This is a genomic window from Nocardioides sp. NPDC000445, assembly GCF_040300245.1.
Taxonomy (GTDB): Bacteria; Actinomycetota; Actinomycetes; order Propionibacteriales; family Nocardioidaceae; genus Nocardioides.
In genome coordinates, this window is sequence record NZ_JBEPDH010000007.1 from 167916 (window position 1) to 224691 (window position 56776).

Genomic DNA, 56776 nt, shown 5'->3' on the forward strand with positions numbered 1-56776 from the left:
CATCGAGGTCGACATGGACATCCACGACTCGACGATCGACCTGCATGTCGAGTCCAACGTCTCGCCCCAGTTGGACCCCGATGCCACCAGTCACATCGCGTTCACCTCCGGCTCGACGGGGACACCGAAAGCGGTGGAGCTGAGGCACGGGCCGATGGCCAACACCGCGGCAGCGATCGCCGCGGCGTCGGAACTGGCGCCGGACTCACGGGCGTCGTGGTTCTGCCCTCCGGGCGTGGGTCTGGTTCAGGTGGACCTATTTCCCAGCCTTTGGGCGGGAGCGACTGTGGTCGTTGCCCCGGACGGTTTGGGCCGCGATCCGCGAACGGCCTGGAAGTGGATCGAGGAGCGAGCCATCTCGCACGCGCAGATGCCCACCGCCTTCGCCGAACAGATGATCAAACTGGAGGCGGACGTGCCGGGGTCCTTCCACTCGCTGCGAGTGGCGGGTGAGCGACTGGCCGTGTGGCCCTCGATGTCCTGCACCTACCAGGTGCTCAATGTGTACGGGTCCACCGAGGCCAACGTCGTGTCATTGTGCGACGCCACCCGGCTCATGCACGACGTCCCCCGAGAACGGCTGTCTGCGGTGCCCATCGGGCGGCCGGTGAGAAACGTGAACATGTACGTTCTGGACTCCGAGCTGAACCCGGTTCCTCGCCGCGTGATCGGCGAGCTGTGCGTCTCGGGCAGGAGCCTGTCCAGAGGCTACCTGGACGACGAGGCCCGCGCCGCAGCGAAGTTCGTTGCGAACCCTATCGACTCGGACCCCTTTCCGGTGCTGTACCGCAGCGGAGACCTGGCCCGTTTCGGTGCCGACGGAGTGGTGGAGGTCGTGGGCCGCATCGACGACGAGGTCAAGATCGACGGCGTCAGGGTTCTGCCGGCGGAGATCGAGCACGAGCTCTTGTCGTTGGACGTGATCGCCACCGCCGCGGTAGTTGCTCATGAGCCGCCCCAGGGATCACGCGTTCTGGTGGCCTACGTCGACGGTGACGGCAAGATCGATGTCGACGCCGTGCGGTCGTTTCTGGAAGCGCGGTTGCCGGCGCCGTCCGTGCCGCGCCGGTACGTCGTCGGACCACTACCGACCGGCCGGAACGGGAAGATCGACCGCTTGACGTTGAGTGAGCAACCGCTCGATCGCCCCGAGCTCAGTGCACCGTTCTCGGCTCCGGAGGGTGAGCGGGAGAAACGGCTCTGCGGGATCTTCGCCGATGTCCTGGGCCTGGGGGCGGTTGGTGCTGATGACGACTTCTTCGAGCTCGGTGGTGGGTCTCTGCAGGCCGCCATGTTGATCGAGCGTGCCGAGTCCGAGCTCGGTGTCGACATGGACTTCCTGACGCTGGTCGACCGGCCGACGCCACGCCGCTTGGCCGCGGCGTCGTGACGAAAGTAAACCTGAGAGCACTAAACGTTCTCGCGTAAAACAGTTACGCGATGCTCAGGCGTAGTGCAGGGTGGGAGTGTGTAGCCACAGTGGCAACACTTTTCACCGGTGGCGTTCTCGGGGCCATGATCGAGCCGGACGTCTCAGGGGAGCAGATGACAGATCGAAGGTTGGAAGTCAAGATGCTGGGCACATCTGAAGTGCGTGTCCAGGGGGTGCCTGCGGCAGGCTTGCGGGCGGGGAAGACACGAAAGCTCTTTCAGTACCTCGCGATGCGACGAGGCCGAGTGATCCCGAAGAGTCAGTTGGTTGACGTCCTGTGGCCGGAGGGAAGCAACGGGGGCGGCAACGCATCACTAAAGGTCGCCGTTCACGCGCTGCGCAGGGTGCTCCGTGAGTGCGAGAAGCAGGCGGGAGTCCCGGTGGCTGAGGTGCGATACGTGGATTTCGGGTATGAGTTGGTCACGGAGGACGTTTGTGTCGACATCACGGACTTCTCGACGCTCGCGCAGTCCGCAGCGGCAGCTGCTGAAGCCGGAGATATGGAACTGGCAAAGGCCACCTACGCTGAAGCCGCAGCTCTTTATCATGGGCCGTTTCTGCCCGATGACGAGTCTGAGTGGGCCCGCGAGGAGCGCATGTGGGCTGAGTCGCTGTACGTCAAGGTCCTCAACGGCCTGATCGTGATCGCGGTGTCCGAGGGCAGAGAGTTGGCGGCCATCGACCTGTGCAAACGAGTCGTCTCGTTGGATCCCTACAACGAGGAGATGTACCGCCTCATGATGGAGATGCACGGCAACTGCAGCGAGTTGGGAATGGCGTTGCGGTGGTACAGCGAGTGCGAGGACCGTTTGCGCAATGGCTTGGGAGTGGAACCGAGCGACGAGACGCGCGAGTCGTTGGTGCGAGTCCTGGCTCTGTGTGGCGTTGAGTACAGTCCAAACTGGGACCGGCAGTTCCGCCTCGGTGAACGTCTCGCCCAACGTCGTCGCGGGGCTGCGGGAGAGCCATTGGCGGGCTGACGGCCACTGGGTTTCGCTCCTAGATCCTTGGGTGTTCCCGTCGTGCTCCTAAATTGTGAGCCAGAAACGCCTCTGATCTAGCTTGACCAGGTCGGAGGAGACTTTCGCGGCGTTCCGTTAAGCCACTGTAGTTACGTCACCGTACGTGAGTTTCCTGGCGTGAGATGGCCACTGACCGAGTGGGTTCAACCCTGGGTAGTAGGGCGCTGCGTGCTGCGCCCGACTACCCAGGGGGTGCAATGGCCATGAGCGCGGTGTCCGGGCGTGGTGCGATTCCAGCCGCGCCGGTGTCTCCTGCGCGGCCGGGTTCTGGCGCGGTGGCCTCAGGCCGACGAGCGCAGCGGGAGGCGCCGCGAGATGGCGAGGTGGTCAGGCTGCTCACGCCGGAGCAGGACACACGGGCAGTGCGGGCGGTGGCTGTGTTCAAGGCGAAGCGCGAAGCGTACTTGGCTGGGGTGTCGCTAGAGCAGCTCGACGCGGACGACTGGGTTGTCGACGTAGATGCGGTCGACGCCAAAGTCGCGTAGCAGTCTCTGCCGTAGGGCGACCGGTACTGAATCGTCTTCCAAACCTTGGGCAAGTTCGGCGAACCGTTCGGCTATCTCGCCAGCGAACGGAAGAACCTCTATCCGCGCGCTGTCGCCGAGATCTGCCAGCTCGGTCCGCGCAGCGCTGACGGCTCCGTCGGTATGGTGCTTCGCTGACTCGAGGTCGTCGTCGTCGAGAAGGCCTTTGATGGCCAGTCGCTTGGCGTTCTTCCACTCGGCTTCAGACTCCGCAATGCGGGCTTCGAGAACGGCACGCTTGCGGGCATGTTGGTCCTTAGAGACGCCGCGGCTGACTGCGACCTTGACCGTGGCGCCACCACGGATTGGCTGCGATCCGACACCCTTGATGATGCGGTCGGCAAGCATGCTGTTCACGCGCTTGCAGGTGCCTGGGAAACCCTCCTTGGCGACCATCCCAGGTCGGGTGCCGGGGCAGTAGAACCTGATGCGTATTTTCATGTTCGGTTTGCCCGGATTGTCGACTCGGGCGTACATACGGTGCCCGCAGCGAGCGCAATAGACGAAGCGATCCAGGACGTGCTCGGGAACGACGCGCTTCTTCATGCGGCGTTCGCCGCGTCGAGCCATGCGTTGGGTGTGCACGCGGTTCCACAGGTCGAGGTCCACGAGTGGACCGAGCGGGGAAGCCATCACCACACGTCCGGGGTCGTCCTCGGCGCGGGCTTCCAGGTAGGCCTTGCCGTTCTCGTCGCGAAGCACCTGCCGACGGCCCCACACGAGCTCACCCTTGTAGAGCGGGTTGTCGAGGATTCCGTTGATGGTGTTTCCGCCCCAGCCGGATCGTCCTGTCTTGGTCGGCACCGCTTCCGCATTCAGTCGTCGGGCGATTTCATCGGAGGGGACGCCCTCGTCGGCCCACGCGAAAATCTGCGCGAGCCAGGGGTACTCGTCTGGGTGCAGTTCGAGTTCGCCTGATCGCACCTTGCGGCCCCCGACGAAGGCCGGCATCCCGCTGGGAAGCTCGATGCCGTCGACAATCAGAGGCTTCATGCGTACGCCGTACGCCGGGCGCATGGCGATCGTGGAACCGGCGGCGACCTTGGCGCGAAGGTTGCGACGGGTGCGACGCCTGACCTTGAGCACCTCGCCCTTCGCGTTGACGGCGCGGACGTCGGCATCGTACATCGCGTCCTCGTCGTGCGGGTCGATCAGGCCGATGTCCTCGGTCACGAGCGTGATGCCAAGGCGCTTGCACACCGTAGTGATCTGCTGGCGCTGTCCGACACCCGCAGTGAGCCGCTCGAGCTCATTGACAACCAGATAGTGCACGTCGCGGTTGGATTCCAGGTAGTCGAAGAGCTCCTGGAGGCCGGGGCGGTCGGCGAGACTGCGGGAAACACCCTCGTCGGCGAACGAGTGCATCAAGACGATGTCGTGTTCGGAGGCCACGGCGTCGTTGATCGCGCGCTGCTCAGCCGTTGAACCCTGCTCGTCGGTCGAGTAGCGCGTGTAACCAACCCCGCGCCGCGTCTGCGGCCCGGCGTCACGGCGCCGTGCCTTCACACGGGCATCTTAGCGCGATTACGTACAACTAGAACCGATGCCGTCCCACTTCGGCTCGAACGCATAGCCGCCGTCCGTCGGCACGCCCTTCGCGGGCTTCGCGAGCATCGGCAGGATCGGCGGCATCACAGGAAGGTCCACGTCGCTCAGCCTAAGGGCGCCGCGCGAATTTCGGATGAGGCAGAAGAAGTTGTCGATCCATCCGTCGGGGGCCGTCCGGTCAGGTCGTCGCGGCGGCGTAGCGCTGCAGGAAAAGCGCCTCGGTCAGTGCCATGGTGGAGATCTCGCGCGGGTCCACGCTCTCGTTGGGCGCATGGATCAACGCCTGCGGCTCCTCCACGCCCATCAGGATGATCTCGGCGTCGGGGTAGGTGTCGGTGAACACGTTGCACAGCGGTATCGAGCCGCCCTGCCCGAGGGTCGCCATCGGCTTGTCGTAGGCCTCCAGCATCGCCTTGCCCATCGCCTGGTAGGCCGGTCCGTCGATCGTGGCCCGGAAGGGCGAGCCGGTGGCCTCCACCTCGATGGTGACGTGGACACCCCAGGGCGCGGTCCGGTGGAGGTGCGCCTCGAGTGCCTCCTTCGCGACGTCCGGCGCGAGCCCGGGTGGGATGCGGAGGTTCAGCCGAGCCGCGGCCTTGGGCACGATCGCCGCCGCCGAGCCGACCACGGGTGGGCAGTCGATGCCGAGCACCGTGACCGCCGGCCGGGCCCACAGCATGTCCGACACCGAGCCGTCCCCGAGCAGCTGGACCCCGTCCAGCAGCCCGGCGTCGCTGCGGAACTGCTCGGGCGGGTACGGCTGGCCCTCCCAGCGTCGGGTGCTGTCGAGCCCCTCGATGGTGGTGTTGCCGGCCGAGTCTCGCAGGCCGGCCAGCATCGCGATCAGGGCTGCGAGGGCGTCCGGGGCCGCACCGCCGAACATGCCGGAGTGCAGCTCCGAGGTCAGGGCCTCGACGGTGACGACCACGTTGACCATGCCACGCAGGCTGACGGTTGCCGCAGGCTGGCCGACGGCCGCGTTCCCGGTGTCGCAGACCAGGATCGTGTCGGCGCGGAGCAGATCCGGGTTGTCGACCACGAACGCCTCCAGGCCCCCCGTGCCCTGCTCCTCGGACCCCTCCACGACCAGCTTGAGGTTCACCGGTACGTCCTCGCCCAAGGCGCGGAGCGCCAGGAGGTGCATGAGGATGTTGCCCTTGCAGTCCGCGGTCCCGCGGCCGTACCAGCGCCCGTCCTTCGCGACCAGCTCGAACGGCGGCGTCTGCCAGGCGGCGTCGTCGAGCGGCGGCTGCACGTCGTAATGGGCGTACAGCAGCACCGTGGGCGCATCGGGTCGTGTGCACGGTCGAGAGCCCACGACGGCGTTGCTGCCGTCCGGGGTCTCCGCCAGCCGGGCATCGTCGAATCCGAGGGCCGCGAAGTGGTCGAGCACCCACTGCGCGGCACGGTGGCACTCCTCGGGTGGGAACTGGCGCGGGTCGGCGACCGACTTGATGGCGACCAGCTCGGCCAGCTCCTCCCGCGCCTGGGGCATGAGGTCAGCGATGCGGCCCCTCAGATCCATGTCTCACTCACCCACCACGTCATCGGTCTCGAGGTCGTCGACGAACTCGTTGAAGTCGTCCAGCTCGTCGGGGCAGTAGATCTCGATGATCAGCTTCTGGCCCTGGAAGACCCGGCTGTCGACGACCACCGGGCGCGCGCCGGGGCCGGACGCCCCGTTCGAGAGCTGCGACAGCAGGATGGCGCGATTCAGCGCGTCGTTCGGGTCCTCGCAGGTCGCCCCACCGTCGTCACCCAGGACCCGCACGATCTGGTCCTTGTCCGGGGCCTGAGCGCCCGCATCCTCGAGCGCGGCGATCAGCTCGTCGGCCTTCTCCTCGGCGTTGCGGGTCTCCCGGGCCGAGTTGAAGGCGATCAGCCCGACGACGAGGAGGATGCCGAGGACGACCAGGGCGGTGATGTAGATCCAGCTGCGTTCGCGCTTGCTCTGTGTCTCCGTCGGGGTGCTCATGACGGGGTCACCTCCTGCGGCTCAGGCTGCTTCCATGACGGCTTGCGGAACCGGTAGAACAGGAACGGCACGAGGAGCCCGAGTCCGAGTGCGCCGCCACCGACGATGGCGAAGTAGAGACCGGAGTTTCCGGAAGCAAACTGCGATGGCGGGATGAAGCCGACCAGGAGGGCGGCCAGGGAGGCCGCGAAGCCGACGCCGCACATCCCGACGAGCATGGGTGCGCGGTAGCCGCGCGGATGGTCGGGATGCTTACGGCGTAGCTGGATCGCGGCCACGAACATCAGCAGATACATGATCAGGTAGACCTGGGTCGTGATGACGGAGAAGATCCAGTAGGCGCTGGACACGTCCGGGATCAACGCGTACGCCAGGCCGATCACGGTGGTGATCAGGCCCTGGACGACCAGGATGTTCTGCTGCACACCGTTCTTGTTGAGCTGCTGCAGGAAGGGCGGAAGGTAGCCCTCCTGGCGCGAGATCAGCAGCAGGCCCTTCGATGGCCCGGCCAGCCAGGTCAGCATGCCGCCGAGGGAGGCCGTGACCAGCATGATGCCCACGATCGGGGTCAGCCACTGCCAGCCGAAGTTCGCGAAGACCGCGTCGAAGGCCTGCATCACGCCGGCAGTGAGGGACAGCTCTTCAGCAGGTACGACCCAGCTGATCGCCAGCGCCGGGAGGATGAAGATCGCCAGGACCAGGCCCATGGCCAGGAACATCGACTTCGGGAACTCCTTGCCCGGGTCCTTCAGGGAGGACACGTGGACCGCGTTCATCTCCATGCCCGAGTAGGAGAGGAAGTTGTTGACGATGAGCACGAGGCTCGCGAGCCCGGCCCACACCGGGAAGATGTTCTCGGAGGTCATCGGCGCCGCGGACTCGTTGCCCTGCCCGAGGAAGACGATGCCGAGAAGGACCAGTACGACGCCGGGGATCAGGGTTCCGATGATCAGGCCGCCGCTGGCGAGACCCGCGACTCCCTTGGTGCCTCGCGAGGAGATCCAGACACCGGACCAGTACACGACGATGATCACGCACGCGGTCCACACCCCGCTGCTGGCCAGCTCCGGATTGAACACGTACGCGAGGGTGCTCGCCACGAACCCCAGCAGACTCGGGTAGTAGAAGATCGTCATGGCGAACTGGCACCAGACCGCCAGAAAGCCCATCGGCTTGGAGATTCCCTCCGAGACCCACTTGTAGATGCCGCCTTCCCACCCCGAGGCGAGCTCCGCGGAGACCAGAGAGGTCGGCAGCAGGAACACGATGGCCGGGAGCAGGTACAAGAAGACGCAGGCCAGGCCGTAGACCGCCATCGTCGGCGCTGCCCGCAGGCTGGCGACCGAGCTCGTGGTCATCATCGCCAGCGCCACCCACGAGATCCAGGCGGTGGGCGGGATCTTGGCGCGCGTCGCCAGGTCCGCTGCGGCGTCTCCCGCGCTCACGTCGACCACCGCGATAGGGCGGGGGTTCTGCACCATCCGAACATCCTCATCACTCCTTGCAAAGCGACGGCAGTTGATGGCTCAGGGTAGGAACGACACGCGCGTGGGCGGATCGTCCTCAGCGGATGAAGCAGGCGGAGAAACGCGCCCGTCCCGCCGCGAACTCTCAGGGTCGACGATCGCGGATGCGCGATGGGTGGATGCCTCATCCGCGAGGGGTGATTCGTGCCTGCTCCGCTGTGGTTAGCGTCGGCTTCTATGATCAAGCTCCTGAGTGGGATGCCAGCAGGGGTTCTCGGCCTCGAGGCCATCGGTGACGTGGAGGAAGAGGACTATCGAGACGTCGTGATGCCTGCCGTCGAGGCGGCGATCGCGGAGCACGGCAAGGTCCGTCTCGTCTATGTCCTCGGTCCTGAGTTCGACGAGTACGACGACGACGCTGCCTGGGAGGACCTGAAGCTCGGTGTGCGTCACCCGACCTCGTTCGAGCGGATCGCGATCGTGACCGACGCACGCTGGGCGGGTCCTATGGTCAGAGTCTTCAGTGTCCTGTGGCCAGGGCAGGCGCGCGCGTTCCGGCTCGCTGACCTCGAGGCTGCGAAACGTTGGGCGGCTGATGAGGCGAGCTGACAGACCACGGTGGAGGGAATCCGGATGAGTGACGCCACGCCGATCACGGCCATGGACTACGCGGCCCGGTTGAGCCGGGCCGTGGCCGACGCGACCGATGCGGGACTGGACGGGCTCCTCGTCACGCCCGGCCCCGACCTGATCTGGCTCACCGGCTACCAGCCGACGGCCATCACCGAGAGGTTGACGGTGCTCATCCTCACTCCTGGTCAGCAGCCGACCCTGCTGGTGCCGACCCTGGAGCGGCCGGATGCCGAGAGTGCCGTGGGCGCACCGGGCCTTCAGATCGTCGACTGGGCGGACGGTGAGGATCCGTTCGCGCGGGCCGGCACCTTGATCCCCTCGCACGCGACGATGGGAATCGCCGACTCCGCCTGGGCGATGCACCTGCTCGGGCTGCAGAGCGCGTTGCCCGCATCCTCCTATCGGTCGCTGACGCACGCCCTGCCCATGCTGCGAGCGGTGAAGGACGCCAACGAGCTCGCCCGGCTGGCAGCCGCCGGGGCCGCCGCGGACGCGGTCTATGAGCAGATCCTCGGAGTCCGGTTCGCCGGCCGGAAGGAGACGGAGGTCGCTGCCGACCTGGCCCGCCTGCTGCGGGAGTCCGGTCACGAGCAGGTCGACTTCACGGTGGTCGGCTCAGGCCCCAACGGCGCCAACCCTCACCACGAGGCCGGCGATCGCACCATCGAGGTCGGCGATGCGGTCGTCCTCGACTTCGGTGGACTGATGTACGGCTACGGCTCGGACACCAGCCGTACGGTGTGCGTGGGCGAACCTTCCGCCCTGATCCGCGAGGTCCACGAGGTCGTCCGCGCGGCGCAGCAGGCAGGCTTCGAAGCGGTCCGCCCGGGCGTCGCCTGCCAGGAGATCGACCGGGCAGCTCGACAGGTGATCACCGACGCCGGGTACGGCGAGCGGTTCATCCACCGCACCGGGCACGGCATCGGCACCACGACCCATGAACCGCCCTACATGATCGAGGGCGAAGAACAGCCGCTGGTGCAGGGGATGTGCTTCTCGGTCGAGCCCGGCATCTATCTCCCCGGCGAGTTCGGGGTCCGCATCGAGGACATCGTCACGGTCACCGAGGACGGCGGCAGACGTCTGAACAACACCGAGCGTGACCTGAAGGTCGTCGGCTGAGGCTCAGGATCTTCGTCGACGAGTGCGATCGCGGCGCAGCACCCCATCGTGTCGATGGGACGTACGGCGCTACTCGGTCGGCAGGAGCACCGTGGACAGCATCACGCGCTGTTTCCCGGTCGCCTCGCCGACGTACGGGGCGATGAGATCGTTGAATCCTTGCTGGATCCGCACGAGGTCCTCCTCGTCGACGTACAGCGCGCCCGTGCCGAACCCGAGGTGGCTGCGGGTCACCTCGCCGAGAGCGAGTGAACCCTCGAACGTACGAAGCAGCTCGCCGATGAAGGCGAGGAAGCCCGCTTGGATCTGCTCGTCGGAGAGCGTCGCCAGCTCGGCTTTCTCGACGTGAGCCATCCGCTCGCCCAGCGTGTAGGTGCGCTCGACCGTGCCGCGCACCCGCCGCTCCGACGCCACGGCGAGGAAGCCGGCCTCGACGAGCGTGGCGATGTGTCGATACAGCGTTGCCTGGGGGACATCTGTCAGCAGGTCGCGGAGCTGGGCGGTGGTCAGATCGCGACCCCCCACCGCCTGCAGGACCCGCAGTCGTACGGGGTGGGCAACGACCTCAGAGATATTGCCTTGCGGCGGCATCAGACTCCCATTATTCTCATTCTTAGAATGTTCCTGATCTGAGTATATTCTAGGAGATGAGATGACCATCCTCAATGTCCAGGACAGCGTGCTGACGCTGACCTTTCCTGGCTGGGAGCGGCTGATGGCCGGCCGCGCGGGCTACTCCGTCGCGGTCGGTGCCGTCGAGTCAGTGGAGGTGCTGTCGGGATGGAGTTCTGAGGTCCTGGGCTGGCGCTCGGGTCTGGTCATCTCGGGGTTCCGCAAGCTGGGTACCTTTCGGCATCCCGACGGCACCCGCAGGCTGGTCTCGATGACGCGTGGGCTGCCCCTGCTGCGGATCCGGTTGCGTGACCGGGAGGTCGGGGCCGGCTTCGACGAGCTGCTGGTCAGCACTCCGGAGGCCGTTGAGCTGGCCGCGGCGCTCGACACTCTGGCTCGGTCATGAGTGCCGCCGTGGCCGCGGGTGTCGCGGCGAAGGGGAGCGGGGTGCTGTCCGGCCCCACACTGCGGGCCGAAGGTCTGGCCAAGTCCTTCGGGCCGGTGCCGGCGCTGACCCGGGTCGATCTGGTCGCTCTGCCGGGGCGGGTGACCGGCTTCATCGGGCCGAACGGCGCGGGCAAGAGCACGACCTTGCGTATCCTCACCGGACTCGCCCGTGCGGATCAGGGCACCGCGACTATCGATGGGGTGCCCTACGGCGCGTTGAGCTCTCCGTCCCGGGTTCTGGGCGTCGTCGGCGATCTGGCCGGGGCCCATCCGGGGATGACCGCTCGCGGGCACCTGCAGACTCAGGCCGCACTGATCGGTGTGCCCGGCGCTCGGGTCGAGCACGTGCTCGAGGAGACCGGCCTGAGCTCGGTGTCGCGCCGACGAGTCCGCGGCTTCTCGACCGGGATGCGCCAGCGACTGGCGTTGGCGACGGCTCTGTTGGGCCGACCGTCCGGGCTGATCCTCGACGAGCCGACCAACGGCCTGGACCCCTCGGGCATCGTGTGGCTGCGCCGTCTGCTGCGAGCCTTCGCCGATGCCGGCGGGACGGTGCTGGTGTCCAGTCATGTGCTCACCGAGCTGCAACAGGTCATCGACGATCTGGTGCTCGTCGAGGGCGGCCGCACGCGCTGGTCCGGTTCCCTGGGCGACTTCACCGGTGAGCACGCCTCGCTCGAGGAGGCCTACCTGAGCATGATCGAGGAGGAGATGGCATGCGACAGCTGAAGGACGCGATCCGAGGTGAGGTGGTCCGGCTGACCAGGACCCGGCTGCCCCTGTGGACGCTGGCGGCCGCGATGGCGTGCGGTGGCCTGCTCACCGCTCTCGTCGCCCTGACCGGTCCGGAGAACACCACCCCGCCGATGCCTGGGCTGGACACGGTCGACGGCGTCTCCGGCGTCTTGGGCCTTCTCGGCGTCGCCCTCTTCGTACCTGCGCTGATCGGCACCGTGGCGATCACCAGCGAATACCGGCATCGCACCGTAGCCACCACCTTCCTCGCGATCCCGAATCGTGGCCGGGTGCTGGTGGCCAAGCTGATCACCTACGGGGGGCTCGGTCTGGCGTACGGGCTGGTCCTGGCGTTCTCCGCGGTCGCCGGGATCTATGCAGGGACCTTCGCGTACGGGATCGAGCCGGGGCTCGGGCTCGGTGCCATTCTCGGCACCGCGGCGAGGTACGGCGCCGCCGCAGCCATCTACATGCTGCTGGGTGTCGGCATCGGAGCTGTCGCGCGGCACCAGCTGCTCGCGATCGGGATCACCTTGGGGTACTTCTACCTCGTGGACAACCTGATGATGATTCTCCCCGGAGCCAACATCGTCTATCCGTTCCTTCCAGGTGGAGCCACGTCCGCGCTCACCGGGTCGACCGCGCTCTTGGAGATGATCGCGGCCGAGGCCGGTGTGAACGGCCCCGTCGTCCAGACGCCGCTGGTGGGTGCGCTCGTGCTTCTCGGCTATGCCCTGGCCTCCTCGGCCCTGGCTGCGGCCGTGTCCCTGCGCCGCGACGTCGCCTGATCGCCGGGTCGGATGCTCCGCCGCCCTGCGCTCAGGCGTGTGCGCCCTGGATCTCCTTGGCCGCGGCCTTGATGTCCTCTGCCTCGACCTTCGCGACGGTGGACTCGACGATGGTCTCCGCCCGCTCGAGGGCCTTGCGGATCTTGACCTCGCCGGGGTCCGAGACCAGGGCGAGCAGGCCGGAGTGTCCTGGTGTGATCGCATTCTCGAGCTTCTGCTCGAGCTCGTGGTTGTGGTGGCGCTGCCGCAGCTTTCCGACGAAGGCTCCGGCGCCGCCGGCCACGGCCGCGCTGCCGAGGATCGACGGCGGGAAGATCACGCCGAGCGCGACGCCGCCGACGACGCCCCACTTGAGTCCTGACTTCGTGCTGTGGTCGGTTGCCTTCTGGATCTCCAGCTTGCCCTCGGCCGATCGCCTGACCACGATGACGCCCTCGATCTCGACGGTGCGGCCGTTCTCGGCCGACTTGAGGGCCTCATACGCCTCCCACGCCATGTCGGTGTTGCTGAAGTCCGCGATGATGAGGGTGTAGGCGCCGTCCGACACGGAGGCCGCGCTCACCTCGACATCGGGCGCGTTGGTCTCGTCTGACATGACATCCGCTCCTTGGTGGTTGAGCTTCCACTCTCGAACGGTCATGGCTCGGCGGCATCACCCGTAGCGGGTGGCGTGGGCGCGCTGCTCGGAGGATCCGATGATCACTGGCTCTGACGCGACCGGCGCCAGAGCCCCCACGCCCAGGTGAGAAGCAGGGCTCCCAGGATCGACCCGATCAACCCGGTCGGGTGGAGATCGAGGCCGTTGCCGGTCGCGAGGCTGACCCCCAGGCCACCGACGAAGGAGCCCAGCAGGCCCGTCACCGCCGCGGTGGTCCAATCGATCTCCTTCATCGACCGACCGAGAACGAGCTGTGCCACGCCGCCTGCCACGATGCCGAACAGGATGATCGCGATGATGAGCATATTGGCAACCTACCGCATCCAAACGCTCTCTATCCGGCGTTGAACGACACTGCTCGACGGGTCAGGCAGCACGGGTCTGGAGCCACGTGCGGTAGCGGCGCAGGGCGTCGGGCGATGCCACCGGTGATCACCGCTGGTCGAGCCGCCGAAGCCGCTAGGCGGAGGCGTGTCGAGACCAACACGGTTCTTCCGCGGGAAACCTCGGTTGGGTGACTGTTCTTCGTTTCGGGGTTCGCCGCCGACCCGGTCTTTGAGTGTTTCTCGATCGTGCGCCGCGTCAAGGACGCCCTTCGGGCGCCGGCTTCGCCGGCCGCTTCGCGGTCCTTGACTCGACACCCGATCGAGAAAGATTTCGCCTGTATCGGGGCGGCGGCGAGAGAGTGGCGCGGAATTCACGGTCCTTGTTCACTGACCGCGTAACATGGGTGTGAACTGCTTAAATAGGTCGTATCAAGACGCTCTTGCGCTTATAATAAGGCATATGTACGAGACCATCGACCGCCTCCTCGCCGGGCCGCCTGCGGGTGTGTCCGAGGCTGAGCTGGTCGACTGGATCGCGCGGCTCGAATCGGTCAAGTGCACCGCCGAGGCCGTCCAAGCCGAAGCGGCGGTACGCCTGGATGAAGCGGTCCGGGCACGCCAGGCCGCGGCCGGGGTGCCCGCCCGCAAGCTCGGCGAGGGCGTGGCCTCCCAGGTTGCGCTGGCGCGGCGGGTCTCGCCCGAGAAGGGCGCCAAACTCCTCGGGCTGGCAAAGGTTCTGATCACCGAGATGCCGCACACCTTCGCGTTGATGAAGGCCGGACTGTTCTCCCAATGGCAGGCCACCATCCTGGCCCGCGAAACCGCATGCTTGTCGGTGGAGGACCGTCGGGTCATCGACCACCAGCTCTGCGCCACAGGCCTAGACGGGGAACCTGCTCGGGCGGTGGCGATGGGACTACGCCAGCTCGAGAACGCCGCCAAGAAGCTCGCCATCACCCTCGACCAAGCCTCCGTCGTCGCCCGCGCCGCCAACGCCGTGAAAGACCGCCGGGTCAGCCTGCGGCCGGCACCGGACACGATGACCTGGCTCGGGGCGTTGTTGCCGGTCAAGGACGGCGTCGCGGTCTTCGCCGCACTCGACCAGGCGGCCAAGACCGCTGCGGCCGCCGGGGACGAGCGGAGCCGGGGTCAGGTCATGGCCGACACCCTCGTCGACCGGATCACCGGCCGCACCGAGGCCGGCGGCAAGCCACGGATCGAGGTCAAGATCGTGATGACCGCCGACACCCTCACCGGCGACGCCGACCAGCCCGCCATGGTCGAGGGCTACGGACCCGTCCCCGCCACCTGGGCCCGTGAGACGCTCGCCCACGCCGAGGTGTTCGTGCGCCGGCTGCTCACCGACCCCGCCGGTCAGCTCGTGGCGATGGAGTCCCGCTCACGCAAAGCACCCGAGGGGCTGGCCGAGTTCATCACGACCCGTGATGGTGGGATCTGCCGGACCAACGGCTGCGATGCCCCGATCCGCAACGTCGACCACGTCCAACGCCACGCTGACGGTGGCACTACCAGCGCCGAGAACCTGCAAGGGCTGTGCGAGAGGTGCAACCAGGCCAAGGAAGCGCTCGGCTGGCGAGCCAGACCAGGACCCGACGGCAGCATCATCACGATCACGCCCACCGGGCACACCTACACCAGCCCACCACCCGACACCTGGAGACGGGAGCCACCGCCGCTGTCCCGAGCAGAGCTGATCCTGCGCAACGTACTTCTCGACCGCGATCACGCCGCGTGAGCCTTCGTTCAGGCTCGACCGGCATGCAGTGTCAGTGCGCGGGGCGGGGGCGCTGCCGTCTACAGTTGTCCCGTGCGTTTCGGCGTACGTTCCCCGGTTGGTCTGCCGGCAGGGCCCGCCTGACTTTGAATCAGGACTAGCGACGTAGGTTCGACTCCTACCCGGGGAGCAGGTAGTCACTCCTGATGCTCCCCGCCCGACAGGTGTCCGGGCGCGTCAGTTGACTTCGTCCGCGGGCTCGATCTCGCCGGGGCGCCAGGTCTTGTCGAACCACGCCTCCAGAGGTCCGTAGAGGCGCAGCATGGCGAACCACGACTTGCCCGGCACGGTCTGGATCCAGTTCGCCTCGCGGCCATCGGGCGCCGTCGGTCCGAACCACAGATCGACGCTGCCGTCGTCGTTCGTCGCGACGGTGTTCGACAGGCTCATCAGGGCCGGGTACGGGGTGTCGGTCTCCAGCAGCGAGCGGGTCTGGGTGTCGTAGAGGTCGACGGACCAGAAGTTCTTCGCCGGGATGCCCGCGGGCAGGGTGAGCCGGTAGGTCCGGCCGCCGTCGAGCCAGGCGCCCGTCGAGTCCATCGCGGTGTAGGCGTACGCCGATCCCGCACCCACCTGGGCGTGCGCCATCGCCGGCGTGATCACGGTCGCGAAGTAGTGGAACTGGGCGCGGGCGTCCAGCAGTCGGGCGTGGTTGCGCTCGAACTCGTAGCTGCCGCCGACGAACGCGGCCAGCCAGTTGCTGCCGGGGTAGTAGTACGCGTCGGGGTCGCGTGGCTTGTAGACCAGTGCCCGGGCGATCGCGGCCGCCAGAGGAGCGGCCTGGGTGAGAATCCCGCGCATTCGCTCGTCGGGCTCGAACGGTTGACCGTGCACGATCCCGATCGAGGCGCACTGACCCGCGCGCTCCGGATCCAGCGCGTCGGCCGGCTCCTCCTGCACGAGTGTGTCGATCTCCTCGAAGAACGAGAAGTCGTTCGCGTGGATGGTGTTCTGGGTCAGATCGGCCATGTTCAGGTAGGTCATCGCAGGCGGGTCGTCGGCCTGCGCGAGCGGATAGACCCGAACCTTCTTGATGTCGGGAACGCCTCCGAGAGCGCGGACGACCAGCCAGTTCGAGTACGTCGGCGTGCGGAACACGTAGTAGCCGTCCGGCTCCTCGCCCTCGTATCCCGGAGGGAGGAAGAGGTACTTGCCGCCCGCGCCCTTGTCAGGCCCGGCGATGCCGAGGTCGGCGACGTAGCGGAACCAGAAGTCGTCGAGCACGCACAGGGAGTTCGGCGGGTTCTCGACGACCAGCGGGCCGTCGCGCAGGTCGAGGAACATCGAGCCGTACGTCGTCTCGGTGTTCGGCGTCAGGAAGAAGGAGCCCGAGTTCGCGCGAGGGTCGGTGAAGCCGAGCATGGTGTTGCCGTCGAGGCCGACGCTGCGGAACCCGTTGCGCATCGCCACGAGGGACGCGCCTGGGATGGTGTTGAGGTAGACCTCGATCGCCCGGGTGAGATCGAGCAGGTCGTAGATCGTGTCGACAGACTCCGGAAGCGGCACCCCGTCGAAGAAGTCGATGTCACCCAGTGGTGAGGGCACCACGTCGGGCACCGCGATGTTCCGCCGCGCGATCTCCAGCATGCTCTCGTCGCCCACTGTTCCACCTCTCACCTCGGTCTGTCCGGTCCCGCGACGAGCCTGCGTGGCCCGCGCGTCGACGCGCCTCACCCGTTCCGGACCATCTGATTCCGGAGTGCGACTCATGCGGGGTGGCGGCGGAGGAAGAAGCGGAGGATGTCGTTGAACGCCTCCGGGGCCTCGAGATTGCTGACGTGGCCGCAGCCGGGGATGACGGCGAGGTCCGCCCCCGGGATGAGGCGCTGGAAGTCATGGGCGACGGACAGGGGCGAGCGGGCGTCCAGGGCGCCCCAGATGAGCTGGGTGGGCACCTGGATGGTCTCGAGCACGTCGGTCAGATCGGCGTGGGCCATGGCGGTCAGGGCGGTCAGCATGCTGTCGCGGCGTACGTCGGCTGCCATCGCCTCCAGCAGGGGCACGAACTTCGCCGGCGGAGGGCCGGCGAAGAGGCCGGGGAGGGTCGGGTCGAAGCTGTCTGCCGGCTGGTCGCGCAGCCCCGCGAGGCGAGTGTCGGCCTCGGCCGGCCCCAAGGAACCACGCCACCCGGCGTAGCCGTCGGCGAGCACCAGGCTTCGCGCTGCCGCAGGATGGCGTCGGTACAGCTCGAGGATGACGGTCACTCCCCAGGAGAGCCCCACGAGTGTGCACGGGGCGACGTCGAGAGCGCGGAGAAGCCCGGCCAGGGAGTCGGCGTAGTCGCTGAGTGCGAAACCCTCCGCCACGTCGCCGGAGCCACCGGCGCCAGGTTCGTCCCATGCGATGACGGTGAACTCGTCCGAGAGCGCGTCGAGCTGTGGGGTCCAGGCGCGACCGTCCTCGCCGCCGCCATGGACGAACACGACCGCAGGACCGCTCCCGGCCCGTCGGAAGGCGATGCGTAACCCGTCGATCTCGACGACATCCATGAACCGACGGTAGCGCGCTCGGCGACGTGGTCGGCGGCACTCGAAACCCGGGTCCAGGTAGGGGATCCCCCGATGTCCTCGCGGCTCAGAGATTCGTAGCGTCGGGATCATGACGACTCTCGCGAGCCAGAAGGGACCGGTGGCGCCCGCGGCGCGGGCCGCAAGCCCTGCCGTCATCGCCGTCGCGGTGCTGATGGCATTGGGCTGTCTGGCGTTCGCTGCGGCGAACGTGACCTTCGAGCTCACCGATCGCTTCGCCGAGGGCCGCTACGCCGAGTACGCCACTGGCCTCTCGGTCATGAACTGGACCGTCACGGGCCTGAAGGTGCTGGGCGCCGCGGTGGCGCTGTTGTCGGTGGCCGCGCGCCCGGCCCGGTTCGTGACGCCATGGGCCATGTCGGTGCTTCTCTGGGGTGCGTTCGCGACGCTCGCGCTCGACGCGGTCGGCAGCACGGTGGAGGCCGGAGCGATCCTCGTGGGAGCCAGCGGCGACCCGGCCGACCTCGGCCCGCGTTCCGTGGCGTACCTCCTCGGATCGGTCGTCTCGGCCGCCGGATTCGGGGTGCTCGCCGTGTCCTACCTGCGGCGGTACGCCGTCTCGAAGGTCACCATCCTCCTGGGCGTGCTCGGCGGCCCGGTCCTCCTCGGGCTGCTGTTCCTGGGCCTTCCCGGACTGCTCGTCGTCCTCGGGGTCATGCCGCCCGGCTGACCCCGGGGTTCGTCATTGATGGCCACGCGCCGTTCATCTTCGTGTAAGGTCACCGGGCTTCCTGCATACGCCCGCGTGTCGCGTTGCTGATTGCGGGGACGCGCAGGGTGGTATGGATACTGGCCTGTATCAAGGTCGTGGGGGAGCAGGGTGTAAAGTCGCCCAAACTAATCGACAAACACTTGGAGGAAGCGTGGGCATGGAGCCGGTCATCGGTTACGTACCTGGCGTGTTCGATCTCTTCCACATCGGTCACCTCAACATGCTGCGCCAGGCGCGAGAGCGCTGCGACACGTTGATCGCGGGTGTGGTCTCCGACGAGGTCTGCGAGACGACGAAGGGCATCATCCCGACCGTCCCGCTCGTCGAGAGGCTGGAGATCGTCGAGGCGATCGGGATCGTGGACGCGGTCTACGCCGAGCGCACCACCGACAAGGTCGACTCCTGGCGCGAGGTCGGGTTCACCCACCTCTTCAAGGGCGATGACTGGAAGGGCACCGAGAAGGGCGACGCGCTCGAGAAGAAGATGGCGTCGGTCGGTGTCGAGGTCGTCTACTTCCCCTACACGCTCCAGACCAGCAGCACCGCTCTGCGGAAGGCCATCGCGCGAGAGGATGCCCAGGTCTCGTGACCGGCAGTGCCCCCACTCCTGGCGGACAGTTCGAGATCTCCGACGAAGGGGTCCTCGTCCGGGACTCCTCGACGCCGGTCCTGATCCTCTCCGTCGACGGCCAGTACGTCTGGTCCCTCACCCCCGAGCGCGACGGCCACCCGGTCGACGGGGGCACCATGGTGCCGTGGCCGACCGTGCTCACCCGCTTCCTGGACGGCACCGCGACGATCACCATCGCCGACTACGAGGGCGAGGTGCTCTTCGAGGACAAGGTCGTCCTCGGCTCCGGTGAGGGCACCATCTCGATCGTCGACGGCAGCGGCAACCCGCTCAGCGTCGACAAGGTCGGCCACCTGACCCGCTCCTTCGAGGCCACCGACGAAAGCATCCGCGCGGAGATCCTCGACGGCACCCAGCGTGTCCTCGCCGACCTCCGCGACGTGGTCGGTGTCGAGGCCTACCTCAACTACGGCGCGCTCCTCGGTGCGATCCGCGAGGGCCGGATGCTCGGCCACGACTCCGACACCGACGTCTGCTACCTCTCCAAGCACACCGTTCCCGCCGAGATCATCTCCGAGTCGTACGCCATCGAGCGCACCATGCGCGAGCGCGGCTGGAGCGTCCTGCGGATGTCCGGTGGCGACATCAAGGTGCTGCACCAGGTCTCGGACGGCCGCAAGGTGCACATCGACATCTTCGTGGCCTTCTACGTGCCCGACAAGGACGGCGAGCCGGTCTTCTACCAGCTCGGCAACCGCTCCGGACGGCTGCGCCGCGAGGCGATCGTGCCGGTCTCGACGATCAACCTGCACGGCTACGACTTCCCGGCTCCCGCCGAGCCCGAGGAGATGCTGGCCTTCATCTACGGCCCGAAGTGGCGCACCCCGGACCCGTCGTTCAAGTACGCCGACCCGCCCGCCGGCGTACGCCGTCTGGACGGCTGGCTGCGTGGCTTCCGCACCGACATGGGGCACTGGACCGAGTTCCACAACACCCACGGGAGCGAGCTCGAGAGCAAGCAGTCGGCCTTCGGGGCGTGGGTCCAGAGGCAGCTGCCCGAGGACGCGAAGGTGGTCGACATCGGCGCCGGCGCGATCGGGCGTGACGCCCGCTTCTTCGCCCGCAAGGGACACCAGGTGCACTCGGTGGACTTCTCCCGCGCCGCGGTGGCCGCCGTACGCCGCCGGGCCGAGCGCCACAAGCTTCCCCTGGTCTCCGAGCAGCTCATCCTCGGCGAGCTCCGTTCGACGCTGACGCTGGGTGCGCGACTGGCCCGCGACCCGCACCATCTCTACGCCCGAGACCTGATCGGCTGCCTCGACAACGGGGCGCGGAGTCAGCTCTGGACCCTGGCGAAGATGGCGCTGAGGCCCGGCGGCGGCAAGCTCTACCTCGAGTTCGCGGTCCTCGGTGAGAACCTTCCCGAACCGCAGCCCGAAGGCCTCGTACGCCGCGTCGACCCCGCCCTCGTCCAGGCCGAGATCGAGGCCGCCGGCGGCGTGGTCGAGCACCTCGGGATCAACGAAGGCCAGGACATGCTCGGCAACCCGTTGCCGGGCGTCGCGCGGCTCCGCGCCTCCTGGCCGTCCCTCAACCGTGCAGAAGGAAACTGACATGTCCGACGATTCCGGCATCAAGAACATCGCTCGCGGTGCCCGCGACGCCGCCCGTACGCGTGCCTCGCTGGTGCGCCGCATCGAGGCGCTCGAGGCCGAGGTGCAGGAGCAGCGTCAGCTCAACCGGCGCGTCGCCGAGCTGACCGACGTGGTCGCCGAGCTGCTCATCCCGCTGCAGGACGCCGACAAGGAGAAGGTCGAGCAGGTCCTCGCGGCCTACCGCGCACGGATCTGATCCCTCCTGGTCTGATCACCCCAGCGCGTCGAGCGCCTGCCTGAGATCTGCGAGCCGCGTTCCGAGGCGGCGTCGGGCATCGCCGCCGAGGCCGATGTCACCGACGGCGTCGAGATCGGCCACGGCCTCCTCCACCCCGGCGAGCCGGGACCGGAGGTCGGTGACGACGTCGACGTCGACCCGGCCGGGCCGAGCGGCGCGCTCGTCCAGGGACCGGCGCAGCAGGTCGGCCTGGGCGCTGAGCTTGCGGCTGGCGTGCCACAGGTCGACGAACACCTGCACCTTCGCCCGCAGCAGCCACGGGTCGAACGGCTTGGCGAGGAAGTCGGCGGCGCCGGTCGCGTAGCCGCGATAGGCGAGGTGGGTGTCGAAGTCGTTGGCGGTCAGGAAGATGATCGGCACGTCCTTGGTGCGTTCGCGCGCCTTGATGCGGGTGGCCGTCTCGAAGCCGTCCATCCCCGGCATCTGCGCGTCGAGCAGGATCAGCGCGAAGTCGTCGTGGAGCAGGGCGCGGAGTGCGTCCTCGCCGGACCCCGCGCGGACGAGGGTCTGGTCGAGCGAGCCGAGGATGGCCTCGAGCGCGACCAGGTTGGCGGCGCGGTCGTCGACCAGAAGGATCTTCGCGGTCCCCTGCCGTTCGCTCATGACAACCACAACCGGAACAGCGAGAGCAGGTCGGCGACGTCGACCGGTTTGGTGATGTACTCCGAGGCGCCGGCGGCGAGGCTGTCCTCGCGGTCACCGGTCATCGCCTTCGCGGTCAGCGCGATCATCGGCAGGCTCTTGAACTGCGGGATGTCCCGGATCAGGCGCATCGCGGTCAGGCCGTCCATGCCCGGCATCATGATGTCCATCAGCACCAGGTCGACACCCGGCTCCCGCTGGAGCGCCTCGATCCCGGCCTCCCCGGACTCGGCATAGATGACGTCGATGCCGTGCTGTTCGAGCGCGCTGGTGAGCGCGAAGACGTTGCGCACGTCGTCGTCGACGATCAGGATCCTGCGACCCACGAACTGGCCGTTCGGGTCGGCCGGCTCGGGGACGTACGTCCTGGGGGGCTGCGCCCCTGGACGGCCCAGCAGCACGCTCACGTCGTCGATCGCCTCCTCGGTCGTTGCCGGCGTCTTGAGGGTCATCGCCTGGGCGTACCTGTCCAGGCGGCTCTGCTGCGCCTTGGTCACCTCGCCGACCCGGCTCAGCACGACAGGGATGTTCTTGGTGCGCTTGTGGGTGCGCATCCAGCGAAGTACGTCGAAGCCACCGTCCGCCAGCGGAAGGTCCAGGACCACGCAGTCGACGTCGCGGTCGGCCAGGACCGCCTGAGCCTCCTCGGGCGATGTGCCGAAGACCGTCTCGACCTCGTCGACCGAGCCGAACAGGGCCTCCACGACGGCGCTGGTGCCGAGGCCGGACTCGTCGCCGCCGCCGCTGAGGACCAGCAGGACCTGGTCGGCTCTCGTGTCGGTGGCACCCTGCTGAAGCGGAGCCCGAAGCGATGAGTGCCGCTCATCGACAGCAGGCGTCGGTGGCTGCGCCTCGATCGTCCCGGAGCTGATCCTGGGGACGTACAGCGTGAAGGAGCTGCCGTGTCCGGGGTCGCTCTTGACCTGGATCTCGCCGCCGATGAGGTGGGCGACCTCGCGGCTGATCGACAGGCCGAGGCCGGTGCCGCCGAACTTGCGGCTGATCGTGCCGTCGGCCTGCTGGAACGCCTCGAAGATGACCTTGAGCTTCTCCGGCGGGATGCCGATGCCCGTGTCGACCACCGAGAACGCCAGCACCGCGTCGGCCTGCTGCAGGCCGGGTGTGGAGAAGCGCTCGCCGGAGGCGTTGCGGATCAGCAGCCGCACGCCGCCGCCGTCGGTGAACTTCACCGCGTTGGAGAGCAGGTTGCGCAGCACCTGCTGCAGCCGATGCTGGTCCGAACGCAGCACGCGGGGTACGTCGGGGTCGACGCTGACGATGAAGTCGAGGTCCTTCTCGGCGGTCAGCGGCCGGAAGGTCGCCTCGACGTACTCGACCACCGAGGTCACCGCGACGTCGGTGACGTGGACGTCCATCTTCCCGGCCTCGACCTTGGACAGGTCGAGGATGTCGTTGATCAGCTGAAGGAGATCGGTGCCGGCACCGTGGATGGTGCGGGAGTACTCCACCTGGCGGGGGTTGAGGTTGCCGTCGACGTTGTCGGAGAGCAGCCGCGCCAGGATGAGCAGCGAGTTGAGCGGCGTACGCAGCTCGTGCGACATGTTGGCCAGGAACTCGGACTTGTAGCGAGACGAGAGGGCGAGCTGCTCGGCGCGCTCCTCCAGGCCGCGCCGGGCATCCTCGATCTCGAGGTTCTTGATCTCGATCGCCTGGTTCTGGTCGGCGAGCTGGCGCGCCTTCTCCTCGAGGGCCGCGTTGGTCTGCTGCAGCTCCACCTGCTGACGCTCGCCCTCGTCCTGCTTGTCCTGCAGCTCGGCGGCGAGACGCTGCGACTCGACCAGCAGCTCCTCGGTGCGGGAGCTGGCCATGATCGCGTTGAGGGAGACCCCGATCGACTCCGCGAGCTGCTCGAGGAACTGCATGTGGACGGCGCTGAAGGGCCGGAACGAGGCCAGCTCGACGACACCGATCACCTTCTCCTCGAACGCCACCGGGAGCACCACGATCGAGGTCGGTGCCGCCGATCCGTGGCCGGAGGAGATCCGCAGGAAGCCGGCCGGCACGTCGCGGACGATGATCGGTTGGCGGTCGTAGGCCGCCTGCCCGACCAGGCCCTCGCCGACGGCGAAGACGTCGGGGACGTCGGCGCTCGGCTGGTAGCCGTAGGAGGCGATCCGGCGCAGGACCTTCGGTCCGACGTGCTCGGAGGACTGGTCGGTGAGGAAGATCGAGCCTTGCTGCGCCCCGACGAGCGGGGTGAGCTCGGAGACGATCAGCCGGGCGACCTCGAGCAGGTCGCGCCCACCCTGCATGTGGCCGGTGAACCGGGCCAGGTTGGTCTTGAGCCAGTCCTGGTCCTCGTTGGCCCTGGTGGTCTCCCGCAGCGAGTCGATCATCTCGTTGAGGTTGTCCTTCAGGTCGGCCACCTCACCTGCGGCCCCGACGGTGATCTGCCGGCTCAGGTCGCCCTGGGTCACGGCCGCGGAGACCTCGGCGATCGCGCGCAGCTGGGTGGTCAGCGTGCTCGCGAGCTGGTTGACGTTCTCGGTGAGCCCGCGCCAGGTGCCGGAGACGTCGGCGACCTCGGCCTGGCCGCCGAGCTTGCCCTCGGTGCCGACCTCGCGGGCGACACGGGTGACCTCGTCGGCGAAGGAGGAGAGCTGGTCGACCATGGTGTTGACCGTGGACTTGAGCTCGAGGATCTCGCCTCGGGCGTCGACGGTGATCTTCTGGGTCAGGTCGCCGCGGGCGACGGCGGTGGTGACCTGGGCGATGTTGCGGACCTGGGAGGTCAGGTTGGAGGCCATCGAGTTGACCGAGTCGGTGAGGTCCTTCCAGGTGCCGGCCACGCCGCGTACGTGGGCCTGACCGCCCAACGACCCCTCGGTGCCGACCTCGCGGGCGACACGGGTGACCTCGTCCGCGAACGTACGCAGCGTGTCGACCATCGCGTTGAGGGTGCCGGCCAGGGCGGCGACCTCACCGCGGGCCTCGATGGAGATCTTCTGCGACAGGTCGCCCTGCGAGACCGCCTTGGAGACCTGGGCGATGCTGCGGACCTGGTTGGTCAGGTTGGACGCCATCGAGTTCACCGAGACGGTCAGGTCGCGCCAGGTGCCGGCGACACCCGGCACCTGGGCCTGACCACCGAGCGCGCCCTCGGTGCCGACCTCGCGGGCGACACGGGTGACCTCGTCGGCGAACGAGCCGAGCTGGTCCACCATGGTGTTGATGGTCGACTTGAGCTCGAGGATCTCGCCTCGGGCGTCGACGGTGATCTTCTGGGTCAGGTCGCCGCGGGCGACAGCGGTCGTGACCTGGGCGATGTTGCGGACCTGGGAGGTCAGGTTGGAGGCCATCGAGTTGACCGAGTCGGTGAGGTCCTTCCAGGTGCCGGAGACGTCATGCACGTCGGCCTGGCCGCCGAGCTTGCCCTCGGTGCCGACCTCGCGGGCGACGCGGGTGACCTCGGCCGCGAAGGAGGAGAGCTGGTCGACCATGGTGTTGATGGTCGACTTGAGCTCGAGGATCTCGCCGCGGGCGTCGACGGTGATCTGCCGGCTCAGGTCGCCGCGGGCCACCGCCGTCGTCACCTGGGCGATGTTGCGCACCTGGGCGGTCAGCGTGCCGGCCATGAAGTTGACCGAGTCGGTCAGGTCGCGCCAGGTGCCGGAGACGCCGGGCACCGCGGCCTGGCCACCGAGCTGACCCTCGCCACCGACCTCGCGGGCGACGCGGGTGACCTCGTCGGCGAAGGCGGAGAGCTGGTCGACCATGGTGTTGACGGTGGTCTTGAGCTCGGCGAGCTCGCCGCGTACGTCGACGGTGATCTTCTGGGACAGGTCGCCGCCGGCTACGGCGGTGGTGACCTGGGCGATGTTGCGGACCTGGTTGGTCAGGTTGGTCGCCATCGAGTTGACGGAGTCGGTGAGGTCCTTCCAGCGGCCGCCGACGCCCGGCACCTCGGCCTGGCCGCCGAGCTTGCCCTCGGTGCCGACCTCGCGGGCGACGCGGGTGACCTCGTCGGCGAAGGCGGAGAGCTGGTCGACCATGGTGTTGACGGTGGTCTTGAGCTCGGCGAGCTCGCCGCGTACGTCGACGGTGATCTTCTGGGACAGGTCGCCGCCGGCTACGGCGGTGGTGACCTGGGCGATGTCGCGGACCTGGTTGGTCAGGTTGCTCGCCATCGAGTTCACCGAGTCGGTGAGATCCTTCCACCGGCCGGCGACGCCGGGAACCTCGGCCTGACCGCCGAGGATGCCCTCGGTGCCGACCTCGCGGGCGACGCGGGTGACCTCGTCGGCGAAGGTCTGCAGGGTCGCGGTCATCGAGTTGAGCGTCTCGGCGAGCTCGGCGACCTCGCCTCGCGCGGTGACCGTGATCTGCTGCGACAGGTCACCGCGGGCGACGGCCTTGGCGACCGAGGAGATCCCGCGCACCTGAGAGGTCAGGTTGGACGCCATGGTGTTGACCGAGTCGGTCAGGTCGCGCCAGGTGCCGGAGACGCCGCGTACGTCGGCCTGGCCGCCGAGGCGGCCCTCGGTGCCGACCTCGCGGGCGACGCGGGTGACCTCGGCGGCGAACGAGGAGAGCTGGCCGACCATCCGGTCGACGGTGTCCTTGAGCTGCGCCATCTCGCCGGAGACCTCGATGGTGACCGTACGGGACAGGTCGCCGTTGGCGACGGCGGTGGTGACCTCGGCGATGTCGCGGACCTGGGCGGTCAGCCGCGAGGACATCGTGTTGACGGCGTCGATGAGGTCGCGCCAGGTGCCGGTGGCGTTCCGCACCCGCGCGCGGCCACCGAGCTTGCCCTCGGTGCCGACCTCGCGGGTGACGCGGGCGATCTCCTCGGTGATCGTGGCGAGCTGGGCAACCAGGCCGTTCACGCTCTTGGCGACCAGCAGCGGGTCGCCCTTGAGGGCGCGGCTGCCGTGGCGTACGTCCATCGTCTGGGTGAGGTCGCCCGCGGAGACCGCCGCCACGACCCGGGCGACGTCGGCGGTCGGGCGTGCCAGGTCGGCGACCAGCTTGTTGGCGTCCTCGACGGCGCCGGCCCAGGCGCCGCCGCCGATGCTCGGCCGGAGTCGTTCGTCGTGGTGGCCGTCGCGGCCCGCCTCGCGGCGTACGCGGGCGATCTCGCCGGTCAGATGGTTCAGCCGTTCGGCGATCTCGTTGTGGATGGAGGCCAGGTCGCCGAGGGGCCCGTCGACCGGCTCCAACCGGCCGGTGAAGACGCCGTCGCGCATCGCGGCCATCGCGTCCTTGAGCTGGCGCAGCGTGACCTGATCGACCGTCACCTGCTCGGGCAGCGTGGTCGACTTCGATGAGTCCACCGATGAGGACATCCCTGCCTCCTCTCGCGCTGAGACACGCGTCTGCTGAAGTGTCGCACTCCGCGGCTGGCCGTGGCTCACAAATGGTCGTTCACCACCGATTCTGGTAATTCCTTGACCTACCTGCCGGTACCTTGCGGTGATCAGTGCCATATCGGTGCCAAACAGGTGCAGAATCGGCGGTGGTCATGAGCACCGGAGCCAAGACGCAGTCGCGCACCTTCGAGCCGGCACCGACGTCGGTCTCCGAAGCGCGCCGATTCGCGCGCGATGTGCTTGCCGATTGGGGCCTCGACGAGCTCCTCGACGACGCCGTCCTGCTGACCAGCGAGCTGGTGACCAACGCCGTGACGCACGCGGGCACGCCCATGACCGTGGCGGTCGTACGCGAGGAGGATCGGCTCCGCATCGACGTCTTCGACCAGCACCCGACCCGGGTGCTCCCGGTCGGTGCGAACGCCCGGCCCGGGGCCGGCGAGCACGGACGTGGGCTGCTGATCACCTCGGCGCTGGCGACGGCCTGGGGAGTGGAGTACCGCCGGGACCACAAGCGGGTGTGGGCCGCGTTCGCGCTCGTGGAGACGACCCTCGACGTCGAGGCGCCCAACGGGGGAGTCGCGGAGGGCAAGGACGTACGCCGCCGGGAGAACGTGGCCACGCCCGGCCGGGATCCGCTGGGGCTGAGCGGGCTCGACCTCAACCAGCTCGCGCTCGCGGACATCCTCGACCTCGTCGTGGAGCAGACCCGGGAGCGATTCGACGCCGATGCTGCGTACCTCATGCTCGAGGACGAGATGGAGGACCGGTTCGTGGTGGCCGCGACGAGCGGGGCGGCGACGCCGATCAAGGGCCGGAGCGTGCGCCGTGGCGAGGTTGGCGCACCGAGCCTCAGGGCCTCGTTCCGTCCGCTGGCGATCGGCGACCTGCGGGCAACGCCGGTCGAGCTGCTCCGAGAGCTCGAGCTGCGCTCGCTGGCGACCGCACCGGTGGCCTTCGAGGGCCGGGTGATCGGCACCTTGGCGGTCGCGAAGAAGGGGGCGGGCGGCTTCGCGACCGAGGACGGCGCCGAGCTGCAGCGAGTCGCGGACTGGGCCGCGCCGAGCGTCGACCGGGCGTCCACGCGGGCTGCCGACAGCGAGCGCCGCGCCTGGCTGACGTTCCAGAGCGAGGCCAGCGTGATGCTGGCCTCGTCGCTGGACCTGGAGACGACGACCGCGATGACCGGACAGATCGTGGTGCCGCGGCTGGCGACGTGGTGCGGCATCTACCTCAACGACGCCCGTGACCATCCCCGGCTCCAGTTCGCCTGGCACGCCGACGAGCACCAGCTCGACGCGGTGCGGGACGCGTTGGAGGATGCGGAGCCGGAAGACCCCGAGGCTCCGGCCGAGCCCGATGTCGAGGGTGAGGTCGCGATCCTTCCGCTGGAGGCACGCAACCGGGTCATCGGCTGGCTCACCCTCGGGCGGCCTGCCGGTGAGCCGCTGCGGCGCGAGCGCCTGATGGTGGCCGAGGCGGTGGCCCGCCGGGCGGCGCTGGCCATCGACAACGCCCGCGCGCACACCGAGCTCCAGGAGATCGGCCGGTCCCTGCAGCGCAGCCTGCTGCCGGCCGTCCTTCCGGAGATCTCAGGGGTCGACATCGGGGTCGGCTACGAGCCGACCGGCGAGTTCAACGAAGCCGGCGGCGACTTCTACGACATCTTCGCGCTCGGCGCCGGGCGCTGGGGCTTCATGGTGGGCGACGTGTGCGGCGTCGGGCCGGAGGCGGCCGCGGTCGCCGGGATGTCGCGGCACACGGTGCGGGCGCTGATGCGGGCCGGCATCCCGATCGCGCCGACCCTGGAGCGGCTCAACGCCGCGATCGGCGACGAGGGCCTGCGGGGCCGGTTCATCACGCTGGTGTGCGGCACGCTCGAGGTCACCGCCGCCTCCCGCTTCCGGGTGCGGCTCGTCTGTGCGGGCCACCCTCCACCGTTCCTGGTCACCCGTGCCCGGCCTGGTGTTCCCGCCCGTCGGGTCGGCCGGTCGCAGGCGCTGCTCGGGGTGCTCGACGCGGTCGACTACATCGAGGAGGAGGTGACGGTGGAGCGCGGTGATCGGCTCGTCGTCGTCACCGACGGTGTCCTCGAGCGGCGCGCCGGGGACACGATGTTCGAGGAGGCCGGGGTCGAGGCCGTCCTCGCCACCGGCATCGACCTGCGAGCGCAGGCCGTCGCCGACCGGCTGCTGCGCGCGGTCGCCGACTTCTCGGGCGTGCCGCCTTCCGACGACATGGCCGTCCTCGTCCTCGACCTGGGCAAGGGTGCCGCTTCCTAAGGGGTGCTGAACTCCTCGTGACCGAGCACCGCGAGCAGCCGGATCTTCTCCTCCGCCTCGCTGCCGGGCACCGGCGTCAGCACCAGCAGCGCCTGGCCCTGATCCTGGGCTGACAGCACCTGGCAGTCGACGTCGATGCGCCCGACCTGCGGGTGCAGCAGAGTCTTGTGGTCCTCGAACCGGTGGGTGACCTCGTGCCGCTCCCACAGCTCGCGGAACTCCTCGGACCGGGGGAGCAGAAGGCGTACGAGCTCGCCGGCGCGGGACTTCTCGCCGAGTGCGCCGTAGGCCATCCGCAGGCTCGCGACGAGACCACGGCCGTGCGTCTCGTGGTAGTCCGGCGGGTAGACGCCCCGCGTCGAGGGGTCGGTGAACCAGCGGTAGGCCTCGCAGCGGTCCCAGCCGGTCAGCGCCACCCGGTCCCCGAAGATCGTGGTCGCCAGCCGGTTGGCGACCAGCGTCTCGCCGAGCGCGGACATGATCATCGCCGGAGTGTCCTCGAGCCGGTCCAGCACGCGGAGCAGCGCCGGGGCGACGTGGCCGTCCTCGAACGTACGCCGCGGGGCGTTGTGTCCGGCCAGCCGGTAGAGGTGGTCGCGCTCGTCGACGGTCAGGCGCAGCGCCCGGGCGAGCGCGGAGAGCATCTGCTCGGAGGGCTGTGGGCCGCGCTGCTGCTCGAGGCGTACGTAGTAGTCGGTCGACATCCCGGTCAGTGCGGCGACCTCTTCGCGGCGCAGGCCCGGCGTGCGCCGGCGCGGTCCGGCGACCAGGCCGACGTCCTGAGGGCGGAGCGCCTCACGGCGGTGTCGGAGGAAGTCGGCGAGGGAGGCGCGGTCCATGGCATCCATGATGCGGGGTGGGATCGTACGCAACCAGGGACCGCCGATCCCACGATCACCAGGTCTCTCCCGCAGACGGAGCCGCCGCCGCAGCGTGGAGGCATGAACATCACCGGAAACACCATCTTCATCCCCGGAGCGACCTCCGGGATCGGCCTCGCTCTCGCCCTGCGCCTCAAGGAGCGCGGCAACACCGTCATCATCGGCGGCAGGCGTACGTCCCTGCTCTCCGAGCTGGCCCAGGTGCACGGCTTCGAGACCGTCCACATCGACACCGCCGACGCCGCCTCGATCACGGAGGCGACCGCCGACGTGGTCAGCCGCTTCCCTGAGCTGAACGTGCTCGTCGCGATGGCCGGGATCATGCGCTCCGAGGACTGGACCACGCGAGGCTTCCTCGCCGATGCCGAGGAGACCGTGGTGACCAACCTGCTCGGTCCGATCCGGCTCATCGACGCGCTGGTGCCGCAGCTGCGCGAGCGTCCCGGCGCCACGATCCTCACCGTCTCCTCGGGGCTGGCCCACACACCGCTGCGGTTCACGCCCACCTACAACGCCACGAAGGCGGCGATCCACCAGCTCTCCGAGTCGATCCGGATGCAGCTGGAGCCGATCGGGATCCAGGTCACCGAGCTCGTCCCGCCGGCGGTCCGTACGGCCCTGATGCCGGGTCACGAGAGCTCCGAGCACGCGATGCCGCTCGAGGCGTACGTCGACGAGGTGATGGCGCTGCTCGAGGCCGATCCGGAGGCACACGAGGTGCTCGTGGAGCAGGTCAAGCTGCTGCGATTCGCCGAGGTGCGTGGCGACTACGACCAGATCATCGGGGTCCTCAACGCGGCCGAGGAACGGGTCCGCTGACCCCGGGTCGACGCTCGGGCGCGGCGGCCTAGACTGACGCAACATGAGCGAGCTCACCGTGATCGTGCTGGCCGCCGGTGGCGGCACCCGGATGAAGTCCAAGACTCCCAAGATGCTCCACCAGATCGCGGGCCGGAGTCTCGTGGGCCATGTCCTGGCCGCCGTCTCGGAGGCCGGGGCGTCCCGTGTCGTCGCGGTCGTGGGACACCAGCGCGAGCTGGTCGAGCCCCACATCGCCGAGATCCTGCCCGAGGCCGTGATCGCGGTCCAGACCGAGCAGCTCGGCACGGCGCACGCCGTGCGGGTGGCGGTCGAGGCCGGCGCGGTCTCCGGTGGGACGGTCCTGGTCACGTACGGCGACACGCCCCTGCTGCGCGGCGAGTCGCTGCGTGCGCTGGTGGCCGACCACGAGGCCGCCGGCCGGGCCGCGACGATCCTGAGCGGGATCGTCCCGGAGCCCTTCGGCTACGGCCGGATCCTGCGTGGAGACGCAGGGGTCACCGGGATCGTCGAGGAGAAGGACGCGACCGACGAGGAGCGGGCGATCAACGAGATCAACTCGGGGATCATCGCCTTCGACGGAGGGTTCCTGGCCTCGGTGCTTCCGCGGATCGGCAACGACAACGCGAAGAAGGAGTTCTACCTCACCGACGCGATCGCGCTGGCGGTCTCGGACGGGCTGGGGGTGGACGCGTTCGTCCTCGACGACGTCAGCGAGGCCGAGGGCGCCAACGACCGGGCCCAGCTCGCCGCGCTCGGGAAGATCCTCAATGATCGGATCGTGACCCGGTGGATGAAGGACGGGGTCACCGTGATGGACCCCGCCACGACCTGGATCGACGCCGACGTCGAGCTCGCGCCCGACGTCACCATCCTGCCCGGCACCCAGCTCATCGGTGCCACCCGGATCGACGAGGACGCGGTGGTCGGTCCCGACTGCACACTGAAGGACACCGAGGTCGGCCACGGCGCCCGGGTGGTGCGTACGCAGGCAGAGCTCGCCGTCGTCGGACCCGGTGCCAACGTCGGGCCGTTCTCCTACCTGCGCCCGGGCACGGTGCTCGGCGAGGAGGGCAAGATCGGCGGCTTCGTCGAGGTCAAGAACTCGACCATCGGGCCCGGCGCCAAGGTGCCGCACCTGTCCTACGTCGGCGACGCGACGATCGGCGAGGGCACCAACATCGGGGCCGGCACGATCTTCGCCAACTACGACGGCGTCAACAAGCACAAGACCCGGATCGGGCGACACGTGAAGTCGGGGTCAGGTGTGACCTTTGTCGCCCCGGTGGTCGTCGGCGACGGCGCGACGACCGGTGGCGAGGCCCTGATCCGGGAGGACGTTCCGCCCGGTGCGCTGGCCGTCTCCGCAGGTCAGCAGCGGATCATCGAGGGGTGGGCGCTGGCGAAGCGGGCAGGCACGGCGCAGGCGGCCGCGGCCGAGGAGGCACTCGAGTCGGGCGTACTCATCCTCGGTGAACCCTCGGCGACAGGGGAGTGACCCCCGGGGTTGGGTCCGGCAGCGAAGTTGATGGAGAATCCAAGTGCAGTGACCCCGGGGGTAGGAGCCAGCACATGACCAAGCGCACCACCGAGAAGCAGATGATGCTCTTCAGCGGCCGGGCTCACCCGGTCCTCGCCGAGGAGGTCGCCGACCTTCTGGGAACGAAGCTGACACCGACCTCGGCCTATGACTTCGCCAACTCCGAGATCTACGTACGCTACGAGGAGTCGGTGCGCGGTTCGGACGCGTTCGTCATCCAGTCGCACACGGCGCCGATCAACCAGTGGCTCATGGAGCACCTGATCATGGTCGACGCGCTGAAGCGCGCCTCGGCCAAGCGGATCACCGTCGTGATGCCGTTCTGGGGCTACTCCCGCCAGGACAAGAAGCACCGCGGCCGCGAGCCGATCTCGGCCCGTCTGGTCGCCGACATGTTCAAGACCGCGGGTGCCGACCGGATCATCTCCGTCGACCTCCACGCCGACCAGCTCCAGGGCTACTTCGACGGTCCCGTCGACCACCTGATGGCGCTGCCGCTGCTGACCGACTACATCAAGGACAAGTACGGCAACCAGCCGCTCGCCGTCGTCTCTCCCGACGCCGGCCGGATCAAGGTCGCCGAGCGCTGGGCGGCCCGGCTCGGTGGGGCGCCGCTGGCGTTCATCCACAAGACCCGCGACATCAACCGGCCCAACGAGACCGTCGCCAACCGCGTCGTGGGTGAGGTCAAGGACCGCATCTGCATTCTCACCGACGACATGATCGACACCGGCGGCACGATCGTGAAGGCCGCGGACGCGCTCATGGCCGACGGTGCCGCCGGCGTGATCATCTGCGCCACCCACGCGATCCTCTCCGACCCGGCCGTCGACCGCCTGAAGAACTCCACCGCCACCGAGGTCGTCATCACCAACACCCTCCCGGTGCCGGAGGAGAAGCAGTTCGACAAGCTCACCACGCTCTCCATCGCCCCCATGCTCGCCCGCGCGATCCGCGAGGTCTTCGAGGACGGCTCGGTGACCTCGATGTTCGACGGCCACGCCTGACCCTGGTCTTTCGTGGCGGGCGACTTCGAGCTGACGATCGACGAGCTCCGGGTCGTCGCCCGCTACGTCGCGGAGGCCGCTGCCGAGGTCCTGCCCTTGTTCGAGGCGGCCTGCCCCGACGATCCTCGACCGAGGGCGGCGCTGGATGCGGCCTGGGAGTTCGTCGGTGGTGCACGGCGTACGAAGCTGCAGCGCGTCACGTCTTTGGATGCCCATCGGGCGGCCAAGGAGGCCCCTTCCGAGGCGGCTCGGCTGGCCGCCCGAAGCGCCGGCGACGCCGCATCGGCCGCGTACCTCCATCCGCTCGCCGATGCCGCTCAGGTCGGCCACATCCTGCGCGCGGCAGCCAGCGTCGCGCGGATCGCGGAGATCTCCGAGCCTGGGGCTGCCGTCGCGTCCCTGGACCGTGCGGTCGAGCGTGCGAGCCCGGTGCTGCTCGACGTACTCGCGCGCTATCCGGTCGTGCCGGCCGGCAAGATCCGTGTCGCAGAGCTCATGAGTGTCCTCGACAGCCGGTTGAGAGCCTCTGGCTGACGAGCCCGCTCACGGTGCGACGAACCGGGCCTCGGCCTCGCCGGAGAGCGCGGCGTCGATCCGCGCCCGGAGCTCCGGAGGCATCTCCGGGAGCTCGTCCACGCGGAACCAGCCGACATCCGCGGACTCGTCGTCTGCGACGTACGCCTCGCCCGAGCGCCATGTGCAGCTGAACGTGAGGTCCATGTAGACCGCACGATCCCCGTTGGGATAGACCATCGGGCTCGTCGCTCCTGCCGATGCCAGGCGGTCGACCGAGATGTCCACTCCGGTCTCCTCCTTCGCCTCGCGTACTGCTGCCGTCGCCGGCTGCTCGCCGGGGTCGACGATCCCGGTGATCGGTGTCCATCTCAGGTTGTCTGCGCGCTGGACCAGGAGGATCTCGTCGTCTCTGCGTATGACTGCTGTTACGCCGGGGAGCCAGAGCAGCTCTGTTCCTAGCTTCTGACGGACGGCGACGATGAAGTCTGGGATCGGCATGTTTCTCACGGTAGCTGGGGGGTTCTTTCTTGGTTGGGGTGGGCCGCCGACCCGTTTTCGAGGGTCTTCTCGACGAACCCCGGAGTCAAGGACGGCCTTCGGCCGCCGGCTTCGCCGGCCGCTTCGCGGTCCTTGACACCGGGGCCCGTCGAGAAAGATTTGGCTGGCTATCGGGGCGGCGGCCCGGGTGTGGTGCGGAGTGAATGTTGTTTCGGGCCGGTGATGTTGATGGGGCGCGAGGGTGGCCCTTCGGGCCACTTACCATCCACAGATACGAGGCCGTTCGCTCACCGCGAAAACAGTAGTTGACCAGGGAAAATAGATAGTCAACCAAGCGTTGGAAGCGTAGAATCAGACCCATCACAACACCTCTTTGAAGGGAGGGATGGCGATGAGTCTTGAACGCGACACCAACCACTGGGACACCAACCCCGGTGACGCGATCGACGCAGAACTGAGCGCCATCGAATCCTCCCTCGATCGACTGCTGACCCGCGATCCGGCCTATTGGCGCACCGGGCAGAAGAAGGACTCCCTGGAGCGGCTGGAGAAGCTCCAAGCCAAGCTGGCCGCGGTCAGACTCCGGGTGCTCGCATCTGCCGGCGATATCGCCGAGGAGACCGGTGCCAAGGACGCCTCCGCCTGGATGCGGACCGAGCTCCTGGTCGACAAGGCCGTGGCTCGCTCGCAGGTGAAACTCGCCGCGGCGGTGGCCAAGTACGACCTCGTCGCTGCCGGCCTGGCTGAGGGTGTGGTGTCCCAGGACAAGGCACGGGTGATCACCCAGGCCCTCGACAAGATCGAGGCCGACCCGGTCGCCAGCAGCGAGGACCTGGTCCTCGCCGAGAAGCTGCTCGTTGACTACGCCACCCGGCTGACCGCGAACGAGCTCCGCATCGTCGGACGACGGATCCTGCGTGAGATCGACCCGGCCCGGTTCGAAGACGCTGAAGCCAAAGCACTGTTGGCCGAGGAGGAACGCGCTCAGCAGAAGACCGCGTTGCGGGTCTGGGACAACCACGACGGCACCGTCGGCTTCGACGGGGTGTTGCCGACCTCGATGGGGATGAGGTTCAAGCGGCTGGTGGAGGCCTGGGCCCAGCCCCGCAAACAACAGTTGGTCGGCAAGGGTGCTCCGTTGCCGCCGTGGGAGCGGTTGATGGGTCAGGGGTTCTCGCGGCTGCTTGAGACGATCGACCCGGCGGCCCTGCCCCGTCACGGTGGCGACGCCACCGTGGTCAACGTGGTGATCTCCCTGGAGGAGCTCCGCAAAGACCTCGGCATCGCCACCCTGGGCTATGACGAGACCAACGGGGCCACGATCTCCGCGGCCGAGGCGAGGAGGATGGCGTGCAACGCGACCATCATCCCCTGGGTCCTGGGTGGTGACAGTGAGGTCCTCGACGCTGGCCGGGGCAGCAGGTTCTTCCAGCCCATCCAACGCAAGGCACTCCGGTTGCAGCAGAAGTGCTGCCAGGCCGAGGGCTGTGACATGCCACCGGAATGGTGCGACGCCCACCATCTAGAACCCTGGGCCGCCGGCGGGAAGACCGATCTGAAGGACGGGGCGTTGTTGTGTCCGCATCATCACCGATTGGCGCACAACGCGGCCTACGTTCATGAGCGTCTACCCGACGGCACCATCAGGTTCACCCGTCGCCCCTAACCGGCCGGGCAAGGAATCACACCACCGGGCCTGCCCCTCGGCCCGACGACTCCAACATCAACCCGTCGTCAGCTCTCGCTGAAGCGCCCGACCCAGTGCCCGCATGAGCGTTCCGGTCAGCTTCCTGGACCCCACGCTCGCCGCCTCCGCACTCGCGGGGACACATCCCCACCGCCGCAAGGTTCCCCACCCTCCGGAGAGTGGGGAACCTCCACGCCCGTGGAGAACTCTCCCGATCAGTGGGAAACTCGCGACCCGACCGGCACCGAACCCGACCCGGTCAAAAACAACGGCCCTCTTGTGAACCATTCACAAGGTCACGCCCACTGCCGTAGGCACCCACGAGGCACGATCCGCCGGCGCATGACCAGCCCACGGCCCCAAGCCCGCACCCAACTGAATCCGCTGCGCCAGACCCCGCCGCCGACCCGATAGCCAGCCAAAATTCTCGGCGGAGCCCGGTGTCAAGGATCGCCGAAGGCGACCGGCGAAGCCGGCGGCCGAAGGCCGTCCTTTACTCCGGGAGCCGTCGAGAACACCATCCGTAACGGGTCGGCGGCCCCAACTCTGAGAAGAACCTCAGCTGACCGTTCCGCCAGTCACAGCATCGGGATTCTCGGCGAGCCAGCTCGCCATGTCGTCCTCACGCATAGCCGCCCACAGACGGCGACCCTCGCGCTTGTCGAGACGGACGACGCTCTGCGCGCCCTCCTTGCCCAACCCCGCCACGGGGGCGGTGAAGAACGTGAGCTCCGAAGACGGCATCCGGGCGAGATCGAGGGCCAACCCACGAAGGTCACTGCCGGAGAAGCCGGAGTCGACGGTCAGGTGGCGGGTGATGATGTCGAGGAGGTCGTAGGCCTTCTTGGGGTTCTTCGGGTCGACGCTCTGCCTCAGGCCGCGGAGGATGGAGCGCAGCACGTACTGCTGGCGCTTCACCCGGTCCAGGTCGCCGCCGGGGAGGCCGTAGCGCTGGCGTACGTAGAGGAGGGCCTCCTCACCGCTGAGCAGGTGGGTGCCCTTGGTCCAGGTGCGGTGGCGTGCGGAGTCGTGGACGGTCTCGGGGATGTAGACCTCGACGCCGCCGAGGAGGTCGCCGATCTCCTCGAAGCCGGCCCAGTCGACCCAGGCGACGTGGTCGATGCGTACGCCGGTGAGCTTCTCCACCGTCTGCACGCTGAGCCTCGGCCCACCCTGGGAGAAGGCGGCGTTGACCTTGGCCTTGCCGTGCCCGGGGATCCGTACCCAGGAGTCCCGGGGGATCGAGACGACCGAGGCCGAGCGGCGGTCCGCGCTGAGGTGGAGCAGCATCATCGTGTCGGCCCGCTGCTCGCCGGGGGTCCACGAGGCCGTGGCTTCGCTGCCGGTGGTGGCCTTGCCGCCGGTGCGCCCGTCGGTGCCGAGAAGCAGGACGTTCAAGGCGCCGGCAGCGTCGCCGGCGGCCTCGGGACGCTCCTCGAGCCCGGCGAAGACATCGACGGTCCGGACCTGACGGTCGAGCCGGTGGGCGAGGTACCAGCCGGTGCCGGTGACGGCGCCGACGAGCACGACGAACGCGATCCCGACGCCGAGCCAGATGCGCGTCTTCTTCATGGCCGTCCTCAGTGGTGGGGGTCGAGGGCGGATAGAGGCTAGTGGTCGCTACTCGCGGTCGTCGAAGTGGTCCTCCCAGGACCGTCGCAGAATCGTCGGTACGTCGCCGGCCAGGGCCGCGCGTAGCGCATCGAGCTGACCGTCGTCGAGAGCGATCCGCGGGAACGCGCGCCCGACCTCGAGGGCGAAGGCCTGGCCACGGGTGGCCAGGGCCGGCGCCTCTGCGAGATAGGCGGTGACGTAGGGACGCAGCAGATGCGCCTGCTCGGCGATCCACATCCCCGATGCCAGCGCCCCGAAGCGACGGTTGTCGACACCGGGGGCGAGCATCGCCTCCCAGGCGGCGTCCTTCGCGCTGGCCGAAGGGCGGGCGGCGAGGGCGCGAAGCGCCCCGAGGTCTCCCTCGGCGGTGCCGTCCCGGTCGCGCTCGGTCGCGATGAAGCGCGCGTCGGCCTCACCGAGCGAGGCGAGACGTACGATCGCCGCCCAGCGTGTGGTCGGCAGCAGGGGGATGCTGACCCCGATCTTGTCGGCGTCCAGCCAGCCGCGCAGCAGCTCGGCGTCCGCGCTGGTCGCGGCCAGGGCCGCGGCCCAGGCCAGCGCCCGCTGCTCGTCGTCCGCGGACGCCGCCAGGCCCGCGGCGGACGCGGCGGCGACCCGCGCGACCGCTCCAGCCGCTCGCGATGCGGGCACCCGATGCGGGATCACCACCGACCGGGTCTCGGCGAGCACGCCCTCGATGATGTCGGCCCGGGTCTCTGCGGGCAGGTGGGTCTCGACCAGATCGAGGTAGTCGTCGGCGGACAGGTCACGCGATCGCACCCGGAGGGCGGTGGCGGACCAGAGCACGGCACGTACGAGCGGGTCCTCGAGCCGGGAGAGCCCGCCGGAGAGCGCCTCCCACGACCCCGGGTCGAGACGGAGCGCGGCGAAGGTCTCGCCGCCGGCGTTGGGGACCACGACGAGCCCGGCGAACTCCGGCAGCGGCACCGGCTCGGCACCCAGCTCGACCCGCGTGCGTCCGACGAGTCGCAGCGAGGTGTCGTAGCCGGCGACGGTGAACGCATGCGGCCGGCTCCCCTCGCGCTCCAGGACCGGGACGTCTCCGTCGCGCCGCACCGACACGGTGTCGAACCCCGGGCGCCGCAGCCAGGCGTCCACCCACCCGCGTACGTCCTTCGGCGAGCTCGCCGCGAGCGACTCGACGAAGTCGGCGAGGGTCGCGTTGGCGAACCGGAAGCGGGTCAGGTGACGATTGACCCCGGCCATGAACTCCTCGTCGCCGAGCCAGAAGGCGAGCTGCACCAGGCAGGCCCCGCCCTTGGCGTAGGAGATGCCGTCGAAGATGGTGGCGGCGGTGTCCACGTCGGGTACGTCCACCGCCAGCGGAGCGACCGGATGGGTCGAGCGGCGCGCGTCGGAGCGGTAGCCCCACGGCTTGCTCCCGATCTCCACCTCGACCCGCAGGTCCGAGAAGCCGGCGCCCGCCTCGGCGACCCGATAGCCCATGTAGTCCGCGAACGACTCCTGCAGCCAGGTGTCCTCCCACCAGGTCATCGTCATCGAGTCGCCGAACCACATGTGCGACATCTCGTGGGCGATGATCACCGCGCGGATGGCCCGCTGGGTGTCGGTGATCGCGCCGCGCGGCAACAGTTCGTCGCGGTAGGTCACGCACCCCGGCATCTCCTGCGCACCCCAGTTGAGCCCGGGCACGAAGACCTGGTCGTAGGAGTCGAAGGGGTAGGGCTCGTCGATGAGGTCGGCGTAGTGGGCGAAGCACGCCTCGGACGTATGCCGCAGCTCGTCCGCGTCCCGGTCCAGCTCGGCCGCCAACGACCGACGGGCATGCCAGCCGAAGTCGAGGCTCTCCCCGGAACCGAGCGCGTACGTCCATCGCACCGAGTGCCACGGCCCGGCGGCGACGACCAGCAGTGCCGGCGGGATCGGGGGAGTGGTGGCGAAGACCCAGCGGCCGCCGTCGTGCGAGACGACGGCGCCGTTGGCGAGGACGGTGTCGGCCGGATCTGCGGAGACCGTGACCGCGAACGACGCCTTGAGATCGTTCTGGTCGAAGCAGGCGAAGACCTTCGAGGCGTTGTCCATGCCCAGGTAGGCCGACACATAGCGCGATCCGTCGACGGGGTCGGTGAACGTGTGCATCCCGTCGCCGTCGGTCGTATAGGGCAGCGTCGCGGTCACCTCCACCTCGTTGACCGCCCCCTCGGACAGCCCGGTCGAGAGGCCGGTCAGGCCCACCCGCACACCGTCGTAGGCGGCGTCGACCGCCTCCCCGTTGACGACCAACGACACCGCGAGGGCGCCCTTCAGGTCCAGGAACGTCTCGGCGACCGTGGAACGGAACCGGACCCGGGTGTGGCTCCGGAAGGTCTCGGGACCGGTGAGGTCGAGATCGAGCGAGTAGGAGACGGAGCTGAGCACGCCGGCCCGTGTGCGGGCCTCGTCGAGTGTGAGGGACACGACCTCCAACGTACGTCCTCGCAGGTCAGCACGCGCGCGCATTTCGCTGTGAGCGTGATCCGGGGATAGTCTGTGGCAGTTGCCTCGGCGAGGGAGCGCATCGCGCTCCGTGATCGACAAGGTGGACGTCTCTTCGCAGAGACGCCGTGCCTTCGTCGCACGGCCTTCGTTGGACCAGCCGGGCGCCATTGACGTCAGCACCACTCATCGAGGAGTTCAACGCATGTCCAGCGAGAAGATCGTCGCCGAGAAGCGCACCGAGTTCGGCAAGGGTGCCGCTCGCCGCATCCGCCGTGAGAACAAGATTCCGGCGGTCGTCTACGGCCACGGCGCCGACCCGATGCACCTGACCCTGCCGGGTCACGCCACCATGATGGCGCTGAAGAACCACGGTGCGAACGCTCTCCTCGAGCTCGACATCGACGGCAAGGTCCAGCTCGCCATGACCAAGCAGGTCCAGGTCGACGACGTCCGTCGCGTCATCGAGCACGTCGACTTCGTCGCCGTCCGCGTCGGCGAGAAGGTCACCGTCGACATCAACGTCCACGTCGTGGGCGACGCGATCTCCGGCACCATGGTCGTCACCGACGCCAACACCCTGACCGTCGAGGCCGAGGCGACCCACGTCCCGGAGAGCATCGAGGTCAGCATCGAGGGCCTCGAGGCCGGCACCCAGATCCTCGCCGGCTCCGTCCCGCTGCCGAAGGGCACCACCCTGGTCACCGACCCGGAGACCCTGGTCGTCAACATCACCGAGGCCAAGACCATCGAGGAGCCCGCCGCCGACGAGGCCGCCGAGGGTGAGACCGCTGAGTCCGCCGAGGCCGAGGACACCAACGGCGAGTGACCGTTCGGTGACCAGTGCTGTGACCGACGGCGTCTGGCTGGTCGTCGGCCTGGGCAACCCCGGGCCGACGTACGCCGGACACCGTCACAACATCGGCTATCTCGTCACCGACGAGCTGGCCAACCGGCTGGACGGCAAGTGGCGTGCCCACAAGTCCGGCCGTGCTGACGTCGTGGAAGGGCGGCTCCCGGGTGCCAGAAATGGACACAGCCCGGGGCTGCCCGGCCCACGCGTCGTGCTCGCCCGTTCCCGGACCTACATGAACGAGTCCGGCGGGCCGGTCAAGGCGCTCGCGACCTTCTACAAGGTCCAGCCCGACCACGTCATCGCCATCCATGACGAGCTCGACATCGCCTTCGACACGATGCGGGTCAAGCTGGGCGGTGGCGACAACGGCCACAACGGCCTCAAGTCGATGCGGTCCTCCCTGGGCACCGGCGACTTCTACCGGGTGCGCGTCGGCATCGGCCGCCCGCCCGGTCGCCAGGAGGTGCACGACTTCGTGCTCTCCAACTTCTCCACCACCGAGCGCAAGGTGCTGCCGTTCGTGGTCGACACCGCTGCCGACGCGATCGAGACGCTGATCAACGAGGGTCTGGAGAAGACCCAGCAGAAGTTCAACTCCTAGGGTCAACTCGTAGGGTCAGCTCCTGGGCGGGCGCAGATACCGGTCGTACGCAGCGACCGCGGCCAGCTGGGAACCTACCTCGAACTTCCGCAGGATCGACTTCACCTGGGTCCGCACCGTCGTCTGGGCGACGCCGAAGCGCGCCGCGATCTCGGCGACGGTGGCCCCGTCGTAGAGCAGTTCGAGCACCTCGTGCTCGCGCACGGTCAGCGAACGGACCAGGCGGTGCATGCGCTCGCGACCGTCCCGGAGCAGGTGCCACTGCGCGATGAGCCCCTCCGCCTCGCTCGGAGTGTGCCCGCACCTTCCTTCGGCCGCGTCGCGCAGCGTGTCCTCGATCGTGTCCGAGTCGGTGTCGGCGGAGAGCACCGCGACCGCACCGGCCTCGAGCAGGGCACCCCAGAGGCCGCCGCGCGGGGCGGGCGTCAGCACGACCCCGGGCAGCCGTACGCCGCGGACCAGGTCACACACCTTGCCGAGATGGGTCCAGCCATCGAGGTCGGTGACCACCAGCCAGGCCGAGGGATCTCCGACCAGCAGCTCGTCCGGCTCCGCGGAGGTGGAGGCGGTCGCGGTCACGGTGATGCCTCGCTCGTCGAGCGCAACCGTCACGGCATCGAGGGTCATCGTCTCGTCGGCTGAGACAGCAACCCTGAGTCGTTCGGTCGAGCCTGCCATGTCTGCCGTGCCGTTCGGTCGTCTCGGGCCCCGCTGGATCTCCCTGGGGGTATGGCTATTCTGGTGATCCGCAGGCGGGGATCGGGAACCTGTTCTACAGTGCCCCAAGTTTGGGGATGACCTGGGACAACGTGTCCCGCAATGTAGTTTGTGGACGACCTCGAAATTCTTTGACTCCTCAATTCTCGGTATTGGCCCGGAATGCGGTCCCGTGGCGATACGGTGCTGATTACGTTGCCTTGTAAAGGTTTCGGTCACAAACATTCAAATTGGGACGGCCCGACAAGCTCGGGCTGGGGGAGCAGGGCCTGGACACGGCCCTATTCGGGACTCATACCTCACTGGCCGACCCGACCTGGGGAGCAGTATGTCTACGTCCATTTTCAAGCGGATCAACTCGGGTTGGTTAACTACCGCGTACGCCACCACCACCGCTGTCTTCGTCGGCGTCCAGAGCCTTCTGATCGCCGTCCTTCAAGGCCCTTGGGTCTCCTTCCACACCCACGGAGTAGTCCTCTGGCTGCTCCTCACGGCCATCGTCGTCACCACTTCGCTCGTCGCCGCCGCAGCGCTGCTGTTCGGTGGTGTGCGCATCTACCGGCGCGTGTGCGCGGCGGAGGCGAAGGCAGCCGACGAGATCTACCACGACCTGCTCAGCGCGCGCGAGGCCCAGCGTCTCCACCGGGCCCGGATGCACGAGGTGACCTCTACCCTCGCCGGTGTCCGGTCGGCCAGCGAGCTGCTGTGCAACTCCGACACGCTCGACCCGGAGCGTCGCGTCGCGATGATGACCATGATGGGCAGCGAGCTCAGGCGCCTGGAGCGCCTCGTGCGTGCCCAGCGTGGCGGCGCGGACACGATGCCGATCGACGTCGGCGTGATCGATGTCGACTCCGTGATCCACAACCTCGCCCTGGCCCACGAGGCCAGCGGCACCACGGTCGTCCACGAGCCCGGCAACGCGCTCGCCGTCGGCAGCTCGGACGCGGCCGCGCGGATCATCAACATTCTTCTCGACAACGCGGCCAAGCACGGCTCCGGCGCTGTCGACGTCACCGTCCGGCACGAGCCCGGCGAGTCCGGTCAGATGGTCGTGATCGAGGTCTCCGACGACGGCCCCGGGGTAGCCCCCGAGGTGCGCGAACGGATCTTCGAGTGGGGTGTCCGTGGGCCGGACTCGGCCGGCCAGGGCATCGGGCTCAACGAGGCCCACACCGTCGCCGAGCGGATGGGCGGCTCGCTCCGCCTCGCCGCCGCGGACCGTACGACCTTCGTGGTCACCCTGCCCAGCGCCGTGATCCAGCGCCCCACCGCCGAAGCAGACAAGGAAGGCGCCTCCGATGACGTTGTCGCCGCGTAGTCAGTATCGAGTCGTGATCGTCGAGGACCATGTCCTCTTCGCCGAGTCGCTCGAGCTCGCCGTCTCGATGGAGGGATACGACGTACGCCGCATCCCGATGCCCAGCGAGCCCGTCTCCACCGCCACCATGGTCTCCGTCGTGCTCCGCAACAAGCCGAAGGTCGTGCTCCTCGACCTCGACCTGGGTCGCTACGGCGACGGCGTACGCCTCATCGAGCCGCTGGCCAAGGCCGGCGTCGACGTGGTCGTGGTGACCGGTGCGATCGAGGAGGCGCGCTGGGGCCAGGCGCTGCGCAACGGCGCCCGCACGGTGCTGTCCAAGTCCCGCCCGCTCGGCGAGATCCTCGGCACCGTCCGGCGGCTCTACCAGGGCGCCTGCGTGCTCGCGGTGAGCGACCGCGAGCGGCTGATCCGGGTCTGGTTCGAGCGCCAGCACGAGGTCTCCGAGCTGAGCCGCCGCATCGAGCTGCTCACCAAGCGCGAGTCGCAGGTCCTCGGTCATCTGATGCTCGGCCGCACCGTCCACGAGATCGCCGTGATCGGCGTCGTCTCCGAGGCGACCGTGCGCACCCAGGTGAAGTCCATCCTCGCCAAGCTGCAGGTCACGTCCCAGATCGCCGCCGTCGGGCTCGCCCATCGCCTCGGCTGGCGGTCCCCGCAGTCGCTGGAGTGAGACGACTGGTCTGGACCAGTGGGTTCCGGTTCCCTCATTTGGTCTAACCGGACCCCCTTCGGCCCCCAACGACCGCTTTCTTCCCGCATTGTTCTGGCATGAAGTAAGCGTTCGGGCGCCCAGCAGCTATGGGGGAGATGGATGACGATAGAGCTGGCGTCGGTGGAGACAGTAGTCCCGCTCGACATCAACCGCCGGAGGGTGTCCGCCAAGGCACCCTCCCTTCGGTTGCAGGCCTCGATGGTCGACGGTCTCGCGCTGATGATCCTCGCGCCGCTGATCGTGGGACAGGAGATCGTCCACGCGCTCGCGTGGGGTCTGGTCTGGGGACTGGCCACCAGGATCACCGCGCCGAAGATCCTGCCCGGCGCCGAGCGCCTGCGGGCGACGGTCTCGGGCGTCTTCAAGGCGTTCATGGCGATGAGCATGGCGACCTGGCTTCTGGGTGCTGTGGTCGAGCTGCCGCAGGCGCAGCTGGTCGTGCAGACCATCCTCGGGCTCGTGACCGCGCTCGCGTTCCGGGTCGTGGGCTACATCTTCAGCTCCCGGCCGCGCACCCCGCTGCGCGTCGTCGTGGTCGAGGCGGCCCATGACCACGGTGTCATCCCGGAGTGGACCCACCGGCTCAGCGGCGGCCTGATGGAGGCGGCGGCGGTCTGCCGGGCCGACGGGCTCTCCGGCGCGATCGCCTCGGTCGCACCCGATGCCGTGCTGGTCGTCCCCGGGCCCGACCTGGCCGGCCGCGAGATCCAGCGGCTGGCCTGGACGAGCGAGTCCTTCGGCCTGCCGCTGCTGGTCAGCACCCGGATGCAGGACGTGACCCCGCAGCGTACGTCCTCGATGCGGCTGGGCTCGATGACCCTTCTCTACGTCGACGAGGCCCTGCGGGCGCGGCTGACCCGGGTGGCCAAGTACGTGTGGGAGTGGCTGGCCGCGGCGGCCGCCGTCGCCGTGCTCCTGCCGGTCTTCGCCGTGATGGCGGTCGTGATCAAGCTCGACTCCCCGGGTCCGGTCTTCTTCCGGCAGGTGCGCGTCGGCCGCGGCGGCAAGCAGTTCCGGATCTGGAAGTTCCGCACCATGGTCGTCGACGCCGAGTCGCTGCTGCGCACGCTCGACCACCGGCCGGGCCACGTCCTCTTCAAGCTCCGTGCGGACCCCCGGGTGACCCGGGTGGGACGGGTGCTGCGGAAGTACTCCATCGACGAGCTGCCGCAGCTGTTCAACATCGTGCTGGGCCAGATGTCCCTGGTCGGGCCCCGGCCTGGCCTGCCGAGCGAGGTGGCGATGTACGATCGGGACTCTCATCGCCGACTTGCGGTTGCACCCGGTCTGACCGGGCTGTGGCAGGTCTCGGGGCGTTCGGACCTCTCCTGGGAGGACACGGTCCGCCTGGACCTCGACTATGTGGACAACTGGACGCTGCTGCGGGACTTCGGAATCGTCGTTCGTACAGTCAAAGCTGTTGTGCGTGGCTCTGGCGCCTACTAGTGAGTGTCGCCTAAACTCCCAGGCCGTTGTGTGAGCAAGCCAACACGTACGAACAACTGGATCCTCGACGGGAACGTCCCCCATGCAAACCTCCCCCCACCCCATGATTGCCGGCCGTTATGAGCTGCACCGCCTGATCGGGCGAGGCGGTATGGGCGAGGTATGGCAGGCCATGGACCTCACCCTGCAGCGCTGGGTCGCGGTCAAGGTCGTGCGGACGTCGGCCGATCCGACGATGATCGAGCGGTTCCGCCGTGAGTCGCTCTCCACCGCGGCCGCCAGCCACCCCGGCACCGTGCAGGTCCACGACGCCGGGATCGAACGCACCGCCAACGGCCCGATGGCCTTCCTCGTGATGGAGCTCCTGACCGGCCCCGACCTCGGCGAACGCCTGCGCTCGCACGGCCCGCTGATCGCCCGGGAGGCCGGTGAGGTCATCGTCCAGGCCGCGCGTACGCTCGCCGCGGTCCACGCCCAGGGGATCGTCCACCGCGACATCAAGCCGTCCAACCTCGTCTACGACAGCGACCGCAGGATCAGGATCGTCGACTTCGGGATCGCCCAGCTCGCCCGGCTGGGCGACCAGCGGCTGACCTCCACCCACGATGTGGTCGGAAGCCTCGGCTACCTCTCGCCCGAGCGTGGCTCGGGTGGCGAGGTGGGTCCGCCGAGCGACATCTACTCCCTGGGCTGCGTCTTCTACGAGATGCTCACCGGCCGCACCCCCTACTCCGGCGGTGCGCCGGCGACGATGGTCTACCAGCACGCCACCGCGCCCATCCCGCCCGTCAGTGGAGTGGTCCAGGTGCCGAAGATCATCGACGACCTGGTCGCGATGATGATGGCCAAGGACCCCGAGCAGCGGCCGAGCGCGCAGGACGTCGTCGCGGTGCTCACCGGCTCGGGCCCGCTGCCGGTCTTCGACGCCCAGGTGCCCAGACAGCGTCCGGTGCACCCGTCGGGTCCGATCAGCACCTCCGGTGCCTACGAGGCCTTCGGCGGTAGCGGCTCGTTCCCCGCTGCCGGGTCGACCGGTGCAACCGGCTCGTCGGGGGCGTTCGCGAAGATCGGGGCGAGTGGGTCGTTCCCGACCGGCGGGTCCCGGGTGGCGAAGCGCTCCGGCGCCAACCGGACGTTGAGCATCCTGCTGGCGGTGGCCCTGGTCGCTGTCGCTGTCGGCGGCCTGGCCACCTTTGCCTCCTTCCGGAGCGCTTCGGAGACCGGCCGGGCGGCCGCGCTCAGCGAGGCGCTCCCGGAGACCATCGAGCTCGCCGTCGACGTGATCTTCGAACGGGACGCGCTGCAGCCCGTCGCGCAGGCACCGGTCAACGTACGCTCCACCTACCTGCACACCACGGACCTCGCGGTCGAGGAGTGGCGGACGGCGGCGGCCGAGATCGACGTCGACGGTGACGCCGAGCTGCGGAGACTCCACCACGACATCACCGAGGTGCTCGACGACTTCGAGCTCTACCGGGTCGAGATGCAGGAAGGCGACCGGGCCAGCCAAGACGCCGCTCGCGAGGTCTACACCGCGCTGGCCAGCAACCTGCTGATGCTCGCGGCGCAGGTGCCGGAGCTGGAGGACAACCAGACCGGCGACCAGGTCCGCAACCTCAGCAGGCTGACGCAGGCGGCGGAGGCGTTCAGCATCGAGCGGGAGCTCATGGTCGTCGCGCTCTCCGATAACGAGATCGGCACGAAGTCGGTCAAGGAGCTCACCGACGCGGAGGCCTCATGGGTGAAGGCGTCCTCGGCGTTCTACTCGGGCGCCTCGCCCGAGCTCCAGGCCGAGCTCGACCGGGTCTCCGACGGCACCTTCGACAAGGGCTCGGGCGCGATGATGGTGCAGCGTACGGTCCGCGACGTCGCCGCCAAGGGCAGCATCGAAGGCGTCGCCACCGAGCTGAGGGCCGCGTCGAAGGGCGAGCCGATCGTCCGCACCTGGTCCGACGGCGCCGTCGAATACATCCAGAGCCTTCTTCAGGTGATCCTGAAGTCGGCCGAGACCATGGCCAACGACGTCACCGACGTGCACGAGCGTGCCAAGACCGGGTTGATCCTGCGGGCGGTGCTGACCGGGGTGGCGCTGGTCGCCGCGATCGGACTCGGGCTGGGGCTTTATCGGAGCCGGCGGACGTCTCGCTAGAGTGCGGCAGGTGACTTTCGTACCAGGTGTGCCTACGACCGAGATCCTCGCCTCCGACCACCTGCTGGCCGCCTGGCTCGCCGAGACCGCCGGCCGCCGGCTGCTCGAGGTGCGTGCCACCTCCGGCCTGGAGGGCAAGGAGCTCAAGGACGCCGGTGACTTGGCGGCCCACGAGCTGCTGATGGAGCTCGTCGCCGAGTACCGCCCGGAGGATGCGGTCCTCTCCGAGGAGGGCAAGGACTCCAAGGAGCGGCTCACCAAGGACCGGGTGTGGATCATCGATCCGCTCGACGGGACCCGCGAGTTCTCCGAGCCGCCGCGCGACGACTGGGCGGTGCACGTGGCGCTGTGGTCCTCCTCCAACGACGGAGAGCTGATCGCCGGAGCCGTCGCGCAGCCGGCGCTGGCCGATGCGTCCGTGCAGAGCACGTTCCACACCGGCGCCGCTCCGGTCGTACCGCCCTCGACCTCGGCCCGCCCCCGGATCGCGGTCTCCCGCAGCCGCCCACCGGCGTTCGTGGAGGCGCTGGCCGAGGAGCTCGGCGCCGAACTGGTGCCGATGGGATCGGCCGGCGTGAAGATGATGTCGGTCGTGCGCGACATCTCCGACGCGTACGTCCACGCGGGTGGGCAGTACGAGTGGGACTCCGCGGCGCCTGTGGCCGTCGCTGCCGCTGCTGGGCTGTTTACCTCGCGGATCGATGGTTCGCCGCTGCGCTACAACCAGGAAGATGTGTATCTGCCTGATGTCATCGTTTGTCGGCCTGAGCTGTCGGAGCAGATCCTGTCGTTCATCAAGCGGCACGGGGTATGAGGGCTTTTTGGCATTTCGCTGACCGCGAGGGTTTTCTCATTAGTTGATGTGGGCCGCCGACCCGTTCTTTGAGGGTGTTCTCGACCTGGCCCGGAGTCAAGGACGGCCTGCGGCCGCCGGCTGCGCCGGCCGCTTCGCGGTCCTTGACACCGGACCATGTCGAGAAAAAGACTTGGCTGGCTATCGGGGCGGCGGCCCGGGTGTGGCCACGGCACAGGAATTCACGGCGGGTGACCGCTCCACGCCTAGACCAGACATGGGGTCTCCGCGTGAAAGAAAAATTTCTTCCACCCGCCAACCCGGGCTCCGGGCCCGGGCCCGGCTCCATTTGAGGCGAACGAAAATTCGTTCGCCTCACCGGAAGGAAAATTCCTTCCGGCGATCGGCCCACCCCAGCTCTCAAGCCCCTACCCACCCAAACAGCTGCGCCACACCCCTGCCGCCGACCCGATAGCCAGCCAAAATTCTCGGCGACGGCCGGTGTCAAGGATCGCCGCAGGCGACCGGCGAAGCCGGCGGCCGAAGGCCGTCCTTTACTCCGGACGGCGGCGAGAACACCCTCCTCGAAAGGGTCGGCGGCAAACCCCAGCCACAAAACACGCCATCCCGCCGGCGTGCCAAAGAAACCTCATTCGCCGACCAGCAGCTCCTCGAGCGACTCCAGGCTCTGCCGCGCGTACCCCTTCCACATCCACCCGAAAACAGGCATCGCGTACGACGCGGCCTGAGACGTGGGCGTGACGTCCCAGGACCAGGTGACCCGGGTGCCGGTGCCCGCCGGGGCGAAGGACCAGGTCCCAGCGACGTGGCCGACCAGGAGCTTGAGCGGGCCTGAGAGCGGAGTGATCTCGTAGGAGAACGACGACGGGCTGTCGATGCTGGTCAGGGTCTCGCGCATCGTCGCGCCGTCGGCGAGGACGATCGTGCGGGTCTCGCCGGCGGCATCCCAGCCGCCGGCCTGGTCGCGGACCTCGGCGATCGGGCCGATCGCGGCGTACCGGCGACCGAAGATCTGCGGCAGCGGCGCCGGGAGGACGCGGGAGAGGGCGGTCTCGTAGGCGACCGGGATCGCTCGGGAGTATTCGAGGTGCACTGCCTCTGGGTGCTGGGTCATGGGTACGAGCATGGCACCACAGTGCTACCGATAGCGTGAAGGCGTGGTCGAGCAGATCGAGATCGAGACACCTGACGGCACCGCCGAGGCCTTTCTGGCCCGGCCCGAGAGCACGCCGAAAGGTGGCGTGCTCGTCTACATGGATGCCATCGGCCTGCGGCCGCGGCTGGCCGAGATGGTCGAGCGGGTCGCTTCCTGGGGCTACGTCGTGCTCGCCCCCAACACGTTCTACCGCGACGGCAGCGTGGCCGAGCTGGCGCCGACCGGCGACCTCCGCGAGCCCGCCGCCAGGGACGCGTTCTTCGCCGGCGGCGCGATGAACCGGGTCCGTGGCCTCACCGTGGACCGGCTGGCGGTCGACATCCCGGCGTACGTCGAAACCCTCCAGACGTACGTCACCGGCCCGCTCGCCACCCATGGCTACTGCATGGGCGCGCGGCTGGCGGTGCGGACCGCGGGGCGGTTCCCCGACGAGTTCGTCGCGGTCGGCGGCTTCCACGGCGGCGGGCTGGTCACCGCAGACGCGGACTCGCCGCACACGTGCATCGCCGGAACGAGGGCGGAGTACTACTTCGGCCACGCGGACCACGACCGCTCCATGACGCCGGAGAACGTCGATGACCTCAGCAGGGCCCTCGACGACGCCGGAGTGATCTACACCAACCTCATCTACCCCGACGCCCCGCACGGCTACACGATGGCGGACACCTCCTCCTACCAGGAGGCGGGGACTCATCGTCACTTCGCCGATCTCGAGGCGCTCTACGCCCGTACGATGGCCTGATGGCGAAACCGGTACTTGTCGTGATGGGAGTCTCGGGCTCGGGGAAGTCGACCATCGGGGCGGCGATCGCGGGGCGGCTGCGGGTGCCGTTCGAGGATGCCGACGACCTGCATCCGCCGGCGAACATCGAGAAGATGACCGCCGGGATCGCGCTCGACGACGATGACCGCTATCCCTGGCTCGAGGCGGTCGGCGAGTGGCTCGCCCGGCACGCCGAGCGCGGTGGCGTGATGGGCTGCTCGGCGCTGAAGCGGAAGTACCGCGACCAGCTCCGCCGGCACTGCCCGGAGGTGACCTTCCTCCACCTGGAGGGCACCCGTGAGGTGATCGCGAGGCGCCAGGCGAGTCGGCCGGGCCACTTCATGCCGGCCACGCTCCTGGATAGCCAGTTCAAGACGCTCGAGCCGCTCGAGCCGGACGAGGCCGGGATCGCCCTCGACGTCGACCAGCCCGTCGACGCGATCGTCGAGCAGTACGCAGGTCGGATCGGCGCCTGAGGCTGTGCCGAAAATGGGCCGAGACGGCGCCGAGAGGCGGCCGACACGCGCCCATCTCGGGTTGGGCACTGCGTGCCGGCCGCGGCCACACCCGGGTGAGGGACCAGCGGGCGGGCCCACATTCGACCGTAGCCCAGGATCCTGCCCCACAACAGGGGATCATCGGCTATTCGTGCAGGTCAGCCCGTAAAAATATCTCCGTGGAACACGTCCGGGACCTCGGACGCCTTCGAGGTGAACTCGGGGTCCCGCTTCTCCAGGAACGCCGCGACTCCCTCCTTGCCGTCGCCGATCGAGGCGTAGAACATCGCCAGCGAGTCGGACAGGTGCGCCTCGAGCGGGTGGCGCGCAGAGGCGTTGCGGGTGATCAGCTGACGGACGAGCGCGGTGCCGACCGGCGACCGGTTCTGGGTGAACCTCCGGGCCAGGTCGATGGCGGCGGGCAGCAGCTCGTCGGGCAGGTGGATGCTGCGGATCAGACCGCCTTCGAGAGCCTGGTCGGGGTTGAGGATCTCCGCGGTGTAGAGCCACTCGAGGGCCCGGGGAACGCCCACGACGCGCGGTAGGAAATAGGACGAGCAGGCCTCGGGGACGATGCCGAGCTTGCCGAAGACGAAGCCGATCTTCGCCTTCGAGGAGGCCAGCCGAGCGTCCATCGCGCAGAGCATCGTGGCGCCGATCCCGACCGCCGGGCCGTTGACGGCGGCGATCACAGGCTTGGGGAGCGCGTGGATCGCGAGAGTGACCTTGCCGCCGGTGTCGCGTACGCCATCGGCGTACTCGGGGTGGTTCGCCGGGTCGGCGAGGTGCTCGGCGAGCCTCTCGGGCGTCGGGTGCAGCGACTCGTCGAGGCCGAACACGTTGCCGGAGGCGGAGAGGTCCATCCCGGCGCAGAACGCCCGCCCGGCGCCCGTCACCACCACCGCGCGCACCTCGTCGGCCATCGCGTCGGTGGTGAAGACCTCCTCGAGCTCGCGCGCCATCGTCACCGTGAACGAGTTGAGGGCGTCCGGGCGGTTGAGGGTCAGGAGCGCGATGCCGTCGGCGTCCACGTCGAAGGTCAGGGTCTCGTAAGCCATGGGTCACAGTCTGTATTGATTCCGTTCGGCTACGGAAGGGCGGGTCTGCCTACTGACGAAAGTCAGTACCTCGGGTGAGAGGCGGCAACTACCGTGGTGAGCGTGAGTCTGCTGCGTCGGCCCCGCTTGTCAGAACCGATCCTGTCGGGCCTCCTGGTCGTGGCGGTCGCCGCGGAGCACCTCTACATGAGCGACGCCGGTCACCCGCAGTGGTCGGGCTGGTCGGCGCTGGTGGGAGTCCTCGGCGTCACGCTCGCGATGTGGGTCCGGCAGAGGCAGCCGGCGGTCGCGGTCGCACTCGTGTGCGCGCTGGTCGGTGGCACGGTGGTGGCCAACGACGGGTGGGTCCTGATCAGCTACATCGCGTTCGCGGCGCTGGTGAGCTTCCTCGTCGGCCGATGGGCCGACCGGGTGTGGCCGTCGGCGGTCGTGGCCGGCGTGGCCGTGGTGACGCTGACCGCGCTCGACGCCGTCGTCAACAGCGGCGGGGTGCAGGTCGCGATGGCCGGCAACATGGTCATCTTCATGGCGCTGCCGTGGCTCAGCGGCCGCTATCTGCGCCAGGTCGCCCGCAACCACTCGACCGAGATCGAGCAGGCCCAGCTCACCGAGCGTGCCCGGATCGCCCAGGAGATGCATGACTCGCTCGGCCACGAGCTCAGCCTGATCGCGCTCCGCGCCGGAGCGCTCGAGGTGGCACCGGGGCTCGGCGACGCCCACCGGGAGGCGGCCGGCGCCATCCGCACGGCCGCCGCCGGGGCGACCGAGCGGCTGGGCGAGATTGTCGGCGTTCTCCGCCCCGCCGCCGAGGAGGCGCCGCTGACCCCGGCCGCGGCCGGGATCGGTGGCCTGGTCGAGCGTGCGCGTGAGTCGGGGATGGACGTACGTCTGGAGGGCTCGCTCGACGACGGCGACGGGGTGCGGGACGTCGCGGCCCATCGCATCGTGCAGGAGGCGTTGACCAACGCGGCCCGGCACGCCCCGGGGTCGTCGGTGACGGTCTCGGTGGAGACCGGGGTCGACGGCGTACGCCTCTCGGTGACGAACGGCCGCGCGACCCTCCCACCGCGCGCCGGAGCCACCACCGGCCTCGGCCTGGCCGGGCTGGAGGAGGCCGCTCGCGCCGCCGGAGGCACGCTGCGCCACGGCCCCGCCGCCGGTGGCGGGTTCGAGGTGGTCGCCGATCTCCCGGCCCGCGAGGACCAGCGGCGCGGGGTGCGCCTGTGATCCGGGTGCTGCTCGCCGACGACGAGGCGATGGTGCGGGCCGGCGTACGAGCGATCCTGGAGACCGACGAGCGGATCGAGGTGGTCGCCGAGGCCGCCGACGGGCGCGAGGCGGTCGCGGCGGCCCAGCGCCACCGGCCCGACGTCGCGCTGCTCGACGTCAGGATGCCGCGGATGGACGGCCTGGCCGCCGGAGCCGAGATCGCCCGGACCGCCCCGGAGACCGCGCGGGTCATGCTGACCACCTTCTCCGAGGACGCCTACATCGCCCGGGCCCTCGGCGACGGGGCGAGCGGGTTCCTGCTGAAGTCCGGCGACCCCCGCGAGCTGCTCGCCGGCGTGCACGCGGTCGCCGACGGCGCCGCCTTCCTCTCGCCACGGGTCGCCCAGCGGGTCATCGCCGAGCTCGGCGCGGGTGCCGGTGACCGGATGTCGCGGGCCGCGGACGCTCGGGCCAAGGTCGCCGCCCTCACCGACCGCGAGCGCGACGTGATGGCGCTGGTCGGCGCCGGACTCTCCAACGCCGAGATCGGCCGCCGTCTCCACCTCGTGGAGGGGACCGTGAAGGCCTACCTGAGCACCGCCTTCGGTCGTCTCGGCGTACGCAACCGGGTACAAGCAGCAGTCCTCGCTCACGAGGCGGGGCTCGTGAGCGAGGACTGAGGTCGCCGGTGGTCGAGGCTCAGGCGTCGCGCCTGCGGAACACCACGTAGCCGGCCAGGAGCGTGACCACCGACCAGCCGGCGAGGAGTCCGAGACCGCCGTTGCCGTCGTAGGGGAGCCCGTCGTCGAGCCCGAAGATGGTCGCGATCCCGACGCCGAGATACTCCGTGCCGGCGGTCCCCGGCAGGTAGTAGGACACCTCGGTCATCAGGTCCATCCCGCTCATCATCAGCACCATCGGCAGCAGGAAGAGCGCCAGGCAGGCGACGACCAGCGCCCCGGCCGTGCTGCGCAGCGCCACGGCGAGACCGATCGCCAGCGCGACGACCGCGCCCATGTAGACGCTCATCCTGCCGGCGACCTCGGCCACCGCGGTGACGTCGAAGACTCCGTAGTCACCCGCGGTCAGGTAGCCGAGGCCGGCGCCCAGGAGGGCGAGGAGCGCCCCGGCGACCAGCGCGACGACCTCGACGACCAGCAGCTTCGCCACCAGCACCCGGCCGCGCCGGGGCTCGCACTGGAGCGTCGTCCGCATGCTGCCCGAGGCGTACTCCGAGGTCACCGTCAGCAGGGCCAGCGCGATCAGGGCGAACTGGGTGAAGAGCATCCCCGCGGTGGCGACCTCCTCGACGTGGAGCAGCTGGTCGGCGTGGGACAGCTCCAGGTTGGGATCGGCGGCGTCGAAGCCCAGGGGCACCGAGTAGAGCGCCATCAGCGCGGCCGCGCCGATCAGGCACCACCAGGTCGAGCGGACCGACCAGAGCTTGGTCCATTCGGACGAGATCGCGGCCAGGAAGGGACTCAGCATCACGCCACCTCCGTCCCGGTGTACTCGACGCTGCCGGCGGTCAGCCGGAAGTACGCCTCCTCGAGCGATCCGTGCCTCCCGACGAACTCGGCCATCGTGGCGTCGGCGAGCAGCCGCCCACGGCCCAGCACGACCAGATGGTCGGCGGTCTGCTGCATCTCGCTCATCAGGTGGCTGGAGACGAGGACCGTACGCCCCTCCGCGGCGAGCGACCTCAGCAGCTTCCGGATCCACATCACCCCGTCGGGATCGAGCCCGTTGACCGGCTCGTCGAAGAGCATCACCCGCGGGTCGCCGAGCAGCACGCCCGCGATCCCGAGCCGCTGGCTCATGCCGAGCGACAGGTTGCCCGCCCGCCGCCGGGCGACCCCGGCGAGGCCGACCCGCTCGAGCACCTCGTCGACCCGGGCCACCGGGATCGAGTTGCTCCGCGCCATCGCCACCAGATGCGTACGCACCCGGCGGCCGGGGTGGACCGCCTTGGCGTCGAGCAGCGCACCGACCTCGCGCAGCGGACGCCGCAGCGAGGCGTACGGACGGCCGTCGATGGTCGCGGTCCCCGAGGTCGGCCGGTCCAGGCCGAGGATCATCCGCATCGTGGTGGACTTCCCGGCGCCGTTGGGGCCGAGGAAGCCGGTGACCCGGCCGGGCTGGATCTGCAGGGTGAGATCGTCGACCGCGGTGGTCGCGCCGTATCTCTTGGTCAAGTGGTCCAGAGTGATCATGACTCGAACCTAGGGACGTACGCGGCCGGCCACAGTGGACGAAAAGCAGCCGTCCCTACCGACGAAAGTCAGTAGGGACGGCTGGGTGGAACGGGCTACTCGGGCAGACCGGTCGCCGTGCAGATGTCCGCCGGGATCTGGTCGACGGTGTCCTCCTTGATGTGGCCGAACATCGTCAGCGCGTCCTCCTTGCGCCAGTGGACCGCGAAGTCGCTGATCGGGACGCCACAGGTCATCGCGGAGCCGCCCGCGAGCGCCTTGAACGCCCACAGGAACTTCGCGCCGCCGATGACGCTCATGCCCTCGCCGACCTTGAGGCCCTCGGCGCCCTCGCCCATCTCAGCCAGCTTGGCCGGGTTCAGCAGAGTGCCCAGGCTGGTGGCCTTCTTGCCGATCGCCGAGATGACCTCGGTCTGGTTGGCGCCACGGCCGAGGTCGCCGTCCTCGGCCGCGTAGCGGGAGCGGGAGTAGGCGAGCGCGGTGACGCCATCGACCTCCTGGCAGCCCTTCTTGATGTCCAGGCCCGCCTTGGGGTCCTTCATGTCCTTCTTCGGGCAGATCTCGATGCCGCCCACGCCGTCGACGAGGCGGGCCAGACCGCCCATACCGATCTCGACATAGCCGTCGATGCGTACGCCGGTGTTCTGCTCGATCGTCTGCACCAGCAGCTCGGGGCCGCCGTAGGCGAAGGCCGCGTTGATCTTGGTCTCGCCGTGACCCGGGATCGGCACGATGGAGTCACGGGGGAGGGTCACCACGATCGTCTTCCCGGCACCGGTGTGCAGCAGCTTGATGGTGTCGGTGCGGCTGCCGGCGGCGTCACCGGTGGAGAGCTTCTTCTTCTCCTCGGCGGTGAGACCTTCGCGGGAGTCGCTGGCGACGATGAGGTAGGTCGTGCCCGGCTGGTCCGCGGGTCGCTCGCCCGCGGTCGGCTCATAGGGGACCTTGTCGACCTTGTTCCAGGCGCTGATGCCGATCCAGGCGACCGCGCCGACCAGGATCAGCACCGGGATCATCACGATGGCAACGAACTTGCGGAACGGGTGGCGCTTCTTCGGCTTCGGTGCGCGGCCCCCGCGACCGCCGCCGTAGCCATCGCCCGGACCCCCATAGCCGTTGCCGCCGTTGCCGCCGTACTCGCTCGGCTGGCTCCAGCCACCCTGCTGGCCGTAGCCCTGGTCATACCCCTGGTCATAGC

At 68.9% G+C, this 56776-nt stretch carries 51 protein-coding genes and 1 tRNA gene (2 of these 52 only partly in view); 30 read left to right on the forward strand and 22 right to left on the reverse strand.

Features of this window, described 5'->3' with window-relative positions; translation table 11 throughout:
* Positions 1-1390, forward strand: the 3' portion of a protein-coding gene (locus ABT304_RS11720) for a non-ribosomal peptide synthetase (RefSeq protein WP_350715307.1). The gene continues 605 nt to the left of window position 1, outside the view; the window shows 1390 of its 1995 coding nt (coding positions 606-1995); the start codon falls outside the window, past its left edge; its stop codon occupies positions 1388-1390.
* A gap of 125 nt (positions 1391-1515) precedes the next feature.
* Positions 1516-2412, forward strand: coding sequence for an AfsR/SARP family transcriptional regulator (locus ABT304_RS11725; RefSeq protein WP_350715309.1), 897 nt, complete (start codon positions 1516-1518; stop codon positions 2410-2412).
* A 461-nt stretch (positions 2413-2873) separates the two neighbouring features.
* On the opposite strand, the gene ABT304_RS11730 is transcribed toward ABT304_RS11725, so the two are convergent.
* The 5 genes from ABT304_RS11730 to gadC form a co-directional block, all read right to left on the reverse strand.
* Positions 2874-4484 (reverse strand): recombinase family protein, encoded by a 1611-nt coding sequence (locus tag ABT304_RS11730; RefSeq protein WP_350715311.1) that lies wholly within the window; start codon positions 4482-4484, stop codon positions 2874-2876.
* Between the two features lie 18 nt (positions 4485-4502).
* Complete coding sequence (locus tag ABT304_RS11735; RefSeq protein ID WP_350715313.1) at positions 4503-4625, reverse strand: hypothetical protein; 123 nt, start codon at positions 4623-4625, stop codon at positions 4503-4505.
* 79 nt (positions 4626-4704) lie between these two features.
* Complete coding sequence (locus ABT304_RS11740; RefSeq protein WP_350715315.1) at positions 4705-6051, reverse strand: dipeptidase; 1347 nt, start codon at positions 6049-6051, stop codon at positions 4705-4707.
* 3 nt (positions 6052-6054) lie between these two features.
* Positions 6055-6501 (reverse strand): hypothetical protein, encoded by a 447-nt coding sequence (locus ABT304_RS11745; protein ID WP_350715317.1) that lies wholly within the window; start codon positions 6499-6501, stop codon positions 6055-6057.
* Positions 6498-7982, reverse strand: a complete 1485-nt coding sequence (gadC, locus tag ABT304_RS11750; RefSeq protein ID WP_350715319.1) for a glutamate/gamma-aminobutyrate antiporter GadC — start codon at positions 7980-7982, stop codon at positions 6498-6500. The genes ABT304_RS11745 and gadC overlap by 4 nt, the downstream gene beginning before the upstream one ends.
* Positions 7983-8204: 222 nt before the next feature.
* On the opposite strand from gadC, the gene ABT304_RS11755 reads away from it, so the two are divergent.
* Positions 8205-8576 carry a SpoIIAA family protein gene (locus ABT304_RS11755; protein WP_350715320.1) on the forward strand — a complete coding sequence of 124 codons (372 nt, stop codon included), beginning with the start codon at positions 8205-8207 and terminating at the stop codon, positions 8574-8576.
* Positions 8577-8600: 24 nt separating this feature from the next.
* The gene (locus ABT304_RS11760; RefSeq protein ID WP_350715322.1) at positions 8601-9722 is read left to right on the forward strand and encodes an aminopeptidase P family protein; all 1122 of its coding nucleotides are present in this window, start codon (positions 8601-8603) and stop codon (positions 9720-9722) included.
* A 69-nt stretch (positions 9723-9791) separates the two neighbouring features.
* On the opposite strand, the gene ABT304_RS11765 is transcribed toward ABT304_RS11760, so the two are convergent.
* Positions 9792-10313: a helix-turn-helix domain-containing protein gene (locus ABT304_RS11765; RefSeq protein WP_350715323.1), complete on the reverse strand. Its 522-nt coding sequence runs from the start codon at positions 10311-10313 to the stop codon at positions 9792-9794.
* Between the two features lie 61 nt (positions 10314-10374).
* Between ABT304_RS11765 and ABT304_RS11770 the strand changes: the two genes are divergently transcribed.
* Genes ABT304_RS11770 through ABT304_RS11780 form a run of 3 tightly spaced genes read left to right on the forward strand, consistent with a single transcriptional unit; the run spans position 10375 to position 12304 of the window.
* Positions 10375-10740 (forward strand): hypothetical protein, encoded by a 366-nt coding sequence (locus ABT304_RS11770; RefSeq protein ID WP_160027174.1) that lies wholly within the window; start codon positions 10375-10377, stop codon positions 10738-10740.
* Entirely contained in the window at positions 10737-11510 is a 774-nt protein-coding gene (locus ABT304_RS11775) for an ABC transporter ATP-binding protein (protein ID WP_350715325.1), read from the forward strand. The genes ABT304_RS11770 and ABT304_RS11775 overlap by 4 nt, the downstream gene beginning before the upstream one ends.
* Positions 11498-12304 carry an ABC transporter permease gene (locus ABT304_RS11780; protein WP_350715327.1) on the forward strand — a complete coding sequence of 269 codons (807 nt, stop codon included), beginning with the start codon at positions 11498-11500 and terminating at the stop codon, positions 12302-12304. The genes ABT304_RS11775 and ABT304_RS11780 overlap by 13 nt, the downstream gene beginning before the upstream one ends.
* A 31-nt stretch (positions 12305-12335) precedes the next feature.
* Here ABT304_RS11780 and ABT304_RS11785 read toward each other — a convergent pair whose 3' ends face one another.
* Together ABT304_RS11785 and ABT304_RS11790 are read right to left on the reverse strand one after the other, a co-directional pair.
* Positions 12336-12899 (reverse strand): DUF1269 domain-containing protein, encoded by a 564-nt coding sequence (locus ABT304_RS11785; protein WP_350715329.1) that lies wholly within the window; start codon positions 12897-12899, stop codon positions 12336-12338.
* Positions 12900-13003: 104 nt separating this feature from the next.
* Positions 13004-13267 carry a GlsB/YeaQ/YmgE family stress response membrane protein gene (locus ABT304_RS11790; protein ID WP_160027182.1) on the reverse strand — a complete coding sequence of 88 codons (264 nt, stop codon included), beginning with the start codon at positions 13265-13267 and terminating at the stop codon, positions 13004-13006.
* Between the two features lie 481 nt (positions 13268-13748).
* Here ABT304_RS11790 and ABT304_RS11795 point away from each other — a divergent pair, with 481 nt between their 5' ends.
* Together ABT304_RS11795 and ABT304_RS11800 are read left to right on the forward strand one after the other, a co-directional pair.
* The gene (locus ABT304_RS11795; protein WP_350715331.1) at positions 13749-15044 is read left to right on the forward strand and encodes an HNH endonuclease; all 1296 of its coding nucleotides are present in this window, start codon (positions 13749-13751) and stop codon (positions 15042-15044) included.
* Between the two features lie 90 nt (positions 15045-15134).
* Positions 15135-15213, forward strand: a tRNA-Gln gene (locus tag ABT304_RS11800).
* A 47-nt stretch (positions 15214-15260) separates the two neighbouring features.
* Here ABT304_RS11800 and ABT304_RS11805 read toward each other — a convergent pair.
* Both ABT304_RS11805 and ABT304_RS11810 read right to left on the reverse strand, forming a co-directional pair.
* Positions 15261-16685, reverse strand: a complete 1425-nt coding sequence (locus ABT304_RS11805; protein ID WP_350715332.1) for a DUF1254 domain-containing protein — start codon at positions 16683-16685, stop codon at positions 15261-15263.
* 104 nt (positions 16686-16789) lie between these two features.
* Positions 16790-17572: an alpha/beta fold hydrolase gene (locus ABT304_RS11810; RefSeq protein ID WP_350715334.1), complete on the reverse strand. Its 783-nt coding sequence runs from the start codon at positions 17570-17572 to the stop codon at positions 16790-16792.
* A 109-nt stretch (positions 17573-17681) separates the two neighbouring features.
* On the opposite strand from ABT304_RS11810, the gene ABT304_RS11815 reads away from it, so the two are divergent.
* From ABT304_RS11815 to ABT304_RS11830, 4 genes are all read left to right on the forward strand, one after another.
* Complete coding sequence (locus ABT304_RS11815; protein WP_350715336.1) at positions 17682-18281, forward strand: hypothetical protein; 600 nt, start codon at positions 17682-17684, stop codon at positions 18279-18281.
* A 199-nt stretch (positions 18282-18480) separates the two neighbouring features.
* Entirely contained in the window at positions 18481-18912 is a 432-nt protein-coding gene (locus tag ABT304_RS11820; protein ID WP_350715338.1) for an FAD synthase family protein, read from the forward strand.
* Positions 18909-20507 (forward strand): class I SAM-dependent methyltransferase, encoded by a 1599-nt coding sequence (locus ABT304_RS11825; RefSeq protein ID WP_350715340.1) that lies wholly within the window; start codon positions 18909-18911, stop codon positions 20505-20507. The genes ABT304_RS11820 and ABT304_RS11825 overlap by 4 nt, the downstream gene beginning before the upstream one ends.
* A gap of 1 nt (position 20508) precedes the next feature.
* Entirely contained in the window at positions 20509-20745 is a 237-nt protein-coding gene (locus ABT304_RS11830) for a DUF6752 domain-containing protein (RefSeq protein ID WP_160027198.1), read from the forward strand.
* Positions 20746-20760: 15 nt separating this feature from the next.
* Here ABT304_RS11830 and ABT304_RS11835 read toward each other — a convergent pair whose 3' ends face one another.
* On the reverse strand, positions 20761-21390 hold the full coding sequence (locus ABT304_RS11835; protein ID WP_350715342.1) for a response regulator: 630 nt from the start codon (positions 21388-21390) through the stop codon (positions 20761-20763).
* Positions 21387-26738 carry a hybrid sensor histidine kinase/response regulator gene (locus ABT304_RS11840; RefSeq protein WP_350715344.1) on the reverse strand — a complete coding sequence of 1784 codons (5352 nt, stop codon included), beginning with the start codon at positions 26736-26738 and terminating at the stop codon, positions 21387-21389. The genes ABT304_RS11835 and ABT304_RS11840 overlap by 4 nt, the downstream gene beginning before the upstream one ends.
* Positions 26739-26914: 176 nt before the next feature.
* On the opposite strand from ABT304_RS11840, the gene ABT304_RS11845 reads away from it, so the two are divergent.
* Positions 26915-29044 carry a SpoIIE family protein phosphatase gene (locus ABT304_RS11845; RefSeq protein WP_350715345.1) on the forward strand — a complete coding sequence of 710 codons (2130 nt, stop codon included), beginning with the start codon at positions 26915-26917 and terminating at the stop codon, positions 29042-29044.
* On the opposite strand, the gene ABT304_RS11850 is transcribed toward ABT304_RS11845, so the two are convergent.
* Positions 29041-29883, reverse strand: coding sequence for a helix-turn-helix transcriptional regulator (locus tag ABT304_RS11850; RefSeq protein WP_350715347.1), 843 nt, complete (start codon positions 29881-29883; stop codon positions 29041-29043). The genes ABT304_RS11845 and ABT304_RS11850 overlap by 4 nt on opposite strands.
* 102 nt (positions 29884-29985) lie before the next feature.
* On the opposite strand from ABT304_RS11850, the gene ABT304_RS11855 reads away from it, so the two are divergent.
* The 4 genes from ABT304_RS11855 to ABT304_RS11870 all read left to right on the forward strand — a co-directional run bounded on the left by ABT304_RS11855 (position 29986) and on the right by ABT304_RS11870 (position 33825).
* Positions 29986-30744 (forward strand): SDR family oxidoreductase, encoded by a 759-nt coding sequence (locus ABT304_RS11855; protein ID WP_350715349.1) that lies wholly within the window; start codon positions 29986-29988, stop codon positions 30742-30744.
* A gap of 43 nt (positions 30745-30787) precedes the next feature.
* Positions 30788-32242: a bifunctional UDP-N-acetylglucosamine diphosphorylase/glucosamine-1-phosphate N-acetyltransferase GlmU gene (gene glmU / locus ABT304_RS11860; protein WP_350715350.1), complete on the forward strand. Its 1455-nt coding sequence runs from the start codon at positions 30788-30790 to the stop codon at positions 32240-32242.
* 74 nt (positions 32243-32316) lie between these two features.
* Positions 32317-33291 carry a ribose-phosphate diphosphokinase gene (locus ABT304_RS11865; RefSeq protein WP_091052555.1) on the forward strand — a complete coding sequence of 325 codons (975 nt, stop codon included), beginning with the start codon at positions 32317-32319 and terminating at the stop codon, positions 33289-33291.
* Between the two features lie 12 nt (positions 33292-33303).
* Complete coding sequence (locus ABT304_RS11870) at positions 33304-33825, forward strand: putative immunity protein (protein ID WP_350715352.1); 522 nt, start codon at positions 33304-33306, stop codon at positions 33823-33825.
* A 9-nt stretch (positions 33826-33834) separates the two neighbouring features.
* Here the strand turns inward: ABT304_RS11870 and ABT304_RS11875 are convergent, their stop codons facing one another.
* Positions 33835-34305 (reverse strand): NUDIX hydrolase, encoded by a 471-nt coding sequence (locus tag ABT304_RS11875; RefSeq protein WP_350715354.1) that lies wholly within the window; start codon positions 34303-34305, stop codon positions 33835-33837.
* Between the two features lie 391 nt (positions 34306-34696).
* On the opposite strand from ABT304_RS11875, the gene ABT304_RS11880 reads away from it, so the two are divergent.
* A complete protein-coding gene (locus ABT304_RS11880) occupies positions 34697-35971 on the forward strand; it encodes an HNH endonuclease signature motif containing protein (protein ID WP_350715356.1) in 1275 nt (424 codons plus the stop codon).
* Between the two features lie 579 nt (positions 35972-36550).
* Here ABT304_RS11880 and ABT304_RS11885 read toward each other — a convergent pair.
* Positions 36551-37564: an LCP family protein gene (locus ABT304_RS11885; RefSeq protein ID WP_350715358.1), complete on the reverse strand. Its 1014-nt coding sequence runs from the start codon at positions 37562-37564 to the stop codon at positions 36551-36553.
* A 48-nt stretch (positions 37565-37612) separates the two neighbouring features.
* Entirely contained in the window at positions 37613-40045 is a 2433-nt protein-coding gene (gene pepN, locus ABT304_RS11890; protein ID WP_350715360.1) for an aminopeptidase N, read from the reverse strand.
* A gap of 223 nt (positions 40046-40268) precedes the next feature.
* Here pepN and ABT304_RS11895 point away from each other — a divergent pair, with 223 nt between their 5' ends.
* Together ABT304_RS11895 and pth are read left to right on the forward strand one after the other, a co-directional pair.
* Entirely contained in the window at positions 40269-40892 is a 624-nt protein-coding gene (locus tag ABT304_RS11895) for a 50S ribosomal protein L25/general stress protein Ctc (RefSeq protein ID WP_160027222.1), read from the forward strand.
* Positions 40893-40899: 7 nt separating this feature from the next.
* On the forward strand, positions 40900-41520 hold the full coding sequence (gene pth, locus ABT304_RS11900) for an aminoacyl-tRNA hydrolase (RefSeq protein WP_350715362.1): 621 nt from the start codon (positions 40900-40902) through the stop codon (positions 41518-41520).
* A 15-nt stretch (positions 41521-41535) separates the two neighbouring features.
* Here pth and ABT304_RS11905 read toward each other — a convergent pair whose 3' ends face one another.
* On the reverse strand, positions 41536-42132 hold the full coding sequence (locus tag ABT304_RS11905; RefSeq protein ID WP_350715364.1) for a helix-turn-helix transcriptional regulator: 597 nt from the start codon (positions 42130-42132) through the stop codon (positions 41536-41538).
* A 433-nt stretch (positions 42133-42565) separates the two neighbouring features.
* Here ABT304_RS11905 and ABT304_RS11910 point away from each other — a divergent pair, with 433 nt between their 5' ends.
* The 5 genes from ABT304_RS11910 to ABT304_RS11930 all read left to right on the forward strand — a co-directional run bounded on the left by ABT304_RS11910 (position 42566) and on the right by ABT304_RS11930 (position 48682).
* On the forward strand, positions 42566-43558 hold the full coding sequence (locus tag ABT304_RS11910; protein WP_350715366.1) for a sensor histidine kinase: 993 nt from the start codon (positions 42566-42568) through the stop codon (positions 43556-43558).
* A gap of 13 nt (positions 43559-43571) precedes the next feature.
* Positions 43572-44231 carry a LuxR C-terminal-related transcriptional regulator gene (locus ABT304_RS11915; RefSeq protein ID WP_350715368.1) on the forward strand — a complete coding sequence of 220 codons (660 nt, stop codon included), beginning with the start codon at positions 43572-43574 and terminating at the stop codon, positions 44229-44231.
* Between the two features lie 141 nt (positions 44232-44372).
* Positions 44373-45719, forward strand: coding sequence for an exopolysaccharide biosynthesis polyprenyl glycosylphosphotransferase (locus tag ABT304_RS11920; RefSeq protein WP_350715370.1), 1347 nt, complete (start codon positions 44373-44375; stop codon positions 45717-45719).
* Between the two features lie 103 nt (positions 45720-45822).
* Positions 45823-47868, forward strand: coding sequence for a protein kinase domain-containing protein (locus ABT304_RS11925; RefSeq protein ID WP_350715456.1), 2046 nt, complete (start codon positions 45823-45825; stop codon positions 47866-47868).
* 10 nt (positions 47869-47878) lie between these two features.
* Positions 47879-48682 (forward strand): 3'(2'),5'-bisphosphate nucleotidase CysQ, encoded by an 804-nt coding sequence (locus ABT304_RS11930; RefSeq protein ID WP_350715372.1) that lies wholly within the window; start codon positions 47879-47881, stop codon positions 48680-48682.
* Between the two features lie 628 nt (positions 48683-49310).
* Here ABT304_RS11930 and ABT304_RS11935 read toward each other — a convergent pair.
* Complete coding sequence (locus tag ABT304_RS11935; RefSeq protein WP_350715374.1) at positions 49311-49796, reverse strand: SRPBCC family protein; 486 nt, start codon at positions 49794-49796, stop codon at positions 49311-49313.
* A gap of 43 nt (positions 49797-49839) precedes the next feature.
* Between ABT304_RS11935 and ABT304_RS11940 the strand changes: the two genes are divergently transcribed.
* Both ABT304_RS11940 and ABT304_RS11945 read left to right on the forward strand, forming a co-directional pair.
* Positions 49840-50580: a dienelactone hydrolase family protein gene (locus tag ABT304_RS11940; protein WP_350715375.1), complete on the forward strand. Its 741-nt coding sequence runs from the start codon at positions 49840-49842 to the stop codon at positions 50578-50580.
* The gene (locus tag ABT304_RS11945) at positions 50580-51077 is read left to right on the forward strand and encodes a gluconokinase (RefSeq protein WP_350715377.1); all 498 of its coding nucleotides are present in this window, start codon (positions 50580-50582) and stop codon (positions 51075-51077) included. Before ABT304_RS11940 ends, ABT304_RS11945 begins: the two co-directional genes overlap by 1 nt.
* A gap of 179 nt (positions 51078-51256) precedes the next feature.
* On the opposite strand, the gene ABT304_RS11950 is transcribed toward ABT304_RS11945, so the two are convergent.
* Complete coding sequence (locus ABT304_RS11950; RefSeq protein WP_350715379.1) at positions 51257-52156, reverse strand: crotonase/enoyl-CoA hydratase family protein; 900 nt, start codon at positions 52154-52156, stop codon at positions 51257-51259.
* Between the two features lie 102 nt (positions 52157-52258).
* Between ABT304_RS11950 and ABT304_RS11955 the strand changes: the two genes are divergently transcribed.
* Together ABT304_RS11955 and ABT304_RS11960 are read left to right on the forward strand one after the other, a co-directional pair.
* On the forward strand, positions 52259-53383 hold the full coding sequence (locus ABT304_RS11955; protein WP_350715381.1) for a sensor histidine kinase: 1125 nt from the start codon (positions 52259-52261) through the stop codon (positions 53381-53383).
* The gene (locus ABT304_RS11960; protein ID WP_350715382.1) at positions 53380-54045 is read left to right on the forward strand and encodes a response regulator; all 666 of its coding nucleotides are present in this window, start codon (positions 53380-53382) and stop codon (positions 54043-54045) included. The genes ABT304_RS11955 and ABT304_RS11960 overlap by 4 nt, the downstream gene beginning before the upstream one ends.
* 19 nt (positions 54046-54064) lie before the next feature.
* Here ABT304_RS11960 and ABT304_RS11965 read toward each other — a convergent pair whose 3' ends face one another.
* The 3 genes from ABT304_RS11965 to ABT304_RS11975 form a co-directional block, all read right to left on the reverse strand.
* Positions 54065-54853, reverse strand: a complete 789-nt coding sequence (locus tag ABT304_RS11965) for an ABC transporter permease subunit (protein WP_350715384.1) — start codon at positions 54851-54853, stop codon at positions 54065-54067.
* Entirely contained in the window at positions 54853-55578 is a 726-nt protein-coding gene (locus ABT304_RS11970; protein ID WP_350715386.1) for an ABC transporter ATP-binding protein, read from the reverse strand. The genes ABT304_RS11965 and ABT304_RS11970 overlap by 1 nt, the downstream gene beginning before the upstream one ends.
* A gap of 95 nt (positions 55579-55673) precedes the next feature.
* Positions 55674-56776: the 3' portion of an LCP family protein gene (locus ABT304_RS11975; protein ID WP_350715388.1), read on the reverse strand. Its footprint extends 220 nt past the window's final position; 1103 of the gene's 1323 nt are visible here — the last part of the coding sequence; the start codon falls outside the window, past its right edge; its stop codon occupies positions 55674-55676.

Bases quoted from the DNA above. Each gene is read 5' to 3' on its own strand.
- ABT304_RS11725 (WP_350715309.1), top strand. From the start codon at position 1,516: ATGATCGAGCCGGACGTCTCAGGGGAGCAGATGACAGATCGAAGGTTG.
- ABT304_RS11740 (WP_350715315.1), bottom strand. From the start codon at position 6,051: ATGGATCTGAGGGGCCGCATCGCTGACCTCATGCCCCAGGCGCGGGAG.
- ABT304_RS11745 (WP_350715317.1), bottom strand. From the start codon at position 6,501: ATGAGCACCCCGACGGAGACACAGAGCAAGCGCGAACGCAGCTGGATC.
- gadC (WP_350715319.1), bottom strand. From the start codon at position 7,982: ATGGTGCAGAACCCCCGCCCTATCGCGGTGGTCGACGTGAGCGCGGGA.
- ABT304_RS11755 (WP_350715320.1), top strand. From the start codon at position 8,205: ATGATCAAGCTCCTGAGTGGGATGCCAGCAGGGGTTCTCGGCCTCGAG.
- ABT304_RS11760 (WP_350715322.1), top strand. From the start codon at position 8,601: ATGAGTGACGCCACGCCGATCACGGCCATGGACTACGCGGCCCGGTTG.
- ABT304_RS11765 (WP_350715323.1), bottom strand. From the start codon at position 10,313: ATGCCGCCGCAAGGCAATATCTCTGAGGTCGTTGCCCACCCCGTACGA.
- ABT304_RS11770 (WP_160027174.1), top strand. From the start codon at position 10,375: ATGACCATCCTCAATGTCCAGGACAGCGTGCTGACGCTGACCTTTCCT.
- ABT304_RS11775 (WP_350715325.1), top strand. From the start codon at position 10,737: ATGAGTGCCGCCGTGGCCGCGGGTGTCGCGGCGAAGGGGAGCGGGGTG.
- ABT304_RS11780 (WP_350715327.1), top strand. From the start codon at position 11,498: ATGCGACAGCTGAAGGACGCGATCCGAGGTGAGGTGGTCCGGCTGACC.
- ABT304_RS11785 (WP_350715329.1), bottom strand. From the start codon at position 12,899: ATGTCAGACGAGACCAACGCGCCCGATGTCGAGGTGAGCGCGGCCTCC.
- ABT304_RS11790 (WP_160027182.1), bottom strand. From the start codon at position 13,267: ATGCTCATCATCGCGATCATCCTGTTCGGCATCGTGGCAGGCGGCGTG.
- ABT304_RS11795 (WP_350715331.1), top strand. From the start codon at position 13,749: ATGTACGAGACCATCGACCGCCTCCTCGCCGGGCCGCCTGCGGGTGTG.
- ABT304_RS11810 (WP_350715334.1), bottom strand. From the start codon at position 17,572: ATGGATGTCGTCGAGATCGACGGGTTACGCATCGCCTTCCGACGGGCC.
- ABT304_RS11815 (WP_350715336.1), top strand. From the start codon at position 17,682: ATGACGACTCTCGCGAGCCAGAAGGGACCGGTGGCGCCCGCGGCGCGG.
- ABT304_RS11820 (WP_350715338.1), top strand. From the start codon at position 18,481: ATGGAGCCGGTCATCGGTTACGTACCTGGCGTGTTCGATCTCTTCCAC.
- ABT304_RS11830 (WP_160027198.1), top strand. From the start codon at position 20,509: ATGTCCGACGATTCCGGCATCAAGAACATCGCTCGCGGTGCCCGCGAC.
- ABT304_RS11835 (WP_350715342.1), bottom strand. From the start codon at position 21,390: ATGAGCGAACGGCAGGGGACCGCGAAGATCCTTCTGGTCGACGACCGC.
- ABT304_RS11840 (WP_350715344.1), bottom strand. From the start codon at position 26,738: ATGTCCTCATCGGTGGACTCATCGAAGTCGACCACGCTGCCCGAGCAG.
- ABT304_RS11845 (WP_350715345.1), top strand. From the start codon at position 26,915: ATGAGCACCGGAGCCAAGACGCAGTCGCGCACCTTCGAGCCGGCACCG.
- ABT304_RS11850 (WP_350715347.1), bottom strand. From the start codon at position 29,883: ATGGACCGCGCCTCCCTCGCCGACTTCCTCCGACACCGCCGTGAGGCG.
- ABT304_RS11855 (WP_350715349.1), top strand. From the start codon at position 29,986: ATGAACATCACCGGAAACACCATCTTCATCCCCGGAGCGACCTCCGGG.
- glmU (WP_350715350.1), top strand. From the start codon at position 30,788: ATGAGCGAGCTCACCGTGATCGTGCTGGCCGCCGGTGGCGGCACCCGG.
- ABT304_RS11865 (WP_091052555.1), top strand. From the start codon at position 32,317: ATGACCAAGCGCACCACCGAGAAGCAGATGATGCTCTTCAGCGGCCGG.
- ABT304_RS11875 (WP_350715354.1), bottom strand. From the start codon at position 34,305: ATGCCGATCCCAGACTTCATCGTCGCCGTCCGTCAGAAGCTAGGAACA.
- ABT304_RS11880 (WP_350715356.1), top strand. From the start codon at position 34,697: ATGAGTCTTGAACGCGACACCAACCACTGGGACACCAACCCCGGTGAC.
- ABT304_RS11885 (WP_350715358.1), bottom strand. From the start codon at position 37,564: ATGAAGAAGACGCGCATCTGGCTCGGCGTCGGGATCGCGTTCGTCGTG.
- ABT304_RS11895 (WP_160027222.1), top strand. From the start codon at position 40,269: ATGTCCAGCGAGAAGATCGTCGCCGAGAAGCGCACCGAGTTCGGCAAG.
- ABT304_RS11910 (WP_350715366.1), top strand. From the start codon at position 42,566: ATGTCTACGTCCATTTTCAAGCGGATCAACTCGGGTTGGTTAACTACC.
- ABT304_RS11920 (WP_350715370.1), top strand. From the start codon at position 44,373: ATGACGATAGAGCTGGCGTCGGTGGAGACAGTAGTCCCGCTCGACATC.
- ABT304_RS11925 (WP_350715456.1), top strand. From the start codon at position 45,823: ATGATTGCCGGCCGTTATGAGCTGCACCGCCTGATCGGGCGAGGCGGT.
- ABT304_RS11935 (WP_350715374.1), bottom strand. From the start codon at position 49,796: ATGACCCAGCACCCAGAGGCAGTGCACCTCGAATACTCCCGAGCGATC.
- ABT304_RS11945 (WP_350715377.1), top strand. From the start codon at position 50,580: ATGGCGAAACCGGTACTTGTCGTGATGGGAGTCTCGGGCTCGGGGAAG.
- ABT304_RS11950 (WP_350715379.1), bottom strand. From the start codon at position 52,156: ATGGCTTACGAGACCCTGACCTTCGACGTGGACGCCGACGGCATCGCG.
- ABT304_RS11965 (WP_350715384.1), bottom strand. From the start codon at position 54,853: ATGCTGAGTCCCTTCCTGGCCGCGATCTCGTCCGAATGGACCAAGCTC.
- ABT304_RS11970 (WP_350715386.1), bottom strand. From the start codon at position 55,578: ATGATCACTCTGGACCACTTGACCAAGAGATACGGCGCGACCACCGCG.